This is a genomic window from Streptomyces sp. UH6 (assembly GCF_013421635.1).
Classification (GTDB): Bacteria; Actinomycetota; Actinomycetes; order Streptomycetales; family Streptomycetaceae; genus Streptomyces; species Streptomyces abyssomicinicus.
On record NZ_JACADT010000004.1, the window covers coordinates 1 to 42,625 of the forward strand.

31 protein-coding genes and 6 pseudogenes are annotated in these 42,625 nt (G+C 69.4%); 15 read left to right on the forward strand and 22 right to left on the reverse strand.

Going from position 1 to position 42,625, the window contains the following annotated elements; all coding sequences use genetic code 11:
• A pseudogene (locus HW445_RS00780) lies at nucleotides 1–482 on the reverse strand (Mucin-2); the annotation flags it as partial.
• A 594-nt stretch (nucleotides 483–1,076) separates the two neighbouring features.
• On the opposite strand from HW445_RS00780, the gene HW445_RS00785 reads away from it, so the two are divergent.
• The 3 genes from HW445_RS00785 to HW445_RS00795 all read left to right on the forward strand — a co-directional run bounded on the left by HW445_RS00785 (nucleotide 1,077) and on the right by HW445_RS00795 (nucleotide 4,895).
• Entirely contained in the window at nucleotides 1,077–2,510 is a 1,434-nt protein-coding gene (locus tag HW445_RS00785; protein WP_180219072.1) for a glucose-6-phosphate dehydrogenase, read from the forward strand.
• A 14-nt stretch (nucleotides 2,511–2,524) separates the two neighbouring features.
• Nucleotides 2,525–3,829 carry a sugar porter family MFS transporter gene (locus tag HW445_RS00790; RefSeq protein ID WP_180219073.1) on the forward strand — a complete coding sequence of 435 codons (1,305 nt, stop codon included), beginning with the start codon at nucleotides 2,525–2,527 and terminating at the stop codon, nucleotides 3,827–3,829.
• Nucleotides 3,830–3,974: 145 nt separating this feature from the next.
• A complete protein-coding gene (locus HW445_RS00795; protein ID WP_180219074.1) occupies nucleotides 3,975–4,895 on the forward strand; it encodes a hypothetical protein in 921 nt (306 codons plus the stop codon).
• A gap of 408 nt (nucleotides 4,896–5,303) precedes the next feature.
• On the opposite strand, the gene HW445_RS00800 is transcribed toward HW445_RS00795, so the two are convergent.
• Together HW445_RS00800 and HW445_RS00805 are read right to left on the reverse strand one after the other, a co-directional pair.
• Nucleotides 5,304–6,197: a hypothetical protein gene (locus tag HW445_RS00800; RefSeq protein WP_180219075.1), complete on the reverse strand. Its 894-nt coding sequence runs from the start codon at nucleotides 6,195–6,197 to the stop codon at nucleotides 5,304–5,306.
• The gene (locus HW445_RS00805) at nucleotides 6,194–6,532 is read right to left on the reverse strand and encodes a PadR family transcriptional regulator (RefSeq protein WP_180219076.1); all 339 of its coding nucleotides are present in this window, start codon (nucleotides 6,530–6,532) and stop codon (nucleotides 6,194–6,196) included. Before HW445_RS00805 ends, HW445_RS00800 begins: the two co-directional genes overlap by 4 nt.
• 837 nt (nucleotides 6,533–7,369) lie before the next feature.
• On the opposite strand from HW445_RS00805, the gene HW445_RS00810 reads away from it, so the two are divergent.
• Nucleotides 7,370–8,206 (forward strand): alpha/beta fold hydrolase, encoded by an 837-nt coding sequence (locus HW445_RS00810; protein ID WP_180219077.1) that lies wholly within the window; start codon nucleotides 7,370–7,372, stop codon nucleotides 8,204–8,206.
• 381 nt (nucleotides 8,207–8,587) lie between these two features.
• Here HW445_RS00810 and HW445_RS00815 read toward each other — a convergent pair whose 3' ends face one another.
• Nucleotides 8,588–9,115 (reverse strand): GNAT family N-acetyltransferase, encoded by a 528-nt coding sequence (locus tag HW445_RS00815; RefSeq protein ID WP_180219078.1) that lies wholly within the window; start codon nucleotides 9,113–9,115, stop codon nucleotides 8,588–8,590.
• Between HW445_RS00815 and HW445_RS00820 the strand changes: the two genes are divergently transcribed.
• Together HW445_RS00820 and HW445_RS00825 are read left to right on the forward strand one after the other, a co-directional pair.
• Nucleotides 9,110–9,292, forward strand: a complete 183-nt coding sequence (locus HW445_RS00820) for a transposase (RefSeq protein WP_180219079.1) — start codon at nucleotides 9,110–9,112, stop codon at nucleotides 9,290–9,292. The two genes, HW445_RS00815 and HW445_RS00820, sit on opposite strands and share 6 nt — an antisense overlap.
• A gap of 80 nt (nucleotides 9,293–9,372) precedes the next feature.
• Nucleotides 9,373–9,876, forward strand: a complete 504-nt coding sequence (locus HW445_RS00825; RefSeq protein ID WP_180219080.1) for an IS5 family transposase — start codon at nucleotides 9,373–9,375, stop codon at nucleotides 9,874–9,876.
• 301 nt (nucleotides 9,877–10,177) lie between these two features.
• Here HW445_RS00825 and HW445_RS00830 read toward each other — a convergent pair whose 3' ends face one another.
• From HW445_RS00830 to HW445_RS00840, 3 genes and pseudogenes are all read right to left on the reverse strand, one after another.
• Nucleotides 10,178–10,438 (reverse strand): hypothetical protein, encoded by a 261-nt coding sequence (locus HW445_RS00830; RefSeq protein ID WP_180219081.1) that lies wholly within the window; start codon nucleotides 10,436–10,438, stop codon nucleotides 10,178–10,180.
• 244 nt (nucleotides 10,439–10,682) lie between these two features.
• Nucleotides 10,683–11,430, reverse strand: a pseudogene (locus tag HW445_RS00835) (transposase family protein).
• 269 nt (nucleotides 11,431–11,699) lie between these two features.
• Nucleotides 11,700–11,876: pseudogene (locus tag HW445_RS00840) on the reverse strand (transposase); the annotation flags it as partial.
• 103 nt (nucleotides 11,877–11,979) lie between these two features.
• On the opposite strand from HW445_RS00840, the pseudogene HW445_RS00845 reads away from it, so the two are divergent.
• Nucleotides 11,980–12,755: pseudogene (locus tag HW445_RS00845) on the forward strand (transposase family protein); the annotation flags it as partial.
• A 46-nt stretch (nucleotides 12,756–12,801) separates the two neighbouring features.
• On the opposite strand, the gene HW445_RS00850 reads toward HW445_RS00845, so the two are convergent.
• On the reverse strand, nucleotides 12,802–14,028 hold the full coding sequence (locus HW445_RS00850; protein ID WP_180219082.1) for a serine hydrolase: 1,227 nt from the start codon (nucleotides 14,026–14,028) through the stop codon (nucleotides 12,802–12,804).
• 178 nt (nucleotides 14,029–14,206) lie between these two features.
• Here HW445_RS00850 and HW445_RS00855 point away from each other — a divergent pair, with 178 nt between their 5' ends.
• Entirely contained in the window at nucleotides 14,207–14,989 is a 783-nt protein-coding gene (locus tag HW445_RS00855; protein ID WP_180219083.1) for a MerR family transcriptional regulator, read from the forward strand.
• An 855-nt stretch (nucleotides 14,990–15,844) separates the two neighbouring features.
• Nucleotides 15,845–17,647 (forward strand): carbohydrate binding domain-containing protein, encoded by a 1,803-nt coding sequence (locus tag HW445_RS00860; protein WP_308798030.1) that lies wholly within the window; start codon nucleotides 15,845–15,847, stop codon nucleotides 17,645–17,647.
• Between the two features lie 405 nt (nucleotides 17,648–18,052).
• On the opposite strand, the gene HW445_RS33060 is transcribed toward HW445_RS00860, so the two are convergent.
• Nucleotides 18,053–18,268: a hypothetical protein gene (locus HW445_RS33060; protein ID WP_257230741.1), complete on the reverse strand. Its 216-nt coding sequence runs from the start codon at nucleotides 18,266–18,268 to the stop codon at nucleotides 18,053–18,055.
• 15 nt (nucleotides 18,269–18,283) lie between these two features.
• Between HW445_RS33060 and HW445_RS00865 the strand changes: the two genes are divergently transcribed.
• Both HW445_RS00865 and HW445_RS00870 read left to right on the forward strand, forming a co-directional pair.
• Nucleotides 18,284–18,943: a PaaX family transcriptional regulator C-terminal domain-containing protein gene (locus HW445_RS00865; protein WP_257230742.1), complete on the forward strand. Its 660-nt coding sequence runs from the start codon at nucleotides 18,284–18,286 to the stop codon at nucleotides 18,941–18,943.
• A 183-nt stretch (nucleotides 18,944–19,126) separates the two neighbouring features.
• Nucleotides 19,127–19,464 (forward strand): annotated as a pseudogene (locus HW445_RS00870) (MerR family transcriptional regulator).
• A 108-nt stretch (nucleotides 19,465–19,572) separates the two neighbouring features.
• On the opposite strand, the gene HW445_RS33065 reads toward HW445_RS00870, so the two are convergent.
• The 4 genes and pseudogenes from HW445_RS33065 to HW445_RS00890 all read right to left on the reverse strand — a co-directional run bounded on the left by HW445_RS33065 (nucleotide 19,573) and on the right by HW445_RS00890 (nucleotide 23,537).
• A complete protein-coding gene (locus HW445_RS33065; protein WP_308798031.1) occupies nucleotides 19,573–20,346 on the reverse strand; it encodes a GNAT family N-acetyltransferase in 774 nt (257 codons plus the stop codon).
• Nucleotides 20,347–20,501: 155 nt separating this feature from the next.
• On the reverse strand, nucleotides 20,502–21,302 hold the full coding sequence (locus HW445_RS00880; RefSeq protein WP_180219086.1) for a HEAT repeat domain-containing protein: 801 nt from the start codon (nucleotides 21,300–21,302) through the stop codon (nucleotides 20,502–20,504).
• Between the two features lie 247 nt (nucleotides 21,303–21,549).
• Nucleotides 21,550–21,830, reverse strand: a pseudogene (locus HW445_RS00885) (transposase); the annotation flags it as partial.
• A 687-nt stretch (nucleotides 21,831–22,517) separates the two neighbouring features.
• The gene (locus HW445_RS00890) at nucleotides 22,518–23,537 is read right to left on the reverse strand and encodes an Lrp/AsnC family transcriptional regulator (protein ID WP_180219088.1); all 1,020 of its coding nucleotides are present in this window, start codon (nucleotides 23,535–23,537) and stop codon (nucleotides 22,518–22,520) included.
• A gap of 160 nt (nucleotides 23,538–23,697) precedes the next feature.
• On the opposite strand from HW445_RS00890, the gene HW445_RS00895 reads away from it, so the two are divergent.
• From HW445_RS00895 to HW445_RS00905, 3 genes are read left to right on the forward strand one after another with little or no spacing between them, the layout of a single operon-like run.
• Nucleotides 23,698–25,050, forward strand: coding sequence for a CapA family protein (locus HW445_RS00895; RefSeq protein ID WP_180219089.1), 1,353 nt, complete (start codon nucleotides 23,698–23,700; stop codon nucleotides 25,048–25,050).
• Nucleotides 25,051–25,057: 7 nt separating this feature from the next.
• Nucleotides 25,058–26,509 carry a permease gene (locus HW445_RS00900; RefSeq protein ID WP_180219090.1) on the forward strand — a complete coding sequence of 484 codons (1,452 nt, stop codon included), beginning with the start codon at nucleotides 25,058–25,060 and terminating at the stop codon, nucleotides 26,507–26,509.
• Nucleotides 26,510–26,538: 29 nt separating this feature from the next.
• Entirely contained in the window at nucleotides 26,539–27,747 is a 1,209-nt protein-coding gene (locus HW445_RS00905; RefSeq protein WP_180219091.1) for an amidohydrolase, read from the forward strand.
• A 491-nt stretch (nucleotides 27,748–28,238) separates the two neighbouring features.
• Here the strand turns inward: HW445_RS00905 and HW445_RS00910 are convergent, their stop codons facing one another.
• Both HW445_RS00910 and HW445_RS00915 read right to left on the reverse strand, forming a co-directional pair.
• Complete coding sequence (locus HW445_RS00910) at nucleotides 28,239–29,123, reverse strand: hypothetical protein (protein WP_180219092.1); 885 nt, start codon at nucleotides 29,121–29,123, stop codon at nucleotides 28,239–28,241.
• A 788-nt stretch (nucleotides 29,124–29,911) separates the two neighbouring features.
• On the reverse strand, nucleotides 29,912–30,229 hold the full coding sequence (locus HW445_RS00915; RefSeq protein ID WP_180219093.1) for a hypothetical protein: 318 nt from the start codon (nucleotides 30,227–30,229) through the stop codon (nucleotides 29,912–29,914).
• A gap of 947 nt (nucleotides 30,230–31,176) precedes the next feature.
• On the opposite strand from HW445_RS00915, the gene HW445_RS00920 reads away from it, so the two are divergent.
• Complete coding sequence (locus HW445_RS00920; protein WP_180219094.1) at nucleotides 31,177–31,620, forward strand: translationally-controlled tumor protein; 444 nt, start codon at nucleotides 31,177–31,179, stop codon at nucleotides 31,618–31,620.
• Between the two features lie 364 nt (nucleotides 31,621–31,984).
• Here the strand turns inward: HW445_RS00920 and HW445_RS00925 are convergent, their stop codons facing one another.
• From HW445_RS00925 to HW445_RS00955, 7 genes are all read right to left on the reverse strand, one after another.
• The gene (locus tag HW445_RS00925) at nucleotides 31,985–32,788 is read right to left on the reverse strand and encodes a hypothetical protein (protein WP_308798036.1); all 804 of its coding nucleotides are present in this window, start codon (nucleotides 32,786–32,788) and stop codon (nucleotides 31,985–31,987) included.
• A 149-nt stretch (nucleotides 32,789–32,937) separates the two neighbouring features.
• Nucleotides 32,938–33,924, reverse strand: coding sequence for an ATP-binding protein (locus HW445_RS00930; RefSeq protein WP_180219096.1), 987 nt, complete (start codon nucleotides 33,922–33,924; stop codon nucleotides 32,938–32,940).
• 116 nt (nucleotides 33,925–34,040) lie between these two features.
• Complete coding sequence (locus HW445_RS00935) at nucleotides 34,041–36,161, reverse strand: Mu transposase C-terminal domain-containing protein (protein WP_180219102.1); 2,121 nt, start codon at nucleotides 36,159–36,161, stop codon at nucleotides 34,041–34,043.
• A 13-nt stretch (nucleotides 36,162–36,174) separates the two neighbouring features.
• Complete coding sequence (locus HW445_RS00940) at nucleotides 36,175–37,002, reverse strand: TnsA-like heteromeric transposase endonuclease subunit (protein WP_308798038.1); 828 nt, start codon at nucleotides 37,000–37,002, stop codon at nucleotides 36,175–36,177.
• Between the two features lie 125 nt (nucleotides 37,003–37,127).
• Entirely contained in the window at nucleotides 37,128–38,837 is a 1,710-nt protein-coding gene (locus HW445_RS00945) for a Helicase associated domain protein (protein WP_308798040.1), read from the reverse strand.
• A gap of 43 nt (nucleotides 38,838–38,880) precedes the next feature.
• A complete protein-coding gene (locus tag HW445_RS00950) occupies nucleotides 38,881–41,541 on the reverse strand; it encodes a DEAD/DEAH box helicase (protein ID WP_180219098.1) in 2,661 nt (886 codons plus the stop codon).
• A gap of 20 nt (nucleotides 41,542–41,561) precedes the next feature.
• Nucleotides 41,562–41,885: a hypothetical protein gene (locus HW445_RS00955; protein WP_180219099.1), complete on the reverse strand. Its 324-nt coding sequence runs from the start codon at nucleotides 41,883–41,885 to the stop codon at nucleotides 41,562–41,564.
• Nucleotides 41,886–42,625: the final 740 nt, after the last annotated feature.

Sequence of the window (42,625 nt, forward strand, 5' to 3'; positions counted from 1 at the left end):
GCCAAGACCTCCCATGCACGCGCCGCGGCCCGGCGCGCCGCCGGGTCGCGATGCGTGGCCAGCGAGGCGACGAACGACGCAGCGAGATGAGGAGAGTCCAGCAGGGCCGTCCGTACGGAAGGGTCGGGGTCGTCGAGCAGGCGGGCGCACACGTCGTCCGGCAGTGGTGCGACTGTCGTACGCGGGTCGCACCACTCGGGTCCGTACGCGAGAGCAGCCCGCACCTCGGGGGAGGGGTCGTCGGCGAGCCGGGCCCGCTGCGCGGGATCGGTCCTGGCGCTCATCGCGAAGTCGATCCGGGCGCCCGGGCTCGGGTGAGCCAGGATCACCGCGACGGCCTGCTCGGGAAGCCCGGCCCGCTGCAGGGCGTGACGGGGTGGTCCGTCGCCGCCGTCGAAGGCGAGCAGGCGCAGAAGCAGTGGTGTGGGCAGCGCCGGGTTGCGGGCGACTCCGTCCAACGCGGGCGCGTGGAAGGCGACCACGATCCCCCGATCTCTCCGTCGACCCCTCGGCCTTCACCGACATTGCCATTCAACGGAAACCATCTCATGGGCGAAGACCGCGGCGACCTCTTACGCGAGAGCCGGTGCCTCAGGGGTGTGCCTCCCGCGCGGCCGCCCTACGTCCCACCGCCTCCGGAGCCGACCGGGTGGACCCGGGTGTCGGAGGCGGGGCCGGGCGACGACGATCGGGACGGCACGATGTCCGGCCGACTTCCTGGGCAGGTGGATGCGGACGGCGCCGGCCGACGCGGTCGAGTTCGGACGAACCGTGCACTTCGTGAGCCGTCGCACCGTCACTCTCCCGTGCAGCCTGAGCGGACAGCGATGCATGGCAGCGGCAAACGCGCTCCCTCGGCGTGCGAAGCTGCTCGGTCCTGCCTAGCGTCGGGGCATGAGCGTCAGCACGCCCTCCCGTGTCAACGGTGCTGCGGTCCTCGATCAGCCGTATGTGAGGCGCCGGGTGCTCGGCGCCGTTCCCGCATGTCGCACCGGCCGCCCTCGGCAGGACGACCGTCGGTGTGCGCGGCCGACCTCCGGTACGCGACGCAGACAGAGACGAGGAAGGCCACAGTGATGAACCCTCCGTCCTCCGCCCCTCCGGTCGGTCAGGAGCACGCCGATGCGATGGTCGTGTTCGGCATCACCGGTGATCTGGCGAAGAAGATGCTGCTGCCCGCCCTGTACGAACTGGTCCGCTCGAACACGTTGACCGTGCCCGTGTACGGGGCGGGCCGCAGCGACTGGGACGACGACAGGCTCCACCGACACGCCCGGGAGTGCGTCGAGGCGGCGGCCGGGCCCGTGGAGGAGGCCGCCCTCACGCGTCTCACCGGTCTGCTCCACTACGCACGCGTCGACTACGAGGACCCCGTCACCTTCGCGGACCTGGCCGCGACGCTCCGCCCGTACGGGTTCGTGGCGCATTACGTCGCCGTTCCGCCGGCCGTGTACCCGACGATCGCCCGGCGCCTGGGCGAGGCCGGGCTGCACACCGACGCCAGACTGGTCGTCGAGAAGCCCTTCGGGCACGACGCCGCCTCCGCGCGTGAACTCCAGGACCTGCTCCTCGCCCACTTCCCGGAGGATCGGCTGCGCCGCGTGGACCACTTCCTCGGCAAGGAGGTCGTCCAGAATCTGCTCACCCTCCGCTTCGCGAACCCGGTCATCGATTCACTGCTGCACCGCGATCGCGTGCGGAGCGTGCAGGTCACGATGGCCGAGGACTTCGACGTCGCCGACCGTGGCGGCTTCTACGACTCCACGGGCTGTCTGCGTGACGTCGTGGAGAACCACGTCTTCCAGACGTTGTCCTACTTCCTCATGGAGGCCCCGCGCAGTGCCGCGGCGTCGGACATCCTCGACGAGCGGACCCGGGCCCTGCGAGCCATCCGCACCGTGCTGCCGGGCGACTACGTCACCGGGCAGTACGAGGGCTACCAGGACACCGAAGGTGTGGCACCGGCGTCACGGACGGAGACGTACACGGCGCTGAGACTGTTCGTCGACACCCCCCGCTGGTCCGGTGTGCCGTTCACGGTGCGGGCGGGCAAGGCCATGGCGGCAAGCGCCATCGAGCTGATCGTCGAGTACGACCGTGCCGTGCCCGGCTACTTCCACACCCGTGAGGCCGAGCGGGCCGCCCCCGACCTGTTGCGCCTGCGCATCAGCCCCCGGCCGGGGTTCACCTTCTCCCTTCTCAGCCAGGACGCAGGCGGGACGACCGAGCTCCGCCAGGACGACGCGGTACTGGACTTCTCCCATCTGGACGGCAGCGACGTCGGCGCCTACGTCCGCGTGCTCCGCGACACGCTGTCCGGTGACCCCCGCCTGTTCGTGCGCATGGACATGGTCGAGGAATGCTGGCGCATCGTCGGCGACATCCTGGATCCCGTGAACGGACCGGTCACCTATCCGGTCGGCGGCTGGGGCCCGGCCGAAGCCGACCGCCTGGTCCCCGGCGGCCACTGGTTTCCCCTGGAACAGGTGCGGCAGCGGGACGCGTCGTGAGCAGCATGAGCGACATGAGCGGTCCCGGGTCCGGCGCCGGCCCCGACAGGTCCGGTGCCGGTGCCAAGGTGTGGGTGTGGGCGGGCGTGACCGCCGCGCTGACCTGCGTGCTCTACGGGTACAGCAGCGGCATCGTGGCCGGTGCGCAGCTGTTCTACGTCCCGCACTTCGGCCTGTCGACCACCCAGCAGAGCTTCGCCGTCTCCTCCTTCCTGCTCGGCGCCGCCTTGAGTGCGCTCACCTCCGGGCGCATCAGCGACCGCATCGGTCGCCGCCGCATCCTGCTCCTCAGCGGGCTGCTGTTCGGCGTCGGTCTTCTCGCCTGCGCGCTGGCTCCCGGCTTCGCGCTGTTCCTGGCCGGCCGCATCGTCCAAGGCCTGGCAGCGGGCATCGCGTCGGCCCTGGTACCGGTCTACCTTTCGGAGATCTCCGACGCCCGCAACCGCGGCCGCATGGGCCTGCTCAACCAACTGGGCCTCACCCTCGGTCTGCTCCTGTCCTACGTCGTCGCCCTGGTCCTGTCCGCCTCGGGTGACTGGCGCTGGATGTTCGGAGCGGGCGCCGTGGGCGTGGTGCTGTTCCTGCTCCTGTCCCCCACCCTGAGGGAGTCACCGGCCTGGCACCACAAGAGGCGGGTCGCGGACCGGACCGGGTCCGCCGACGACGAGGGTCGTGCCTCCGTCACCGACCTGTTCACCTCCGCCGTCCGTCCGGCCCTGATCACGGGAGCCGCGCTGTGCGCGCTGCAGCAGCTGTGCGGGATCAACGCCGTGCTGTACTTCGCCCCGACCATCATCAAGACGACCGGCCTGTCGGCGTCGAACTCGATCCTCTACTCGGTGTTCATCGGAGCCCTCAACCTGCTCATGACCTTTGTGTCCGCCCGACTGGTCGACCGGTGGGGCCGGCGCCCGCTCCTGCTGCTCTCCGTCGGTGGCATGTTCGTGACGCTGGTCCCGCTGGGCGCCTGCTTCGTCTGGGACGTCTCCGGGCAGAGTGTGATCGCTCTGGTCTGTCTGCTCGGGTACGTCGCCTTCTTCGCGATCGGTGCCGGACCGGTGATCTGGTTGCTGGTCTCCGAACTTTTCCCGCCGCGGGTGCGCGCACGCGGCGCGAGCCTGTGCACGGCTGTGAACTGGGTCTGCAATTTCCTGGTCAACCAGTTCTTCCTGCATCTGGTGCAGAGCCTGGGCGAGGGTCAGACCTTCTGGCTCTTCGCCGCTCTGTGTCTGCTGGGACTTGTCTTCATCGCCCGCAAGGTGCCCGAAACCCGGGGCCGTACCGACGCCGAGATCGCTGACGCCGTGCACCGTCTGTGAGGACCCAGGCGGGCGCTCGTCGTACGCGTTCCCGGACCGGTGACCGGTGACCGGTGAACAGCGGGGCGCGGAGGGAGCGGCCGCCGGCGACCGAGCCAGGCATCCTCACCCCCGGGGCGCGGGCCGGTGATGGAGATTGCCCGGGGTGCCGCACGGGCTGATCCGCTGGATGGCCCGGCCCAGCGACCAGATCGCCGCCCGCCTGACCGAGCCGGAGCACGAGCACGTCACCGCCGTCGACGACGGCGAGCCGCGGTTCCTGCCCGTCGTCTCCGAGCGGGCCCGCGCCAGGCTGAACCGGATCGCCGCCCGCAAGACCCGCCCGCCCATGCAGTCGGCCCGGCCGCTCGCGCAGCTGTGCGCGTGGTGGAAGGCGAGCGCGATCCCCTCCGGGGTCGCCTTACACCGCCCGGTGGGCCCTGTCCGACCTCACCGCCCGCCGCCGACCCCCGCACCCGACCAGGATCGGCAACCCCTGGCCGACCCCGGCGAGCTGGCCGCGCACCGACGCCCGGGCCAGGACGCGGGGGAGTGGGAGATCCCCCGCATGCCGCTCCCATACGAGCGCGCTGTCCTCGCCGGCGTGGTGGTCCGCGAGAAGCTGCGCACCACCTCCGCCACCGCCGTGCGGGGCCGGGCATACGACGTCGTCACCCACCACCAGGCGGCGATGCCCGAGCAACTGCTCGCGCCCGAGCCGACCGACCCCGAGCACGACGGTCAGGAGCCGAAAGCCGGCCGTAGGGAGGCGATCGACATGTCGGACAAGGAGAAGGTGGCCCGGCGGCAGGGCGCGGCGGTGCACGACTTCCGACCGTGGTCGCGGATCTACCCGGCCACCGGCCGCGAGGGCTGCGTCCCGGTGGCGTTCGTGTTCACCGGCAGGACGGCCGCGCAGCGCGTCAGCCGAATGGGGCGCCTGGAGCAAAGCGCCTGCCGATACCTCGCCGGCGCCCTGTGCCGTGGGCCGATGGCACGGCCGTCGACCACCACCAGGCTGTGCCCGTGGTTGTCACCGAACTGGAGCGGATCACCACCGATGCGGCCAGGGCCGCAGGCGCGTTGAGTAGCAGACGCTGTCCGAGGCTCTGGACAGTCCTGACGGGGACCGGCCGTACCGGGTGGAGCTCCAAGAGGCCCGTCGGCGTCAGGTGGGCGCGAGGCCACGCATCGGGAGGCGTAGCGGCCGGTGTGCACACGGTGCGGCAACAGGTGCACCGACGAACGCCGGCAGAAGGTCAGGCAGCGCTCGTGGCCCGGAGAGTGGGACCGGCTGTGCGGTCCGTGCGCGAGGGAGGACGCCGGCCGAGCGGAGGCTGAGCGCGTCGCGCGCCGCCTGGCGGAGGAAGCCGATCGCGCGGCGGTCGAAGAGGTCGGGGCGGTTGTCGGCGGAGAGGCCCCTCGCCGTTCCGCGGCGAGGGGCGGCGAGGGGCCGTGGGCGGCGACCGCCGGCCTCGAGCGCTCGGGCCGCCGGTCAGGCTGGATCGACTGCGTGGGAGCCGCTGCGGCGGCGCAGGCGCAGGACCCCGGCCGCCACCGCGAGGGCGCCGAGAGCCGCGAGGGTGTCCGTGCTCTGCGTCCACCCGGAGAAGTGGAGGACGGTGATCAGCGGTGCGGTGGCGAGTGCGAGGTGCGCTGTGGTGCGAATGCGGGTGAACGCCTGCCGGCCAGCCAGGAACAGGGCCGCGGCCAACGGCACGCCGAACCTCCACGGGAGCAGCAGGCCTGTTCCGACCGGGTCGGTGACGGTCAGGACGCCCACCAGAAGTACCGCCCACACCGCCACGGCCAGCACTCCTGCCCTGTTCCGCGCTCGAGGGGCCGGACGTAGGTCGGGCGGACACAGGAGCGGAAGAGCGGCGGCCAGGACAGGCGTGATCAGGAAGGCTGCGAAGTCCCAGCGCAGATCCGACGCCGTGGGCCAGGCCGGGTGCAGGAACACCACGGAGCTTCCCAGTGTGCCGGCGACCGAGCACAGCGCACCCGCCAGGTATGGCCCGGCCAAAGCGATCACGGCGCCGATCAGAGTCAGCAGATAGCAGCCGTTCAGGGGTGTCACGAGCGGCATGCCTCCGCCGCCGGCCCCCATGACGTACCAGTTGCTGGTGCTCTCATGGAGGTTGAACGCGGCGTAGGCGGCGGTCACGGCCAGAGCGAACGGAGCGGCCACGGCCAGGAGTCGTCCCCCGGGGCGGGTCGAGGTGAGGCCCAGTCGCATCCGGAGGGCGTGTGCGACGACGTCGGCCGCTTCTCCGAAGCGGGCCCGGCGTCCCGCTCCCGCGGTCGCTTCGCGATAGGCCTCCGCCATCTCGTACCCGAAGGCACGGCGGAACCTCTGGGGATACAGGTGCAGCAGAACGGAATTCATGCGGTGGCCGCCTTGCCGAAGCTGCTCAGGCGCCGGGTGGCCTCACGTGCGGTGGCCGCCATCTGCTCGGCTTCGGCGGCCAGGGCGGTGCGCCCGGGAGCGGTCAGCGTGTACGTGCGGCGCAGCCGACTGTCCACGATCTCCTCCTGGTGGACCTCGATCCACCCCTGCTGCAGCAGGCGCTCCAACGCCCCGTACAGCGTCCCGGTCCGCAGCTTCACCCGCCCGCCCGAGATCGTCTCCACCTCGCGTGCGATCGCGTATCCGTGTCGGGGCTCGTCCGCGAGGGCGGTGAGGACGAGCAAGGTCGGCTCTTGCAGAGCTCGTTGAGTCATGACGATCATCATACTCAGTTCACCGACATATGGCGAACACTGGCCTGTGTGGCCGGGGTGAGGGGAGTTAGGCCGTGTTCACTCGTAGTCGGCCGCTCAACGGTGACGCCCGTCACGAGCAGCTCGCGGTCGGCTTCTGCTCCGCCAACGAAACAGCGGGGGGAGAGAGACCAACTTCGAGTCCCTTGCACGCGACCGCTGGCAGTGGCGGAGATTGGAGGCCTGGCATGTACGTCTTGGTGGGCAGTGGCGAGTGGTCAACGAGGAAGTCCGGCCGAGACTCATCGAATACGCCGTGGCGTGGTACGGGCCCGACCGCCAGGCCCAGTTGACGATGAAGCGGCTCCTCGACGAGGCCGATACGCGCAGTCCGTGGCGGCTGCCCGAGGGTGCCATTCGGCAAAACGCACGATTAAGGCTATGAAGCACTTCCTGATCGACGTGCGTGCCCTGTGCAGCGCGGCGGCCGGTTGTCGCGGGAGTACCCGCCGCCCGGTGCACTGCGCTGGGTCCGCGTGCCGTGACCGCTCCGGCCGGCCTGCTGCGGGCGGGAGACCGTCGACGCGTGGCGGGCTCAGGCTGAAGCAACGGAGTGCCCGGCCGTCTCGACCGGGACGGCTGCGATGCCGTAATCACACCAGTCACAACTGGATCGTCCCGGTTGCCGCTGCCGCCCCATGCCCTCGATTCCGCGTGAGGGGGCTCGTCCTCTCCGAGAGGTGAAGGCTTCGGCACCGAACGCCTGGCGCACCGATGAGTTTCCTGCACTGCGGGGGTCTCATTGGCAGCAACGCACACCACGGCGGTACGGCCCCTACATGAACCGGAGAGACAAGCATGGCAACAGCGCGAGAGCAGTCGGCCGGAGCCGAGGCCCGTGTCACCTCCGCCGACGGCACCGAGATCGCATTCGAGCAGTTGGGCCGCGGGCCGGCCGTCGTCCTGGTTGCCTCGGCACTGGCAGATCGCTCGGACACGACCAAACTCGCGGCTCTCCTGGCCCAGCACTTCACTGTGATCAACTACGACCGGCGTGGACGCGGTGCCAGTGGTGACGCCAGTGCTTACGCCCCCGACCGCGAGATTGAAGACATCGCCGCGTTGGTCGAACACGTCGGCGGTTCGGCGTCGCTGTTCGGCTCGTCCTCCGGAGCGGTCCTCGCCCTGCGCGCGGCCGCGGCCGGAGTCAACGTCGACCGTTTGGCTCTGTATGAGCCGCCGTTCGTGGTCGCCGAAGGCGACGGCGGGCCGCCCAAGGATCTTGCGCAGCGGATCACCGCGCTGCTTGCGGAAGGCCGGCGCAGCGACGCGGTCAAGTACTTCATGACCAGGGTGCAGGGCATGCCCGGCATCGCCGTGTTCTTCATGAAGCTCATGCCAAAGATGTGGGCAAACCTCACCAAGTTGGCTCGCACTCTGCCCTATGACATCGCGGTCATGGGCGATACCCAGCAAGGCAAGCCGCTCGATGTCGAGGAGTGGAAAGGGGTGGCCGTACCCACCCGCGTGCTGACCGGTGGCAAGAGTCCGGCCGCGTTCCAGCGCGCCGCCCTCGCCGTCACCGAGATCCTGCCGCAGGCCGACCACCACACTCTGCCCGGACTCAACCATGGAGCCGTCGTCATGGCTCCGAAGAAAATCGCCCCGCAGATCATCGAGTTCATCAAGGGATGAGCTCGTCGTTCGAGCGGTTCGGCTGCGCCTGGCACCCCTCCTGGTACTCGGAGCGGAGCACCCCCCACCCCCAACTGCCCGCTGACCCCGGGTCGAGAATTGGCTCCAATTTCGGAGCACAGTTTTCCGATTCCGGACCGGCATCCATCAGCAGATCTCTCCAGTCCTCTTTCATCAGCTCCAGGGCCGTAACCAGCCTGTCAGTGTCACCCCTGGATACCATGATGGCGGCAGCCAGGAGACGCTCGCCTGCATCGCCGCCGAACAATTAACTTTCCACGGCGTGGAGCATCGAAATTGCGGCTGCTGAGTCTGCAGGGAATTTCTTCTCAGTCATCCCTGCAAGTCGCCGACCAAGGGCTGTCCCGTAATTGCCGCTCGTCACTGGGCAGTGACGTGTAGCTCCCGGATGTACCAATTGAACTGTGTGCCGTCCTTGCTGTGCGTCTGCTTGCCGAGGGTGAACCCTGCCCGCTGCGCGACTGCGGCCGATGCGGGATTCTCTGGCTCCACCTGAATCACCGCCTCTTCTCCGCCCTCGTTCGCCGCGTACTGGGACGCCAGGAGGACCGCGCGGGTAGCCAGACCACGTCCCCTCCAGGACGGATAGAGGCCGTATGCGACGTTCACCTGTCCGGGAGCCAGTTCCTCTCCCGCGAACCGCAAGTCAACCGTCCCCGCGAGCACCTCGTCGGCTCCTACGCGTATGCCGAAAGCGCGGAGCGGCCCGGCCGTCTCCCACTGTTCCTGGCAGTGCCGGAAGTACGCTTCGATGCCCTCGCGTGTCCCGGGGCCGCCGTTGAGCCAGCGAACGAGCAGCTCATCTTCCCCCGTGAGGTGCGCCTCCACATCGTCCAGGCGCAGCGGGGACAGAGTGATGATCCCGTCGGACAGCTTCACTTCATGCATTCGGTGATTCTCGACGCCGGAGCCGTGCCACACCATCCGATTCCGCCGGACATCGCGAACCGGCTGTGCCTGCAGGGCATCCTCTACGTGCTGCACAACGAGATCGCCTGGCAACGGCTCCCCTTTGAGCTGGGGTTCGGCTCGGGACGGACCTGCTGGCGGCGCCTCGAGCGCTAGCAGGCCGGAGTCTTCGACCAACTGCACCGCTTCCTGCTCGCCAAGCTGCACGCGGCCGGCGGGCTGGACTGGTCCAGAGCATGCGTCGACGGTTCCCACATCTGCGCGAAAAAGGGGGAGCCGACACCGGTCCGTCGCCGGTCGACCGGCGGAAGAGGGGCAGTAAACACCACCTGATCTGCGACGGACGCGGTACCCCGCTCAAGGTCATCACCACCGCGGCCAACATCAACGACGTCACCCAGACCCTCGCCTTGGTCGACGGAGTCCCACCCGTCGCCGGCCGCCCGGCCCGGCCCCGCCGGCGCCCCGAGGCCCTCCTCGGAGACAAGGGCTACGACTCCAACCCCAACCGCCGCGAACTCCGCAAGCGCCGGATCCTGCCGGTCATCTCCCGCAAGGGCAGCCCGAACATCAAGAGCCTGGGCAAGCTCCGCTACGTCGTCGAGCAGATCTTCGCCCTCCTCCACCAGTTCAAGCGCCTCGCCGTCCGCTGGGAACGCCGCACCGAGCTCCACGACGCCTTCGTCTCCCTCGCCTGCAGCCTCATCTGTTGGAGACGCCTCAAGAAGGCGCGTGCATGATCGTGTTACGAGCTCTCAGGGAACGGGACGTAGTGAGCATCCTTGACTCTGCAGCCGAGAGACGGGGTCGGGAGGTTCAAGGGGCGTACATCAACCCCGCAGCACCACCGCCCCAGCTCGACTGGGAAAGGGTGCGTGATCGCTGGAACCGAGGGGAGCTGGACGTCATCCTCACCTGGGACTGAGATCTGAGCGAGATCGAACCCCTCACAAAACGAAGAACTGCCCCTCCCGGCAGCCGCCGGGAGGGGCAGTTCTATGTCTCTCACCTGAGGTAGACCCCTCTACCTCAGGTATGCACTCACTCGCACATGACCTTGGCGGCGTCACGAATCGTCATGTCCAACGTGAATTCGTCCCCAACAAGGTTGATGGTGGTGGCTTCTGTCCCGTTAAGCTCATAAGCCATTGCCGACAGGAAGGGTTCGTCCAGGTTGCCGTGGTCGAGAACGCTGAACTTCAGGGTCTCGTTGAGCGGAGCGCTGGAGTCGACGATTTGCTCCTTCTTCAAGAAGTCCCAGATCGCGTCCATAGCCTTCTGCATCTGCTCGTCTTCGGCCATTTTGGGGCCCCACCTTTCACGCTGTGCGGTTGATTCGTGCACGTGTGTAACGGCGTTCTTGTTCGGCGCGTTACGGTGAGGCATTTGCTTCAGCCAGTCGGAGGAAGCTCGAACAGAGCCTCCGCAGTCTTGGTGTCTCATCGGCCTGGGCGACCTCGCCCAGGCCGATGTCCTGGCTGTCCGGCTACCGCCGCCTCAGCCCTCGCTACGATGGACAGCCCGGCACTTGGTTTGCTGAGCGTTTTCAGCGTTGCCTCTCCAGGGTGAGGACCGCGGCGGCGATGACCGTCATCCGGTTCGGGCTGCAGCGGCTTCGGCGGAAGATCCGCCAGGACTTCAGTCGGGCGACGCCTCGTTCAACAGGAGCGCGGGCGTGGGCGAGTGCCCGGTTCAGCGTCCGTTCGGTCGGTGACAGTTCGCCGCCTGGCGGGCGGCGGATGGCGGTGGTGACCCAGGAGCCGGCGCCGATGTCGGCGCGGTCGGCGACGATCGGGACGCCTTGGCGTTCGCAGATTCGGATGATGCGGTGGGTGCGTGCGGCGGTCAGGTCGTGGACTCGGCCTGGAAGAGCCGGGGAGACCCATAGCAGCCGGCCATCGGGATCGGTGACGACCTGCACGTTCACACCGTGGCGCCTGCGCTTGTGGGAGTAGTCGGCGCGTCCGTCGCCCAGGCGATCGCATTCGCTGAGGGTGCCGTCCAGGAGCACGTACTCGGGATCATGCTCACGCAGGGTCTTGAGCAGGCCCGGCGCCCGGCCGGCCAGCAGTCGCACGACTGCCGTCGTGTAGGCGTGGGCGGTATCGACGGATATGCCGAACCCGGCGGCGATCTGGGCGAGGGTGTCGTGCTTGCGCAGGTAGGCGAGAGCGACCAAGGCCCGCTGGTGCGGCGGAAGCTTGCACCGACGGTCACCCTCACGGGTGACGATGAGCATCGTGACCACTCGACCAGCGCATGGGGCAGGTCGAGTGGGCAGGATAGGGAACCAACAGGGCTCCTGGACCGGCAGGTTGAGACTTCGAACACCTCACCCAACGGCATGGGAGCCCTGTCCGTTGCGGGCATCGGGGCTACCGATGCCATCACCCGATCGGGGGCCCGCTGAAAACGCTCGCTGTCCGCGCTGATTTTCCTGCCGACGCTTTTTCCCATGTGCGGGCGATCCTGGAGGGGAACGCATCCCAGCATGCGGTCTCTGGGGAGTGCCGCGGATGCCATGTCACAACTCTGAGGCGGGGCACTCGCACAAACGAAGCCGCGGGGAGCTGCTGCCAGTGCAGCCCGAGGTGGCCACGAACACGATCGCGGTCAGGACCTCACGGTCGCCGTGACGACACCGGCCACCGCCCTGTGGCCGCGACGGCGCCTCCGGGGCCACCCGCTGGAACAACTCCCACAGCTGATCCGGCACCAGCCGCTCAACGATCCCCGCCACGGCAGCAGCCTATTCGATCAAATGAGATGACTTGTAACGAGTTGGTGCGTGATAGCGGGTGAGGTGCGCGCGGGGCAGATGGCATGATCCGCATGTGTCGATCATGGTCATTCGGGCGGTGCTGGCGCATCGGCTGTTCACTGGGATCTCTCGCCAGCATCTCGCTTGCCTTGTCGAGGAGTTGGCCGCGCCGTGGGAAGCCGGACTCGAGAGTCGACGCCATGCCGCACGAGGAGGAGTCCGGAAGCGGGCGGCGGGTGCCGGTGCGCGCCACCAGCTGGTGTTCGTCGACCGGCTGGTGGCCACGCTGATCCATCTGCGCCATGATCTGCCGCACTCGGTGCTCGGACTGCTGTTCGGCGTCGATCGCTCCACCATCACCCGCGCGATCGGGGAGATACGTCGGCTCCTGGCCGAGTGGGGGTGCGCGGTTCCCCACCGTCCCGGTCTGCGTCTTCGGACGCTGGCGGACGTGTTCGCCTATGCCCAGGCCGAAGGCGTCGAGCTGCGGCTGGACGCCACCGAGATCCAGGTCCGCAGGCCGCCGTCCAACCGCGGCGGTCGCCGTGCGTTCGTCTCCGGCAAGAAGAAGCAGAACACGATGAAGGCCACCGTGATAGCCGACTGGCGGGGCCGCACGCTATGGACCGACGCCCTGCGACCTGGACGTATGCACGACGCCACAGCTGCCCGCAACGAGGGAATCGCCCTCTGTTTCCAGCACTTCCCCGACGTCGAGGTCCTCCTGGGCGACGGCTACCTGGGCCTGAGCCGCGACCACCGTGGGCAAGCGATCACACCACCCAGAAAAAACCTCGCCCGGGAGCGTTGCCCGGCAGAGTCGAACAGTGGGAACGCGACCGCCACGGGCACTCCAGCATGCAACACCGTGCGTACCGCACTTCCAAGAGACACGCGCCGTAAGTTAGTTGAGGGTTTGGTGGAGGGTGGTGAAGAAGTCGGTCATGGCGCGTGGTGAGTCGGGTGTGGAGAGTCCGGTCTGGGTGAGGAGGATGCCGGTGAGTTGGTGGGTCGGGTCTGCGTAGGCGGTGGTGCCGGTGCCGCCGAACCAGCCGTATCGGCCGACGGGTGTGTAGTCGTCGCGGCTGGTGTTCACCGACATGCCGAATCCCCAGCCGGCGGCTGTGCCCTGTCCGGACGAGAGGTGGGCGACGCTGTCGAACATGGCTGTGCGGGCGGTCATCTGTGCGGGGGTGAGGCGGTTGGTGGTCATCAGTTCCACGGCGGCTCGTGACAGGATGCGTGTGCCGTTGTGCATTCCATGGTTGAGCAGCATGCGGAAGTAGGCGTGGTAGTCATCGGCGGTGGAGGCGAGCCCGCCACCCGCGCCCTGGAAGACGGGGGGTGTGCTGAACATTCCTCCTGCGGCTTCGTCCCAGACGGTGAACGCGCCTGTCTGCGGGTCGGGTCCGTACAGGGGCGGCAGGCGGTCGATCCGGTCGGCGGGGACGTGGAATCCGGTGTCGTTCATGCCCAGCGGATCGAGGATCCGCTCACGCAGGAACGTCTCCAGCGGCTGCCCGGTGACGCGGGAGACGAGGACGCCGGTCACTTCGTTGCTGAGGTCGTACTGCCAGCGCACGCCCGGCTGGTACTGCAGCGGCAGCTCGCCCAGGCGGCGCATCCATTCGTCCTGGTGGGGCGCAGGGCCGGAGGCCACGCTGTAGTCGAGGCGTTCGAACGTCGCGGCCCTGATCGGTGAGGTCATCGACTCGAAGTCGGTGCCGAGTCCGAAGGTGGAGGTCAGCAGGTCCCGTACGGTGATGGGCCGTCGCGCTGCGACGGTGTCGTCCAGCGGGCCGTCGGGCTGTCTCAGGACCTGCCGGTCGGCGAGTTCGGGCAGCCACGGGTCGACGGGGTCGTCCAGCCGCAGCCGGCATTCGTCGAGCAGGACCATGGCCGCGGCCATGGTGACCGGCTTGGAGGTGGAGGCCATCCGGAAGATCGTGTCCCGGCGCATCGGCGGGCCGCCGTCGTGGCGCATCGTCCCGATCGCCTCGACGTGTGTGTGGTCGCCGCGGCCGACGAGGGCGACGAGGCCGGGGATCTTGCCGGACTCCACGTGCCGTTCCAGGACCTCGCGCAGTCGGCGCAGCCCTGCTCCGGTGAATCCGCTGTCGTTCGTTGCCATGACGTGTCTCCCGTTCACGGTGTCGTTTGCCCGCGGCCGCCCGCCGGGGGCCGCGGGGCCCCCGGAAGGGGGCCTGGCAATGAGGCTGCACCCTTGACCCAGGGTCAAGGTCAAGAGCGGGCCGGGCGCGCTATCCTCGCCTCCGCGGCGACCCGCGACAGCAAGGAGCGTCAGGGCGATGGCGGACGGGCTCGGGCTCACGATCGGTCAGGCGGCGGCGTACGTCGGCGTCACGATCAAGACGGTGCGGCACTACCACCGGCTCGGCCTGGTCGCCGAGCCGGAACGTGACGCTGCCGGCTACCGCCGCTACCGCTCGGACGAGTTGTTCCGGCTGGTGCAGGTGCGCACTCTGGCCGCGGCCGGGGTGCCGCTGGCCGAGGTCGGTGACCTCCTCGACGCCGACCCCGAGACCTTCGCCGCCACCTTGGAAGAGGTCCACCGTGAGCTCACGTCGCGGATCGAGGAGCTGACCGCCCGCCGTGACAGGTTGCACCGTCTCGACCACGGAGACCGCGCCCTGCTGCCCGACCGGGCCTGCGCGGTGCTGGAGGAGCTGGCCGGACTCGGCTTCGACCCCGGTTACGTGGCCGGTCAGCGCGAAGCTCTCGTGCTGACCCGGGCGCTGGTACCGGAGATCTTCGACGGCTTCGTGACGTGGCTCGAGCAGTCGCTCGCCGATCCGGAGACCGTCGAGCTGACCAGACGCGGCTGGGAGGCGAGGAACTGGGATCCTCAGGATCCGCGGATCGAGGAACTGGCCTGCGCACTGGCCGCCAAGCTACTGGCCCGCCGCGACCTGCTGTCGATGCCGTCCGCGTTCGGCACCCGTTCCGACGCCGCGACCCGCTACGGGGTGGTCAACCACCACCTGGAGGACCGAGCCCCGTCCGTGGCCCGCCTGAACGCCCTCGTCGAGGCGGAGCTGCGCGCCGCCGGCATCGCCGTGCCACAGCAGTGACCGACAACCGCGGAGGCGGCCGGCCACACCCAGAACACCGGGGGCGTCCCCGGCACCTCCGAGGCCGACGACAGTTTCGGCACCGCCGTCCACCGCCGTCCACCGCCGACCTCGGCAACGACGGCAAGGCCGAAACGGTCGTCGGCATCCCCGGCGAGAACTCCGACGGCTGCGCCTGGATCGCCCGAGGCTCCGCCTCTGGCGCCACGTGCCGGACGGCTCGGCCGACCTGTGCGGCAAGAACACCGGCATCACCGTGGGCGAGCACAACGCCCCCTTCGGCGCCGCCCTCACCAGCCCCCACCTGGAGAACCGACCCGGAAACGGCCCTCGCGCAGCCGCAGCCGCAGTCGCAGCGGCAGCCGCAGCGGCACCGCAGGCGCGCCCGCGCCCGGAGTTACGCGCTCGACGCTTCGGCACCGGCCCGGACGAGCACCTCGTGCTGCGCGGGTCCGCAGCACCCCCCGGGAGGCCGGCGGCTGCGTGGAGCGGCGCGCGGGGCGCCGACGTCGAGCACCACCACATCGGCCACCCCGTCCTGCCCGCCCCCCCCCGCATGCCGCCCGCGGCTTCGCGCACACCGTCCCCGAGAAGACCGACCGGCAACGGGCACCGGCTGACGCGTGGTGGCACCGCCTGCGGTGCCCTCCCATGGCGACCGTTGACCAGGCGCCGTCGCCGCCGCCGAACTCGTCGCCGTCGCCGACTTCGTCGCTGCCGTCGCCGCGGACGTGCACGAAGACGAGATGTGGCCGCCAGTCCGCTCGCCCAGCCCCGTCAGAGGTCTTGACCACTCGATTGGTCTGGACCATGCTGTGGCGCGCTCCACCCCGATCCCCACCTTCGGAGGCAGTCGTGGACCGCACCAGACCCCTCACCCTGCTGCTGGTGGGCGCGCTCACCGCCGGCGGGCTCGCCACGCTCACCCCCGCCGCCCAGGCCGCCGACTCCGAACTCGCCCGCAACGGCGGCTTCGAGGCCGGCCTGGACGGCTGGAACTGCACGGCGGGCAGCGCCACCGCCGTCACCACCCCCGTACGCAGCGGCACCAAGGCACTGCAGGCCACGCCGGCCGGCAACGACAACGCCAAGTGCTCCCAGACCGTCACCGTGAAACCGAACTCCACCTACACACTGAGCGGCTGGGTCCGCGGCAGCTACGTCTACCTCGGCGTCACCGGCACCGGCACCACCGACGGATACGCCTGGACCCAGTCCGCCCCCGACTGGCACAAGCTCACCAAGACCTTCACCACCGGCGCGAACACCACCTCCGTCACGCTCTACACCCACGGCTGGTACGGCACCCCCGCCTACCAGGCCGACGACCTCTCCCTCCTCGGTCCCGGCGGCGACCCGGTCCAGACCCCCGCCGCCCCGACGGGCCTCACCGCCGGCACCCCGACCGCCACCTCGGTGCCCCTCAGCTGGCCCGCCGTCACCGGAGCCACCTCCTACAACATCTACCGGAGCGGGAGCCTGCTCGGCACCACGACCGGCACCCAGTACACCGCCACCGGTCTCAGCCCCAGTACCGCGTACTCCTTCCAGGTCTCGGCGGCCAACAGCGCGGGCGAATCCGCGAAATCCGTGGCCGTCACCGCCACCACGGCCACCGCAAACGGCGGGGGAGGCGGCGACCTGCCCGCCCGCGCCCTCGTCGGCTACCTCCACGCCAGCTTCGCCAACGGCTCCGGCTACACCCGCATGGCCGACGTACCCGACTCCTGGGACGTCATCAACCTCGCCTTCGGCGAACCCACCTCGGTGACCTCCGGCGACATCCGCTTCAGCCTCTGCCCCGCCGCCGAGTGCCCCGGCGTCGAAGCACCCGCCGACTTCAAGGCCGCCATCAAGGCCAAGCAGGCCGCCGGCAAGAAGGTCCTCATCTCCATCGGCGGCCAGAACGGACAGGTCCAGCTCACCACCCCCGCCGCCCGCGACACCTTCATCTCCTCCGTCTCGAAGATCATCGACGAGTACGGGCTCGACGGCCTCGACATCGACTTCGAGGGCCACTCGCTCTCCCTCCAGACCGGCGACACCGACTTCCGCAACCCCACCAGCCCCGTCGTCGTCCACCTCATCCAGGCGGTCAAGGCCCTCAAGGCGAAGTACGGCGCGAAGTTCGTCCTGACGATGGCCCCGGAGACCTTCTTCGTCCAACTCGGCTACCAGTACTACGGCTCCGGCCCCTGGGGCGGCCAGGACCCGCGCGCCGGCGCCTACCTGCCCGTCATCCACGCCCTGCGCGACGACCTCACCCTGCTCCACGTCCAGGACTACAACTCCGGCCCCATCATGGGCCTCGACAACCAGTACCACTCGATGGGCGGCGCCGACTTCCACATCGCCATGACCGACATGCTGCTCACCGGCTTCCCGGTCGCCGGCAACACCGAGCGCTTCTTCCCCGGCCTGCGCCCCGACCAGGTGGCCATCGGCCTCCCCGCCTCCACCCAGGCGGGCAACGGCCACACCAGCCCCGCCGAAGTGAACAAGGCCCTGGACTGCCTCACCAAGAAACAGAACTGCGGCACCTACCAGACCCACGGCACCTGGTCGTCCCTGCGCGGCCTGATGACCTGGTCGATCAACTGGGACCGCTTCAACAACTGGGAGTTCAGCCGGAACTTCGACGCCTACACCTGGAACTGACGGCCCACCCCGCGAGGTGACGACTCGGCCCGTCACCTCGCGGATGTCCGGCCCGGCCGACTCCGCCGTGATCACCGAACACGGCTGCAGCCTGCGCGCGCAAAGGCGGGTCTCGAGCGCTTTCGCATCCAACCGATCGGCTGCGCAGAAACACGCCAGGCTTGACCTCCGTGGTCCGTGTTCGGCCCACGGACCGGGGGAGTGTGCGCCAAGAAGCCCCCTGGCTGATCACGGCCCGATCCGCGTCCTCTGGCACCCGCCGCAGAAAAGAACCGCGCCCACCGAAACACCACAACCCCAGCTGACGCCGCCCCGGACCCCGCCCACACGCTCTGCCCAGGCCGGGCAGCAGAATGTAAGGCCACCAGCGCCCCCGACTGCCCGGCCACAACCGCCCTGCTGCGCTCAGGTGCTGGCGGTGGGCGTGCGCCGTGCGCGATGGCCGTGCGCGATGGCCGGGCGCGCGGGAACGTCATGAAGTGGCGTGACTGCCTCGGTCGAGTTCCTCCAGAAACTGTCTTTGATCGTCGAGAAATCCGTCAGGTCCGGCTGTGCGTCAAACGCCTGGTGGGCGAAGGTCGATTCACCCACGAAGGCCGAAGCCGCAAGGCGGAACTGCACGCCACTACGGACACCATGCGTGCCCTCGCCCCCAACGCGGACTTCCTGCGGCACGCCTTCCAACAGGACGCCGGGCTCGCGCCCTGGGACGGTGTCTGGCACCTGGCCGCCTTTGCGGTGCCCGAATCGGCGCGCGGTTCCCGGGACGCCCTGCGCGAGACACTCGTCCGCCTCGGTGGCGCCCCGCTCCAGGGCGGACTGTACGTCTGCGCCAACACCTGGGAACCGTACGTCGAAGAAGCAGCCCACCGCCTCGGCGCCCACGACGCGCTCACCCTCCTCACCACGACAGACCTGCGCAAGGGCGACACCCGAGAGCCTGCCGAACTCGCCCGCAGTCTGTGGCCCCTGCAGGAGATCGCCGACCGCTACCACCGCCTCAGCCGCATCACCCGACCCCGCCTCGCCCAGCTCACCGGCCCTGTCGAACTCTCCCCGGCCGCACTTCTCACCATCGCCGTCGAGCTGGCCGCCGTACTCACCCGCGCCATGGACCCCGACCCACTGCTGCCGCCCCAGCTCGTGCCGCACCCCTGGCCCGGCGCCCAGGCCCGAAAGCTCCTCGCCCGGTCCTGGGCAGCCCTGTCCGAACGCGGCCACGGCAAGGCCCACCCGGCCCTCTTCCGCCTCTACGCCGACATCACCCGAGAAACAACTGAACCGGCCGCGCATTGAAGAGGCACCAGAGAGCGCACCGGCACCGCATCGGCCTGCGCGCGGACAGGGACCACCCCCTCGACCAGTGGGCCACCGATGCCCGAACCCAGTGCCGCTCCGGCAGATGGTGCGGCAGTTGCTTCGGGGCCTTGGTGCCGTACGGCACCAAGGCCCCTCCACGCGTTCCACACAGAGGTGCCGATGACAGCAGACGGATTCGTCCGGCCGTCTCGACGACGACCCCTACCCCGCCTACACGATGGGCCGGGCCGCCGACATGCTCGGCACCACCCCCGGCCTTCTCCGCGCCCTGGCGAGGCCCGCCGCATCACCCCGCTGCGTTCCGAGGGCGGTCACCGCCGGCACTCCCGCTACCAGCTACGCATCGCCGCCCCCGCCCGGAAACTCGTCGACCAGGGCACCCCATCGAGGTCGCGTGCCGCATCGTCATCCGCCAGGACCAACTGGAAGAGGCCCAGCGCATCAACGCCGAATACCGCCGCGTCGCCCCATCGGCGAGTCCGACGACCGCGGCCTGACACCGCGACAGACGCCGCTGCAACGGCCGGCATGTCCAAGCAATGGTCCGACGACCGCGCCGCTTTCCGGGCCCGCCGAGCTCATCGATCGCAGAGCAGGCACCCGAGTCAGCTGAGCGCCTGGTCCCGGCGCTGTGCGGGAACAAGTACCAGGTCTGCGTGGTAGGTCGAGGCGCTGAACACCGGAATTCCGGCGCGGGCCAACGGCGTGAGAACGGCGGCCAGCAAGCCCGGCTCGTCGAGTCCGTGGTTCGGATCGGCGTCATACAGGGCGATCCAGTGATCGGTCGACGATGGCGAGCTATCCGCGGAACGGATCACCGTCAGGCCTTCCGGCGCTCGCACCAGGGCAAGCCAGTCGTCGTCAGGCGGTTCGTGCAGCTCGGGGTGGTGTTCGAGGGCCAGGACCCCGTCCAGCACCCGGAGCCGATGCGCCGGGCGGGTCGGGTACCGGCCCAGGTCGACGGTGAAGGCCACACGGTCGAGTCCGGGGCCGTCGTAGTCCGGCTGGGTAGGTGCGGCCGTGAACCCGAGCCGGGTGTGGAATGCCTGAGAGGCGGTGTTCTCCGGGCTGGTGATGCAGTGCACATACCGGCGGCCGTGGGCCCGCACGAGCGCGAAGAAGGCACGGTAGAGGGCGCGCCCGAGTCCCTGCCCGTGCAGCGCCGGGTCGACGCCGACGAAATGCACGTAGGCGATCTCCGGCTCGGACTGTGACATGAAGCCGACGAGGAACGCGCTGAGCTCCCCGTCGGAGCGCTCGACGAGAAAGCTGGTGGTGGTGAAGTGCTGAAAGTACAGGCGGGGAAGCAGCAGCGCGCGCTCGATCACTCCTGCCTCGCCCTTGAGTCCGCCCCACCACCTGTCCAGCACGGCCAGCACCCGCGGGTGATCGGCGGCATCAGGGTGTCGGGCCGTCAGTCCCGCAGGAAGGTCATGGATCACGCGCGCAGTGGAGAAGGCGTTGGAGGGACCGCGCCAAGGTCCACCAATCCAGCATCCCCGGCCTAGATGATCTATTCCAAGGGGGTCGGTGGTCATTGCGGATCGCGGGCCGCTTCCACTGCCTCCCGGACGTTTGCGTGCGGGTCGTCGGCGAGGCCGTCCAGCAGTTCGGTGACCCCTGGGGTGGACCAACGGGCGACCGCCCACACCAACTCCTCCCGCACCCCGGGGTCAGGGTGGGTGGAGAGGCGGCTCAACTGGGCGAGCGGGCCCCGCCGACGCATTCCGAACCAGTGCAGTGCCTCCCGCAGCGCGACTGGGTCCCCGGGGTCACCGGCTGCGACCCGAGCGAGCAGCGCCCTGACGGGGGGCGGCGGACCATCCAGCGGATGCGGCAACCGCTCGCGCAGGCGCCGCGTCCCGTACCCGCCGCGCACGCGGCACCCGAAACAGGTGCAGGGGCGCACACCGTGCGCGTCCGGCAGGTACCGCCAGCCCGCCACCTGCGGCGCGGTGCGGACCCGGTGCACTTCACGCGGCCGGATCGCGCGGGGGACGAACACCTCCCACCCGCGCGGGTCCTCCAGTGCCGCGATCTGCCGCACTGCCTCTGACGCAGAAACGGTGGCCTGGGCATCCCGCGCCCGGTCGGTATAGCGTCCGACCAGCACGTCCTGGGCGTCGTCGAGTCGCACGTGGACCGCCACAAGCCCGCCCCGGCTGCCGAAACGGGCCAGCTCGCGCAGCCATTGGTGGGTGAGGGTGTATGACGGCAGGACTGGGAAGCAGTAGACCCCCCGCGCGCTGCCCTGTCCGTGGCTGGCCGCCCGAATCCCGGACCGCCGGATGCGCGGCGCGTTCGCCGCTGAGGTCAAGTGCACGAACATCGCCATGACACGGGATGTTAGGTGACCGATTCCACGGCATCGGTTGCGCGTGGGCCGAGGGCGTCCAACGTCAGTGTGTGAAGACAAAAGCGGGACACCCTCGCGACCGCACTCCATGTGAAGACCGACGACCTGCCGAAGGCGTCTGCGCATCTCGCGCCATGGCGGCCGGCCGTGGGGATCACCCCGCGGCTCACCGACGCCGAACTGGTCACACTGGCGATGATGCAGGCCATGCTCGGCTTCACTTCAGGTGGAGGCGGTCCCATACGCCAGCCTCGTTCAGGCCGCGAGTCGCCGCCAGCACGGCATGCCGGAGCGGAAGCCGAACTCCTGAGGCAGGTACTCCCACTGGATACCGGTGTGCAGGACGAACAGGATCCCGCACAGAGCCTGCCGGTCAGGAACCCTCGGCTGCCCCGCGACCAGCTTCGGACCCGGCTCCGGCAACAACGGCTCGATCAGCGACCACAGTTCGTCCGACACGATCCACGGACGAGAGTTCCTCTTCCCCCCGAACGGACCAACGAGCATCTGAGCCGACAGTTACACCATCAGCCGACTTCTGTTAGGACCTCTTAGACCGGTGAGTAGGTGACGCTGATGGTCGTGCAACCGGCCGCCAGTTCCCTGGAGTTTGTCCTGCTCGGCTTGGTCGACGGTGAGGTTCCAGCGGAGTTCGGTGGCGGTCCACTTGGCGACGCACCGGCACACCGCTCCGGTGGCCGGCGGCAGCCACTGGGACGGGTCCTGGTCCGCTTTGCTCCTGTTCGAGCGTGCGGTGACGGCGACGAGGCTGGCGTCCTGACGAGGTTGTTGGCGTAGGCCTCCCGGCGTGCCGCGCACCAGGGCACCGACGGTGGGCATGGTGACGGCCTCGGCCAGGAGGACCTCGTTCCTCGGGTTGCAGCCGTCGGCCGGGTCGGCGCCGGAGAGTGCACGCCACGCAAAACAGGACGGTGCTGAGTCGGGTCGCCGGAGCGTCTTGCTACGCCCCGGCCCCCTCAGTATCGTGCGTGCGCCTCTCGGCACACACCGCTCAAGCATGCTCTGAAGCCAGGCTGACCGGCTTCTGCTGCCTGGCCCGGATGCCATTGGCGACAGCGTGGTGCGGGCGATGGCACTCGGCGTGAACGCGGCGAAGGTTCGTCCCCTCGTCCGTTCCGCCGTCCCCCGCCGTGGACGCGGTCCTGCCGGAGCGATGGCATGTCCCGAAGCGGCTCAGATCGTCGAGCGGGCGAACTTCAGGAATACGTGGGCGTCGTCCGGGGAGACGCGCCCGTCCGGATCGACGGCGACTCCGAAGAGCTTCGCCACGCGGGGCACGACCCAGGTGTCTTCGATGGTGACCCCTGGGAACGTGTTCACGATGCGGGGCTCCAGGTCGTCGAGTCCTCGGACCTCGTGCAGCAGGAGAGTGACGACGAGGTTGGACCGGCCGCTGACACTGGCACACATTCTGACGTAGGGCAGGGTCCGTATGGCTGCCGCGACGCGTTGCAACTGTCCAGGGGGTACACGCATCCACATCAGCGCGCTGGCCTTCCACCCTGCCGCGCGGAAAGCGATGTCCACGCGGGCACGAGCCCAGTCGGCGACCAGCAGCTCCTGCAAGGCGCGCGCGACCCGTGATCGGGATGCGCCGACCTCTCGTGCGACATCGGCAACGGGCCTGCGAACGTCCCACGCCAGGCTGTCGATCAGTGCCAGGTGCAGTTGCGTGGGAGCTGAAGGAGCGAGAAGGCGAGGCAGGGTGGAATCCACGGCCGAGAGCTGGCCTGGGCCAAGGGCCGGCAGCCGCCAGCTCGAACCCTCCTGGAAAAGGGTGCGGATGTACGTGGTCGTGATGGCTGTTACACCGCGCGCTGAGGCGATGACCTGTTGTATCGCCGCGTCAAGGTCACCGATCGAGTCGCTGTGTACGGTGGCGAACAGATCACGGTCGCCCGACGTGCAGTGGACACCCGACACGAGAGGGTTCGCGACGAGGGCACGGATGACTTCCTCACGTGTTCCCGGCTCGCAGCGGACCTCGGCGATCGCGTCGACGTGCGGCTGCTCGTCGCGGGCGAAGTGCGGCGTGTACACCCATCGGGTCCATGCCAGCCGGCCCTGAATCAAGCGGTCCCACCGTCGCGAGAGGGTGGTGGCGTCCACGTGAAGCGCGCCGCTGAGGTCCGCCCAGCTGATGCGCGGGTTGATCTGCAGCGCGTTGACGAGCATGAGATCCAAGTCATCCATGCGCGTCGTTTCCTGTACGGCAGAGGGTCATTCCATCATTATCGTGCAGATGCCTAGTCGGAGGCTAGCGCTCTCTGCGTCCATGAGCGACATTCATGGCAGATCCCGCAGCACGTCGATATCGACACGCTTGTGGAACGCAGAACGGAGCGCTGTCTCGATGGAACTTGAAGTTGGCGACGTGGTCGTGCGTCCCGTTGCGCATGAACCGCTCGAGGGTGCGTTCACGCTTGCGCTGGTGGGCGACCTCATCTACCTGCGTGAAGCCTCGCCAACAATCGTGCGGCGTGCCCCCGAACTCGTGGCAGCCCTGGCTGCTGCCGACCTCGCCTTCGGCAATCTGGAGACCACCCTCCTCGACCTCGAGACGTTCACCGGCGCACCGCAGGCGGAGTCCGGCGGTACGTGGCTGCACGCGACACCCTCGATCGCCGACGATCTGCGCACCCTCGGGTTCGACCTGGTGAGCCTGGCCAACAACCATTCGAGCGACTGGGGCGCCGAGGGCCTGACAAGCACGATCGAGTCGCTGGACCGGGCGGGGCTCGGGCACGCGGGGGCGGGGCGGACGATGAGAGCGGCGCGGGCGCCGCGCTATCTCGAACTGCCGAACGGCCGGGTCGCACTCGTCGCGGCCACGTCGACCTTCACATCGATGGCACCCGCCGCCGACCCGCTCGGGTCGGTCCCCGGCCGTCCGGGCGTGAGCGCGCTGCCGGTGACGCCGGTCCCACGTGTCGGCGAAGAGGCATTCGCGGCGCTGCGCAGCATCGCCGGATCGATGCGCAGCCATTGGAACCGGGATCTTGGCGAAACGGTGATGCTGCTTCGCACACCGTTCCGCAAGGACCCGTCCCTGCCACCCGGCGGCCTCGGCCTCGACTGGCGGGTCGATCCCTCGGCGCGTACCGAGGTGCTGCGCTCGGTCCGCCAGGCGCACCAGAACGCGAACTTCGTGATCTTCTCACTACACACCCACGAGCCGTCCAACGACAGCCTCGACCCGGCGGGCTTTGTTCCCGCGTTCGCCCGGGACGCGATCGACGCGGGCGCGAACGTCGTCGTGTGCCACGGCCCTCATCAGCTGCGCGGCATCGAGATCTACCGGGACGCCCCGATCTTCTACTCCCTGGGCAACTTCGCGATGATGAGCAACACGCTCGAGGCGGTGCCACGCGAGACCTACGACTCGTGCGCGGTCGACCCACACGCCGATGTCACCCCCGCCGAGATGATGACCGCCCGCAACCGCGGCGCGTTCGGCGGTGCGGAGATGTACGAGTCCGTCCTCGCCCTTCCACGGTTCACCGACGGCCGTCTCGTCGATCTCGAACTGCTTCCGCTCGACCTCGGCACGGACCAGCAAGGCATCAGCCGTGGAGTGCCGCACGTTGCTGCCGACGATGTCGCGGCACGGATCGCCGAACGTCTCCACGCGCTCTCGGAGGGCTTCGGGACCGACATCCACTTCTCCGGAGGCCGTCTTCGCGCGACCGCCACCGACCTCGCCTGAGCAGGACGTGATCTCCATGCCCGATACCCGGAAGGTCGAGACGGCGACCGCACCGACTGCCGGCACGGCGAACGACAGGGCGACGGCCAAGCGCGCCGCGATCTGGACGATCTCGATCGTCGGAATCGCCGCAGGCGCCGTGACCGGCATCCTCACCGAACCGCCCACTCTGTGGGGCCTGATGCCGATGCTGGTGTTCTTGGCGCTGACGCTGCTCGGCACGAACATCCTGCTGGCTGTCGTGGTGACGGCAACCGCCACCGCCCTGGTGCTCATGCCGGCGCCGGCGCAATGGGGCGATATCGCGATCTCCGCGGTCGCGAACCCGGTCACACTCCTCGGCGTCGTCACCCTGTTCGGCGGCGCGGTCGGAGAGGTACTCACCCGCACGGACGTCGCCCGCGTGATCGTCTCCCAGATCATGCGGCTCACCGACGCGGCGCGGCCCCGCCGCTCGATCTTCGCGATCATGCTCGCCTGCTCACTGGTCGTGGCATCCCTCGGCTCCTTCACCGGCTCGCTCGCGATCGCAGCTCCCCTGGTGATCCCCATCGCGGCGAGCCTCGGATACACCCGCAGCGCCACAGCCGCGATGATGTTCCTCGGCGGCGGCGCCGGCCTCGCGCTCGCACCGTTTGCCGGCGCCAACATCGCCATCATGACCTCCACCGGCGTCGGCTACCTCGACTACCTCCTCATCGGCGCCCTCCCCCTGGTCGCGATCTCGCTCGTCACCGGACTCGTCGCGGTACCTCGCATCCAACGGAAGACCTCCGGCGGCCCCGACGACTACAGCGCGGAGGACTACCCGACGGCCGCCGTCGAACCCCCGACCCGCCGCGCGAACATCGCGACAATCGTCTTCCTCGCCCTCCTCACCACGGCGATCACTGCCTCCATCGTCTCGGGCGCCGGACTGACCGTCCCCCTCATCGCACTGCCCGTCTTCGCCGTCGTCACCGCCCTCGTGGGCGGGCTCAGCGGTCGCGACACCGCCCGGACGATCGCCCGCGGAATGTGGCGACTGCGAGGCATGATGGCAACCTTCCTGCTGCTCTCCCTCGTCTTCGTGCTCTTCGACCTCCTGCAGCCCTTCCAAGTGATCATCGACGCCTTCGGACCACGACTCGTGCAATTCGGGCCGTTCGGGTTCTCGATCAGCGTTGCACTACTGGGCTGGGTGGGCATCCCCGGCGCGACCGCCGCGCAGGTGCTGCTGATCGACCAGGTCTTCGGCAGCCTCGCCCAGACCGCAGCCGTGACCACACCGATGTGGATCCTCGTACTGCTCTTCGGTTCGAAGGCCGACACCTACGGCCCGCTGCCGAATCCGAACATGATGGGAGCAATGGGCCTGGCCCGTTCGTCGAACATGCGCAGCATCCTCCTCACCGGATGGTCCGTGCTCGCGCCCTCGACGATCGCGTACTTCGGACTCGTGTTCCTGTTCTCGCTCTGACCCATCCACTGCTCATCCCGGGAAACCTCATGGCCACACCCTTCGACCACCTCCTCGATCTCTACAAGCACTTCCACCGCCACCCCGAACTCGGCGGCCAGGAGCACCAGACGGCGAACATCGTCCGCGACGAGCTCTCAGCTGCCGGCTATGTCGTGACGGACAAGGTCGGTGGCACCGGCGTTGTCGCGCTTCTCACCCGGGGCGACGGCCCGACCGTCATGCTCCGAGCCGACATGGATGCACTCCCGGTGACGGAGGCGACCGGGCTTCCGTACGCCAGCGAAACAGACGGTGTGATGCACGCGTGCGGACACGACATGCACGTCACCTGCCTGCTCGGCGCGGCTGCGGCGCTTGCCGCCGATGAGACCTGGCAGGGCACCTTGATGCTCGTCTTCCAACCCGCCGAGGAAATCGGAGTCGGCGCCCAGGGCATGATCGACGACGGCCTGTTCGAGCGATTCGGCACGCCCGATGTGATCCTCGGCCAGCACGTCGCACCCCTTCCGGTCGGGGTGCTCGGCATCCACTCGGGCCCTGCTTTCGCCGGCGACGACAAGGTCCGGATCACCCTGCACGGCCGTGGTGGACACGGCTCACGCCCCGAGTCGACGATCGACCCCGTCCTTATGGCCGCACACACCACCGTCAAGCTGCAGAGCATCGTGTCGCGCGAGACTGCCGCAGGCGACGCTGTCGTCGTGACCGTGGGTGCTATGCGAGCCGGCACCGCGGCGAACGTCATCCCCGACACGGCGGAACTGCTCGTCTCGGCCCGCACCTTCACCGACGAATCACGTACCCGCGTACTCAACTCGATCGAGCGCATCGCTGCCGCCGAAGCGGCGTCCACCGCCGCCGACGCACCCGAGATCGAGGTATACGAGACCTATCCGCCGCTGGTCAACGACGCCAACGCCTGCGCCACCGTCCACGACGCGTTCCGCACGGCGATGAGCGAGCTCGTCATCGTCGATCCCGGCGCGGTAACCGGCAGCGAGGATCTGGGCCGATTCGCAACCGCCTCCGGGGCACCCTTGGCGTACTGGGTACTAGGCGGTGCCGACCCCGCCCTTTTCGACGGAGCCCGCACCACCGCCGAGATTGCGCGGAAGGTCGCCGCCCTCCCCTCCAACCATTCATCGCGCTACGCCCCTGTACCGGAACCGACACTCCGGATCGGTATCCGAGCCCTCCAGACCGCAGCCCTTGCCTGGCTTGCCACCCCCAGATGATCAGTGAGCTCGCCTTCCCAAGCCGACTCCAGCACCCGCCTGGCCAGCCGCTGCAGCAGAGGACGAGACCCTCACCGACACCGGGCTCGCCCAACTTCAGCAAGCCGACGCTCGGCGGGGGCGAGTTCCGGTACGGGCACCCACGTCCGACCTGTTCGAGTACGGCTCCTGCGACACGCAAGGTCTCTCCGATCCTCAAGCGGGCCGCGGCGCTCGGCTGCTCCCGTACATCACCGCGCCTGCCCGGCCTTGTGCTCCGGCCGGACAGGGCGGGTCCACGTGCCGGCTGGACTCGGTGCGCCCCCATCCGGAGCGGTGGTGCGCGCAGCGGTGCTGGGCCACACGATGTACATCCCAGTCGGCCAGGCGGCTTGATCCGCGCCCGCTGCGCGTCGCTGATATGACGGCTGTACACGTTGAAGGGCCATGCGGCCGAGGCCGCGGGGCCCTTCGATGTTGCCGTGCGGGTGCGAGGGGCGATGAGCGCCCTGCTAGACGGTCTGGGCGCACATGTTGTACAGGTCCATGTTGCTGTCCGAGGCGTCATCGGTGGCTTGGGCCCACCAGCCGTCCTGGGATCCGGTCTCGTCGGCCTTGGCCGGTCGGCTCGCGTACAGGCTGGCCGCGGGCCCGTTGGCCGAGGCACCACCGCCGACGATGGACGTGCCGGTCGGGCACTTCAGCAGCCCCCCGTAGGGCTCGTATTCAGTTTTGGTCGTGTTGTAGCGGCGGACGGTCAGGTCGGTGATCGGATCGGCGCAGATCGCGAAGGCCGTCGTTGCCGTCGTCGTGCCGTCGCCGTAGCCGCCCACGGCCCACTGGTTCGGCGCGCCCGAGCCGGTGGCCGAGGTGGGGTAGGACTTGCTGATGCTGGCCCAGTCGCCATGTGCGACCGTTCCGCCTCCGCCCAGGACGACCTTCCCGGTCGGACACGTCAGCTTGGCGACCTCCTTCTGGGGCACCTGCACGGGGTCGCTCTGGAGCACCTGGTACCCCGTCGGCGGGGCGGCACAGATGGCGTAGGCCGTAACGGTCTGGGGGATGTTGTCCCACAGGTGGTGGGCGCTCACCACCCAGCCCGTCGCCTGGCCGTCCTCCACCATCGGGCGGCTGCTGATCAGGTTCAGGTCGTGGCCGTGCGGGGGGTCGCCGAAGCTGGCCTCGGCGCCCCCGCCGATGGCGACCCGCCCCTTGGGGCAGTAGGCCGACAGTTCCCAGAAATCACCGACGTTCGCCTCCTCCTTGACGATCTCGACGGCGGCGAGCCGTCCCGGCGGCGGAGGTGCCGCGACCCCGGAACCGGCCGACGCGGCGAGTGTGCCCGCGGCGACCGCGAGCGCGGTGACAACGGCCCTGACCTTCTTCGTGATGCGCATGAATCTCTCTCTGGACGAACTCACCCGCGTGACGAAGCGTGATCATTCCATGACTTTCAGTACCTTGATTCTCCGTTCGAGGGCGCCCGCCGCCCAGGGGTGAACGCGGATGGCGAAAGCCTGGCCGAGACGGTGCTCCACCACTTGCGGAGTTCGAACCGCGACCGATTTCACGATCGAATCTCAGCCGTCCTCGCACCCGCCGTCGTCGCGTTCCGGACCTCGCTCAGAAGCCGTGAAGCCCATGCAGGTGCAGCCGTGTCAGCGGGGGCCCAAGAGGTCCCCCGCATTCCGCTCCAGCGCGAGCGCGCCGTCCTCACCGGCGCGGTGGTCCGCGAGCAGCTGCGCACCACCGCACCGGCGTGCGGGGCCGGGCGTACGACGTCGTCGCTCACCAGCAGGCGGCGATGCCCGATCAGCTGCTCGCATCCGAGCCGGCCGACCCCAAGTACGACGACCAGAGCCGAAGGCCGGTCGCGGGGAGGCGAACGACATGACGGCGCTGCGGGAGGCCTTCACCACGGAGGCCGACCGGGCACACACCACGATGAACCGTCACGCGCGCCGCAGCGATGCCGAGACGCCCCACCCGGTGCGCGAGGGTGACCAGCAGGCGCACAGCCCCACAGCAACCCGGACCGCACCGCGGCCGGGAGACCGGCCACTGACGCGATGGTGCGCACTCGGTGCGGTGGCGTGCACCGAGGACGCCCGGCTCCGCTCCACCGAGTGGAGTCCGACGGCCAGTGCAGCAGCTGTCGCTCCGGCGGTATGCATGTGCGCCTCGTTCACTGGCGCTTCTTCGCGATGGCAGCGATGATGAAGCAGATCAAGGCGATGCCCAGCGCGACCAATGCCCAGTAGCCGATACCGTCGATGCTCGAACCACGGGCAAGCTCCATTTTGCACCCTCCCTTTTGCTCGCGCTCTGTCTGTGGGGCAGTGGTGAGCCGAACGCCTTGGGCAGCAACGTCACGATGAAGATGCCGACCGGCGAACGGGGTAGGGCTGGGGCACTTGATCGCTCGGAGCGTCTCGTTCACCTCGTGCATCGTCTCCGCGCCGGACAGCTGCACGCGGGTGTCGGCGGCTGCGGCGAAGGACACGACGTGCACTGGGACGGAGAGTGGATATCACCTGGCGTGTACCGGATGCGCAACGACGGCACCCACACGGCCCATGAGGTCCGTGTAACGGTGACCGTTGACGAGGAGCAGACCCGTGCGGAACATGAGCACCTTGGGAGATTTCGAGTAGGCCGTGGCCGGGCAGGTCCTCGCCCTGGTGCACGACGTCGCCCGGGGCCATGGGCAGCGTGTGGCCGGCTTCGAGGTGCAGGCGCACGAGGTGGAAGGCGCGCTGCTATTCCACCGGCCAGGCTGGACACCAGGACGGGTCGATGTCCTTGAGTTGCTAGCGCCGCGCGTCCGACAGCGCCCTGTCCGACCTCCCCGCCCGCCGCCCACCCGCCGTCCCGATCCGGACGGGCAACCCCCGGCCGGTCCCGGCGAGCTGGCCGGACCCCAGCCCCAGGCCAGGATGCGGGGGAGTGGGAGATCCCCCGCATCCGCTCCAGTACGAGCGCGCCGTCCTCACCAGCGGGGTGGTCCGTGCGAAAGTCGGTGCAGCCGTACCAGGACCGCTTACAGTCGGATCCTTCACCCCGCTTCGCCGCCGCCGACGACGGCCAGGGCCGGCGCACCGGCCCATCCTGACCCCCGCCGAAGCCGACGACTTGACCGCGCTGTAAGTAACGGCCGGGCCGATGCTGCGTGCGAAACGCACGATGCCAGGCCCCGGGAACTGCAACACCCCGCCGCCGAGGAGCCGACGACCGTGCTCGCCCCTGCCCGGCATGCACGCCGCGGATCCGCACCAGGCGCTGTCTCGCGCTCGCGCTGCGGCCAGGTCGGCCGACGCCTCAGCGCGTGAGGCCCGTGCGGCGAGCCGGGATGACAACAGCACGTCATGCTGCAATTACCATGCGTTGCAGAGTGTTGCGCTCGCACCCCCGGGCTGGCAACGCGGACCCGAGTACCGAGAGGAACACAGCGTGATCTCCTACAGGGACATCGTCAGTAACGACATCATGCTCAGCGACGAGTTCCCGCTGAGAGTCATCGACGGCGTCGTCTTCGAGGTCGACTGCCCACCGGACGTGGACGGACACGATTCGCCGGACAGCGTCGTCCACCGGTACGGGCTGGAGCCGATCACGTTTGACAAGAGGGGCTACCTGAGGCACCTCAAGCACTACATGGCGGCGGTGAGAAACTTTCTTGCGGAGTCGGGTACCGACCGAGACGAAGTCGCCGTGTTCGAGAAGTACGTCCCGGAGTACGCAAGGAAGATCGCCGCCGACTTCACGATCTACGACTTCTACACCGGTATGAGCCAGAAAGCGGACGGTTTGGTAGGCCTCAAGGCCTACCGCGAAGACGGCAGCACACCGTACTTCACCTTCTGGAGGCACGGACTGAAAGAACAAAAGGTCTAGGAATCGGTACCAGAGCCCGGAGGCTTGCACCATCCGCAATGACTGCCTGACGGTCAGACCACAGGGGCGGACAGCGACACTGTCCGTCCCCGGCAGCTACGACCACCTGTGACGGGTCAGTGATCTTCAGGGGGCTGGGCTGCTTTGGGCTGGTGTTTCGTCTTTGGGGGTGGGATTCGGGCCGGGGCGGAGTGGTTGCGTTCGGGCGTGGTGGCGTGGCTTGGGGGCGTGTTCGGTTTGGTTGTTCGGGGGATTGGCCTGCGGTCCGGTAGATATGTGGGATTGATCTTGGCTTTCTCGTAGGTGTGGTGGTGCGTCTATGGGTGGCTGTGGTCTGTGGGGGCTTCGGAGTGGGGGTGGCTGGTCAGTGGCGTGTGTGGGTGAGGAAGGCCCGGAGGGGATCGTTCGCGTTGCTGGCCAGGCTGGGCAGTTCGAGTCGGTGGGCGATGAGGCTGAGAGCGTCGTCGGTGGTGCGATGTGGCTGGTTCGGCAGCACGGCGAGTGTGCGGGCGAGGGCAACGGTTTCGGGATAGGTCACCAGGTCGCGTGCGAGGAGTGCGGGGGAGGCGCTGCTTGTGGTGGCCAGGTGGGGGCTGTCAGCGATCAGTTTGGTGAGGCGGGTGTGCCAGCGGTGGGTGAGGTGTTGCTGGTGGTCGTACCAGCGGGTGGTGATGGCGCGCGCTGTGGTCCAGGCGGTGGTGGCGCGGGGGTGTCGTAGGAGTCGCTGGTGTGCGTGGTGCGCGTCGGTGAGTTCGGGCACGGCCAGGGTGTGGAGGGTGGTGGTGAGCCGGGGGTCGGGGGCGGCTTGGTGGTGGCGTGGGCACACCAGCCGGTGCGCCGGCCGATGAACCCAGGCGGTACCGGTGGCGCCGTGGCTGCGGTGGCGGGTGCACAGGGTGCAGGCGCGGACGGGCTGCTGCTCGGCCTCGAGTCGCTTCCAGTGCGCGGCGGCCTCGGTGCTGCGGGCGGTGTCGTTGTGGGGGAGGTGGGGCGGGGCGCGCGTCAGGTGGGGGAGCGGGGTGCGGGCCAGGACGGCGAGGTGCCGGGCCGCGTTGTGATTGAGGTGGAGTTCGGCTGGTGGCAGGGTGCCGTGGCCGTGGAGGGTGATGCCAGCGCCGTGGAGGAGCTGGGGTAGCGTCAGCCGGTAGGCGGTGGCGAGCCGTTGCACGCAGGAGGCGGTCGCCTCAAAGGGCAGTGGCCGTACGCGGAGCACGCCCGGCGCGGCTGACGGGATCTGCAGCCATGCCTCTGTGGCGGGGACTCCGCGCTGCGCGGGAGCGGCTGGGGCCGTATCCCGGGCCGTGACGTCTGTCCGGGTCACGGGGTGCTGGTACTGCGGCTTCGGGGCCGGGTGTGGGGTCGGTAGTGCTGTTCGGCGAGGTGGTCGAGGCGGATGGCGTCGAGTGTGGTTTTGGTGATGCGTTCGGTGCCGTCAGTGAGGGCGGTGATGGCGGCCTGGCGGATGAGGCGGGCGAGGCTGCCGATGCGGCCGGCGGTGCGCTCATGCAGGTAGGGGGCCAGCTTGGGGAGGGTTCCAGGCCGATGGCGGCGCAGGTCGAGCGCGCCTTCCATGGCGGTGATGAGGTCGCGGAAGGGCTCTTCGTCGCCGAGGCGGGAGGGGAAGGCGGCGCAGTCGATGAGGGAGGCGCGTCCGGCGAGCTGCGCGCCGCGTACCCCGGTGAACAGGGGTGTGGTGGTGACGTCGATGCCGGCGTAGACGAAGGTGGCGCCGATGCGTTCGGTGAGGTCTTTGATCAGGTCGGCGCTCTGGGCGCCGGTGGTGGTGCGGGGGTTGAGCCGGTGGATCTCGTCGATCATCACCAGCTGTACCCGGGCGGCTGTGTAGGTGTGGCAAACAGCGTTGGTGATCTGGGCCTGGGACATGCCGGCGGTGACGGGGATGCCGAGGTAGCGGGCGAATTCGGTGGCGAGGGTCTTGGCGCTGGCTGCGGGCGGGACCAGGACGTAGGCGACCGGGGCCTGTCCGGCTGTTGCTGTGGGGCCGTGGCGGCGGGTGTGGGCGAGGTGGCAGGCGCGTCCGACCTGGAGCAGGGCGGTGGTTTTCCCGGCGCCTGCGGGGCCGGTGACGATGAGGGACGGCCGTGCGGTGACGGTCTGGTGGCGGCCGAGGATCATCAGGGTGCGCACGTTCTTGGCGAGAGCGTCGATGGCCGGGGTGCGCACAGTGACGAACCTTGAGTGGTAGGCCAGGCGTTCCTCGAGGCTGCGGGGTGGCGCGCCGGGTGGGGGAGGGGCTACCACGGGTGTGGTGGCGAAGGTCTGGAAACCGTCCCAGGCGGTCACCGACCGCTGCTGCGCATCAGGGGAGTCGTCACCGGCTCCTGCCGCGGGACCGGGAGACCGGTTCGCCGCCGATGGGAAACTGGTGGTCGGTACCTCGACTGTGCGCGGCGGGATGTTCACCATTGCTCGGCCTCGGCTTCGGCGTCCCACAGTCCGTATCCGCCTGCCTCAGCCGGCAGCGCCTCTGGCACCTCCGGATCGCCAGTGCCCGGCTCTGTGGCCGTGTCGGGGCCGATGAGGTCGTCCAGGCTCTCGCTCCAGTCAGGGTCCGGGGCCGGTGCGGTCTCTGCTTCGAGCGGGCGCCGCTGCCCGGGCAGGTCTGGCAGATGCACGGCCGTACCACGGCCACGACGTTTTTCGCGGCGGCCGGTTTCGTGTTCTGTCCCGGCGGGGCTGCGGGTGCGGCGCAGGAGTTGGTCGAGGGCGTCGGCGAGGTCGGCTTCGTGCTGGTCGCGGTCTCCGCGTTGTTCGACCTCGGTCTGGACATGACGCCAGATCTGGTCGTTGAAGGGCTGGTGGACGTGGTCGCGGTGGATCCACGGGATTTCGTGGAGCTGTCCGTCGGTGAGACGGACCCAGATCTGGCGCGCGTCGTGGGGATTGTGGTGGAGCTCCCACTTGCCGTCCTTGGCCTCGACGGGGGAGCGCTCGCCGCGGTGGGGGTCGAGGATGTCGTGGTTGTAGGTGCGGTAGTCGAGGCGGATGCCGCGTTCGGTGATGGGCTGCCACCGCACCGGCAGCAGTTCGAGGTAGTCGGTCCCGCTCAGCGGCACCGGCACGTAGCCGCTGATGGTGATCAGCGCAGCCCACATCTGGTTCGGGGTGAGGGCGGTTTTGGGCAGGACGGGGTGGCGCAGTCCGTCGTGGGGCCGGTTCTGCCAGCCGCAGGTGATCCATTCGTCGAGGAAGTCCTGCAGCTGCGGGATCGTCCACCGTGCCTCGGCTGCCGTCGCTGAGCCGCGGCGCTGGGGGTTGGAGCCGGTGTGGCCGGCGACGTGCTGACAGAACAGGTCGTTGATCGAGCCGAAGGTCCGCTCCACCACGGCCTTGGCCTGCGGCCGCCTCGGTGGAGCGGGCTGGACGCTGACCCCGAGTGTCTCGCAGGCGGCGATGAAGCCCTGCGAGAGGTAGATCTTGCCGCGGTCGACGACGATCGTCTCGGGCACGACCACCGGTCGCGAGGCCGCGCCTTCCAGGCGCTCGTCCAGCGACAGCATCCGCTCATAGGGCACTTCGGCCCGCGACAGATGCAGCGCTGAGGGCCAGGTGGGGCGGGCAGGATGCGGAACAGCCATCTCGGCCAGGAGCAGTGCGGCGTCGACGGCCTTGGTGCTGTACGGGCGCAGGACGGCGGCCAGGATGGAGCGGGTGGCGACGTCGACGGCGATCGTCAGCTCCGGCCGGCCCAGGCTGCCGTCCTCGAGGACGGCCATGATGTCCAGGCGGGTGGTGTCGATCTGCACCTGCTCCCCGGGCCGCAGCACCACCGGCGCCGACGAGGCGCGGGCGGGTGCGGTGGCGGTACGCGCCGGGCGTCCCGGACGATCGGCCGGGTCGGCCAGCACGCTCACCAGCCGGTAGAACGTCGAGCGTGACGGCATCTCCACCACCCCGCGCCCGTGAGTGTCCTCCAGGATCTGCCCGACCAGTACCTGCAGTCCCTTCACCGTCCCCTTCGACCGGCCCCGCTGGCGCCGCAGCGCCTCCAGCACCGCGGCTACGACCCGCTCGTCGGCATACCCCGTCGGATGACGCCCGCGGGCCGGCACCGCACGCTTGTCGACCAGCCCCCACAAGCCCTGTTTGCGGTAGGTGTGCCGCATCCGCTCCACCGTCGTACGCCTCACGCGCGCGAAGCCGAGCGCCGCCAGTTCCTTCGCCTTGGCCGCGTCCCGCTGCGCCAGCGTCCAGCGCTCGGGGTCGTACTCCGGCCGCATCGTCTGGCCGTCACGGCCACCCTCAGGGTGCGGCCACCCGGTCTCCACCTCCCGGATATGGGGCAGCCAAGCCAGAGCCCGCTGCTGGGCCGCCACAGGAACGGTCTCGAACAGTCCCCACTGCGGCACCGCGGTCGGCGCCCGTGCGCCCACTACTTCGAAGCCCGGATCGGCGAACAACCGCCCCAGCAGTCTCGTTTCGGTGCCGTCCTCCTGCAGCAGGTAGACCTGCTGGCCCTGCAAGGCGGCGACCTGCCAGGTCTGTCCCCGGTATGCGACGTGCGCGCCGACCTCCACCACCGGCCGCTGGCTTTTACCGTGTGTGCCGCCCACTGCGCTCACCCCTTCCTCGGCCGCCCCCGGCGCCCAGCGACTTTTCGACGCCCCCACCACCACGTTCTGCGTCAGCGCAGACCAGCGTCTCCTCGTGCAACGGCTCATCAAGAGGCGTCGTCAGATGCCCGCACCACAGCGCGTGATAGACAGCCGGCAGTACTTGCAGAGGATCACCCACCGCGGCTGCGCCGTCGGCCAGCGGCCGGAGCCCGGCGAACGCCTCAGCCAACGCGGCCCGCAGCCCGGGCGGCCCCTGATTGCGTGGGTGGCGATAGCCGGCCAGCCATCGCAGGTTCGCCGCCACCACCGGGGGAGGCGGCTCGAGGCGCCGATATGACCAGCCCACGCGCGCGCACGCCGCCTCCAGGACCATCCGCGCACGCTGCGCCCCGTCTCCACCGGCAGCTGGGCTGGAAGGGCAGTCGGCGAGCAGGCCGGTGCCGTCGGCGTACCGGGCGAACAGCTGAGGCACCCACGAGCGCACCCGCCCCTCGGTATCCCGCCACAGCAGCCGTACCGGACGGGCGGCCAGGCCGGTCACGTCCGGGTCCCGGTCCAGAACCATCAGCTGGGTGCGCATCGCTGCCGAACCGTGTACGACGTGCCGTCCAGTGGTCTCCGACCACCACCAGCCCGGCCCCCACCGGCGGCCCGGGACGACCGGAAACGCGGATACCGGCGCGAGGTCCTCGAACCGCACCGCCGCCGCCGCCTGATCCCACGGCAACTGCGTCAACCGCCCGGCGGCCGTGACGAACGCGGCCTCGATTCCCGCACCGTCGCCCCCTGCGGCAGCCTGCTGCACCCGCCTGCTGTGCTCGTGCCCCTCCACACTCAACAGCCAAGTCCATGGCGGGCTGCTGAACGCCGTGATCCGGATCCGCCACCCGAATGGGTGAACGGCGGCCGCGATACCGTGCCGCACCGTGGTCAGACCGGGAGATCCTTCAGTTCCTGCAGGAGCTGCTGCTGGCCGGGCAACAGGGTGTGGCGTTGGGCGAGCTGCTCACTGATCCAGGAGCGCAGCTTGGGCGGTGGTTCGAGGCCGGCGGCGAGCAGGAGGCGCAGACGGTGGTAGTCGCGCTGCCAGGCGAACGCCCACGGAGGGAGCCACCACGGATCCAGAGCGGCGAGGGCCTGCATGCCCGGCCACGGAGCCGGTGTGCGGCGCGCGTGGGCTCGGGCCTCTCCGCGTTTGCCGGCGAGCCACCTGCCCAGAGGGAACCCGTTGTGCTGAACGGGGTGCGGCAGCGCCAGGTGGCCGTGAACGCCGCCGTAGTCCCGGGCATGGGCCAAGCCCACGGCGAAGTCGATCCGGGTGCCGGTGGGGTGGTACCGCGCGGTCTGCCGGGCTTGCGCGCCCTCGGCGGTGATGCCGATCTCCCGCAGTAGATCTTGCTGGCGGGGGTCGAGCTCTTCGAACAGCGCGCGCTGCGCGTACAGCCATGATGCGGCAGCCGCCCCCACCCTGGCGAAGCCGTCCCCCGGCACCAGCAGCTGATTGCTGCCGCACTGCTTGCGGGCGTGGTGGTAGGCGCGTTGCCATGCCATGGGCCACGGCGGGTTCCACCACGGGTCGATGGCGGACAGTGCACGGCTCCGGTCGGTTTCCTTCTCCGCCATACGGGCCCGGCTGCGTTGACTCATCAGCCATTGCCCAAGAGGAAAACCGTCCTGCCGCGTGCTCTTGGACGTGGCGAGGTGGCCGTGGACGGCGGCAAAGGCTCGGGCGTAGTCCAGGCCGGCCGCGAAGGCCAGAGCCAGGCTTTTGCGGCGAGGGTGTGCTGAGCGGGCGTGCGCGGGCCGGATTCCGAGATCTGCGAGCAGGCGTTGTTGGCCCACGTGGAGGTCGTCGTACCGGGAACACTGCTCATGGAGCCACTCGCCCAAGGCGAGACTGGTGCCGGGGAATCCTGCCGTGGCGTCGACGAGGCCATGCTTTCGAACGTGCACCAGGGCGCGGTGATACGTCCGTCGCCAGGAGACGGGCCAGGGACCATTCCACCAGGAGGCAACGACCGCTTGGGCCACGGCAAAAGCGTTCTCGCACGAGCCCCTACGGCGCAGCAGCGGCAGAAGGCGCTGATGCGCACGCATCACCTCCGGGAGCCCGGCGAGGCTCACCTGGCCTTCGACCAGCGTGACTCTGTCCAGCGCTAGTGAGTCGAGGGACCAGCACTGATGCCTGATGCAGATCCTCGAACGCAGGGCGGAGTACAGACGGGCAGAACACGCAGCGCCTGTCCGGGCCGCCGTGCACAGTCGGCATCCCAGCATGACGGCAGGAACTGTGCTGCCGGACGCGAAGCGCACGTTCGGCTGGTCACCGTTCGCCTTCGCCTCAGCGCCCTCATCCCAAGAAGGCAGCGCGCGGGACAGATGCGACTCCGGCACCCGGCAGAGGGAGGCCAGCCGATGCCGCACCGCGGGCGCCAGGAACACCTCGCCGACGAGACAGCCCTTTCCCCAGACACCACGCACGCCAGGGCCCGCCATCGCAGACAACAAGCCCGTCACGGTGACGTTGTAGCGAGCGGCCAGCCGGTTCACGAAGGACATCGTCGTTTCACCTGCCAGCGGGGCCATCCGGACGACCCCGGCCAGCCATGGGGAAAACGAATCCGTCACCTGCCACTCCACAGCTTCACCGGCGTGCGCGACCGGCACAGGCATCCCACTGCCTCTACGCCGCCCATTCCATGCCGAGCCCCCGCAGTGCGTCCAGCTGCTCCGCTGTGAGTTTGTCCCGCCTCGAGCGGGTGTTGGATACCCACACGCCTAGCTTGATGATCACCGGGTCTGCTTCGCCGTCGACTGCAATCTCCTCAGCGTGGCCGCGCGGCACGGGCCGGTGGGCGCCTTCTCGCTCGACCCACTGGGTGAGAGCCGCCAGGCCCCGCTGGAACGCCTGCTGCGCCTTGCTCGGCCCCTTCGCCCCGCGACTGGCCGCGGGGGCTGGAGCGGGCCGTTCGACGGGCGTCACACCCAGCGCGGTCAGTCGTTCCTGTTGTTCGGCGGAGAGTTGTGTCCAGGTGCTCGCTTCTCTTTGCCGCGTGAGCCATCGTCCGATGTCGTCGCCCTCGAACAGCACCCCGGGGTCAATGGCCGGCAGGACGCCGTCGGCGTCGACGAGGTCGGCCAGGACGCGGTAGTGCCGCTGCCAGTCGAGCGGCCAGGAGCAGTTCCAGTCCGGGTCGATCGCAGCCAGCTGCGCCGCGCGCTCTGCGGCCCGTTCCGGGTCTTTGCCCAGGCCGCCCTTGCGGCGCAGGTTGGCGATGTGCTGCCCGATGGGCACCATTGCCTCGCCCTCGCCCCACACCGCGTCTTGCCGGGGTGCGAGGTGCCCGTGCGCGCGCCGATAGGAGCGGAACGCGGCGAGTTTGTTCTCCCACGCTTCGTCGCCGGGCTCCCACACCATTCCGGCATCGTCGAGGAGTTCTTTGCGGTGGGGGCCGAGTTCGCCTGCGTGGTGCGCGCGGCGTTGCTGGTGGACCCACCGGCCCAGGGGATAGCCCTTCGTCGTGCCGACCTGGGTCTCGACGTCATAGGGCACGGCGTACAGGCCGGTGATCCCGTTCTCGGCACGCCACCGGACCAGGGCCTGGTAGCCCTCGAGCCAGACGAGGGACTGGGGGCGGATGACGCGGCAGCGGGTGAGGGCGGCGATGTCGGCGGCGTCGCGGGGGGAGGCGAAGTTGACCACGACCGAGGTGACCCGGTCGACCTCCTGCTGCGCCTCGCCGCTCTCCTCGGGCATGTCCCCGTTCTCCGGGCCGGCCGCGGGGGCGGGCCGGACGTGGATACGCCGCCGTTCGGCGCCGCGGGTCAGGGCGCGGGAGGCGAGCTGGTCGACCATGCGTTCCGAGTGTGAACGCAGGGCCTGGAGGATGTCGACGAGTGGTTGGTAGCTGGCGGAGGCGACCATGTCCTTTGGGTCCTCCCCGGGCTGGAGGAAGACGGGGATGATGATCCGCGCCGTCTTCACACTGCCGTCAGGGTTGGGGCGCAGGGCGCGTCCGATGTTCTGGACGATGTCGACCTGGGAGCTGCGGGAGCCGACGATGCACACGGCCTCGACCCCGCGCAGGCCGGTGATGTCGACCCCGACCCCGAGGGCGCGTACGGAGGACAGGAACGCCCGGTGCACCCGCCGGTTCTGGGCGTCGATGCCGTTTGCGAACCGCTGGATCACCGCACGCCGATGCGCGATGGGATGGTCCCCGCACAGCCAGTCCGCCCACACCCGGTCCGCAGGCACGTGACGGCCCTCCTCCAGCTCGTACAGCTCTGCGTCGATCGACGACGCGGGCAACTCCTCCGCCTCGGCCAGCGCCGCCGCGGAAGCCTCAGCGGTGTATAGCTCGGCGGCCGTCGCCGGCATCTGCTCGGCGAACGCCGCGGCTTCCTCGACCCGCTGGTGGAACACCATGGTGGTGTGCAGATTCTGCTGCGCCGCGTGCTCCAGCAGTGCGGCCTGGAGCAGGGCCATGCGCCGGCCGCGCAGCGCGTCCTCGGACAGGCCGAGGACCGGGTCGGGGTCGCGGATCTCAAGCACGTCGATCTCGAAACCGGCGAGGATCGAGCGTTCCACCGCCTCCGCCAGCCCAAGATCAAAAATCCGGGTGCCGTAGGTGCGGGAGTCGTCCTCCATCGACGCGATGACCAGCTCCCGCCCGTCCCGCCCGCGCTGCGGCCGGGGCGCGGCGAGGATGCGCGGGGTGGCGGTCAGGTAGAGCCGGAAGTCGACAGGGATCCGGCTGTTGTCGTGGATCGCGGCCCACGGCCGCCCCATGTCTCCGGCCGTCATGTGCCCCTCGTCCAGAATGGCCAGGTCAAACGGAGCCATCCGCTGCCCGTACAGCCGCTCCCCGCCCGCCAGAGCCGATTCCAACGGCCCAGGGACAGTCCGGCGACCAGTGACGTCGGCGGGGTCCTCGCGGTCCACGAGGGAGGCGTACGTGGCGAACACGACCACCGGACCGGTCCCGGCCCACAGGGCGAGCTGGATCGGGTTGGTGGTGGTGCGCACTCCGAGCTGCTCCAGGACCTCGTCCTTGTCCACCGAGCAGACCGCGACCATCGGCGCCCGGTGCCCGACCCGCCGCCAGGACTGGGCACTCTGCACGATCAGGTCCAGCGTGGGCACCATGACGAGGATCCGCCCCTCCGGGAAGTACTCCAGAGCGCACGCAGCGGTGGTGATCGTCTTACCGGACCCGGTCGCGGACACCCCCATGGCACGCGCCCCCTCCGGAGGCACAAAGGATCTTGCAGGAAATCCGACCCAGTTACGAAAGCGCAATTTCTGGTCGACCTGGTGTTCCTTGAGCGGAATCAAAACCATTTCCAAACCCTCCCCGATTCCTATTTCCGTGGTCCTTCGATGGTCGCGTGCGGAATGCAGGCCGCACCCGAGCCGTTCCAGATCGACGCACCCGCCCTCTGCCAGCCGGGCTTTCCGTTTTTGAAGGGCGGTTGGTCGTCCGGGTCGTAATGCCCGACACCGAGCGTGCCGAGGATGTAGACCTCGTCGCTGTTCACCGTCCGCGCCGTACACAGACCGCCGGCCTCGCCCAGCACCTCCAGCACCCGGCGCCGAGCCGTGGTGTGCGCACGGGCGCGCGGCAGCGCGGACTCCCGGACGAACCCCTCCAGCCGCACCAGATCCGCTCGTTCACGCTGCCTCACGTCCGCGAAATGTACGGCCAGCTCAGTCGCCCCGCCCGACCGGCGCCGCGCCGTGGCCGGTCCCGGCCCGCGATGCCCCCAGGGCCTCGCTCACCGCCAGCACGCCTTCGCCCCAGCCGTCCGCGAACACAGCACACCCCGAGAAGCCGGCGCCATGCAGTCCAGCTCCACCACCTCGCACTGCGCCCCGGCCACCAGGTCGTCCGCCTCACTCGCGGGCACGCCCGGCGCTCCAGGAGCGCGAACAGTCTCAACCGGGCGTTCACACACGCCGTCTGATACTGCGTCACCCGACATGTCGAATCGCTGCTCAGCGCGGGACCTGGTCCGGTAGATTCGTGGTGACCGGCCATCTGGCCATCCTCTCGAAACTTGGGAGATTCCCGAGTGACTGGCGGGTGTCCCATATTTCTGCCAACGATACATGATGCATCTATCTGAGGCAGCCACTACACTAGAACCCGACACGAACGAGCGACCCCCGATCCTCGTAGCTACCCAGGCCCGCGCAAGCGGGTCCCTGGGGCCTGGAGGCGCAGTCGGAAGGGCCCTTGAGGCGGGGGAGCGCAGCGGACCCGCCGGCCCAGGACGGAGCAAAGCGAAGCCCAGTTCCGGCGGGGCGAAGCCCCGCAGCTCCGGAAGCGCAGCGGACGGAGCGTCACCAGGCCCGCGAAGCGGGCCTGGTGAGCGGGACGCTCCGCGTCCCGCCAGCGCTCCCGCGGAGCGGGAGCGCAACACCC

Coding starts and splice junctions, on each gene's coding strand:
- HW445_RS00785 (WP_180219072.1), top strand. CDS start 1,077: ATGAACCCTCCGTCCTCCGCCCCTCCGGTCGGTCAGGAGCACGCCGAT.
- HW445_RS00790 (WP_180219073.1), top strand. CDS start 2,525: ATGAGCGGTCCCGGGTCCGGCGCCGGCCCCGACAGGTCCGGTGCCGGT.
- HW445_RS00800 (WP_180219075.1), bottom strand. CDS start 6,197: ATGAATTCCGTTCTGCTGCACCTGTATCCCCAGAGGTTCCGCCGTGCC.
- HW445_RS00805 (WP_180219076.1), bottom strand. CDS start 6,532: ATGACTCAACGAGCTCTGCAAGAGCCGACCTTGCTCGTCCTCACCGCC.
- HW445_RS00810 (WP_180219077.1), top strand. CDS start 7,370: ATGGCAACAGCGCGAGAGCAGTCGGCCGGAGCCGAGGCCCGTGTCACC.
- HW445_RS00820 (WP_180219079.1), top strand. CDS start 9,110: ATGCATTCGGTGATTCTCGACGCCGGAGCCGTGCCACACCATCCGATT.
- HW445_RS00815 (WP_180219078.1), bottom strand. CDS start 9,115: ATGCATGAAGTGAAGCTGTCCGACGGGATCATCACTCTGTCCCCGCTG.
- HW445_RS00825 (WP_180219080.1), top strand. CDS start 9,373: ATGCGTCGACGGTTCCCACATCTGCGCGAAAAAGGGGGAGCCGACACC.
- HW445_RS00830 (WP_180219081.1), bottom strand. CDS start 10,438: ATGGCCGAAGACGAGCAGATGCAGAAGGCTATGGACGCGATCTGGGAC.
- HW445_RS00850 (WP_180219082.1), bottom strand. CDS start 14,028: ATGGCAACGAACGACAGCGGATTCACCGGAGCAGGGCTGCGCCGACTG.
- HW445_RS00855 (WP_180219083.1), top strand. CDS start 14,207: ATGGCGGACGGGCTCGGGCTCACGATCGGTCAGGCGGCGGCGTACGTC.
- HW445_RS00865 (WP_257230742.1), top strand. CDS start 18,284: ATGCGTGCCCTCGCCCCCAACGCGGACTTCCTGCGGCACGCCTTCCAA.
- HW445_RS00880 (WP_180219086.1), bottom strand. CDS start 21,302: ATGGCGATGTTCGTGCACTTGACCTCAGCGGCGAACGCGCCGCGCATC.
- HW445_RS00890 (WP_180219088.1), bottom strand. CDS start 23,537: ATGGATGACTTGGATCTCATGCTCGTCAACGCGCTGCAGATCAACCCG.
- HW445_RS00895 (WP_180219089.1), top strand. CDS start 23,698: ATGGAACTTGAAGTTGGCGACGTGGTCGTGCGTCCCGTTGCGCATGAA.
- HW445_RS00905 (WP_180219091.1), top strand. CDS start 26,539: ATGGCCACACCCTTCGACCACCTCCTCGATCTCTACAAGCACTTCCAC.
- HW445_RS00910 (WP_180219092.1), bottom strand. CDS start 29,123: ATGCGCATCACGAAGAAGGTCAGGGCCGTTGTCACCGCGCTCGCGGTC.
- HW445_RS00950 (WP_180219098.1), bottom strand. CDS start 41,541: ATGGTTTTGATTCCGCTCAAGGAACACCAGGTCGACCAGAAATTGCGC.